Source organism: Idiomarina aquatica (genome assembly GCF_003987185.1).
In the GTDB taxonomy this organism is placed as follows: Bacteria; Pseudomonadota; Gammaproteobacteria; order Enterobacterales; family Alteromonadaceae; genus Idiomarina; species Idiomarina aquatica.
Map to the genome: position 1 here is coordinate 630,890 of NZ_PIPS01000001.1, position 56,882 is coordinate 687,771.

59 protein-coding genes and 1 pseudogene (2 of these 60 running past the window's edge) are annotated in these 56,882 nt (G+C 49.7%); 19 read left to right on the forward strand and 41 right to left on the reverse strand.

Going from position 1 to position 56,882, the window contains the following annotated elements:
• The 3 genes in view from CWE23_RS03135 to flhA are tightly spaced (at most 15 nt apart) and all read right to left on the reverse strand, a layout consistent with a single transcriptional unit that may run on beyond the window.
• Positions 1-493, reverse strand: partial view of a MinD/ParA family protein gene (locus tag CWE23_RS03135; RefSeq protein WP_126819411.1) — the 5' portion only. 380 nt of this gene lie to the left of the window's left edge; 493 of the gene's 873 nt are visible here — the first part of the coding sequence; its start codon is at positions 491-493; its stop codon lies off the left edge, out of view.
• Between the two features lie 15 nt (positions 494-508).
• The gene (gene flhF, locus CWE23_RS03140) at positions 509-1,990 is read right to left on the reverse strand and encodes a flagellar biosynthesis GTPase FlhF (protein ID WP_126819412.1); all 1,482 of its coding nucleotides are present in this window, start codon (positions 1,988-1,990) and stop codon (positions 509-511) included.
• A gap of 14 nt (positions 1,991-2,004) precedes the next feature.
• Positions 2,005-4,146 carry a flagellar biosynthesis protein FlhA gene (gene flhA / locus CWE23_RS03145; protein ID WP_105305857.1) on the reverse strand — a complete coding sequence of 714 codons (2,142 nt, stop codon included), beginning with the start codon at positions 4,144-4,146 and terminating at the stop codon, positions 2,005-2,007.
• Positions 4,147-4,451: 305 nt separating this feature from the next.
• On the opposite strand from flhA, the gene CWE23_RS13805 reads away from it, so the two are divergent.
• Genes CWE23_RS13805 through CWE23_RS03165 form a run of 5 tightly spaced genes read left to right on the forward strand, consistent with a single transcriptional unit; the run spans position 4,452 to position 5,983 of the window.
• Positions 4,452-4,595 carry a hypothetical protein gene (locus CWE23_RS13805; RefSeq protein WP_157982899.1) on the forward strand — a complete coding sequence of 48 codons (144 nt, stop codon included), beginning with the start codon at positions 4,452-4,454 and terminating at the stop codon, positions 4,593-4,595.
• On the forward strand, positions 4,585-4,995 hold the full coding sequence (locus CWE23_RS13810; RefSeq protein ID WP_157982900.1) for a prepilin-type N-terminal cleavage/methylation domain-containing protein: 411 nt from the start codon (positions 4,585-4,587) through the stop codon (positions 4,993-4,995). The genes CWE23_RS13805 and CWE23_RS13810 overlap by 11 nt, the downstream gene beginning before the upstream one ends.
• 32 nt (positions 4,996-5,027) lie before the next feature.
• Positions 5,028-5,486 (forward strand): hypothetical protein, encoded by a 459-nt coding sequence (locus CWE23_RS03155; RefSeq protein ID WP_126819416.1) that lies wholly within the window; start codon positions 5,028-5,030, stop codon positions 5,484-5,486.
• Positions 5,473-5,688, forward strand: a complete 216-nt coding sequence (locus CWE23_RS03160; protein WP_105305853.1) for a Type II secretion pathway-like protein — start codon at positions 5,473-5,475, stop codon at positions 5,686-5,688. The genes CWE23_RS03155 and CWE23_RS03160 overlap by 14 nt, the downstream gene beginning before the upstream one ends.
• Positions 5,666-5,983, forward strand: coding sequence for a PulJ/GspJ family protein (locus CWE23_RS03165; protein WP_126819417.1), 318 nt, complete (start codon positions 5,666-5,668; stop codon positions 5,981-5,983). Before CWE23_RS03160 ends, CWE23_RS03165 begins: the two co-directional genes overlap by 23 nt.
• Positions 5,984-6,054: 71 nt before the next feature.
• On the opposite strand, the gene ispH is transcribed toward CWE23_RS03165, so the two are convergent.
• The 5 genes from ispH to ribF are packed head-to-tail and all read right to left on the reverse strand — an operon-like array spanning position 6,055 to position 11,896.
• A complete protein-coding gene (gene ispH / locus CWE23_RS03170; protein WP_126819419.1) occupies positions 6,055-6,987 on the reverse strand; it encodes a 4-hydroxy-3-methylbut-2-enyl diphosphate reductase in 933 nt (310 codons plus the stop codon).
• Between the two features lie 41 nt (positions 6,988-7,028).
• Complete coding sequence (gene fkpB / locus CWE23_RS03175; RefSeq protein WP_105305851.1) at positions 7,029-7,469, reverse strand: FKBP-type peptidyl-prolyl cis-trans isomerase; 441 nt, start codon at positions 7,467-7,469, stop codon at positions 7,029-7,031.
• Between the two features lies 1 nt (position 7,470).
• A complete protein-coding gene (gene lspA / locus CWE23_RS03180; protein ID WP_105305850.1) occupies positions 7,471-7,992 on the reverse strand; it encodes a signal peptidase II in 522 nt (173 codons plus the stop codon).
• Positions 7,993-7,996: 4 nt separating this feature from the next.
• On the reverse strand, positions 7,997-10,831 hold the full coding sequence (gene ileS / locus CWE23_RS03185; RefSeq protein ID WP_126819420.1) for an isoleucine--tRNA ligase: 2,835 nt from the start codon (positions 10,829-10,831) through the stop codon (positions 7,997-7,999).
• Between the two features lie 42 nt (positions 10,832-10,873).
• Positions 10,874-11,896: a bifunctional riboflavin kinase/FAD synthetase gene (gene ribF, locus CWE23_RS03190; RefSeq protein ID WP_126819422.1), complete on the reverse strand. Its 1,023-nt coding sequence runs from the start codon at positions 11,894-11,896 to the stop codon at positions 10,874-10,876.
• 322 nt (positions 11,897-12,218) lie between these two features.
• On the opposite strand from ribF, the gene CWE23_RS03195 reads away from it, so the two are divergent.
• Entirely contained in the window at positions 12,219-12,572 is a 354-nt protein-coding gene (locus tag CWE23_RS03195; RefSeq protein WP_126819423.1) for a four helix bundle protein, read from the forward strand.
• Between the two features lie 197 nt (positions 12,573-12,769).
• Here CWE23_RS03195 and murJ read toward each other — a convergent pair whose 3' ends face one another.
• Complete coding sequence (gene murJ / locus CWE23_RS03200; RefSeq protein ID WP_126819425.1) at positions 12,770-14,329, reverse strand: murein biosynthesis integral membrane protein MurJ; 1,560 nt, start codon at positions 14,327-14,329, stop codon at positions 12,770-12,772.
• A gap of 551 nt (positions 14,330-14,880) precedes the next feature.
• Here murJ and rpsT point away from each other — a divergent pair.
• The 5 genes from rpsT (at position 14,881) to CWE23_RS03225 (ending at position 16,912) form a co-directional block, all read left to right on the forward strand.
• Positions 14,881-15,141 carry a 30S ribosomal protein S20 gene (gene rpsT / locus CWE23_RS03205; protein WP_126819427.1) on the forward strand — a complete coding sequence of 87 codons (261 nt, stop codon included), beginning with the start codon at positions 14,881-14,883 and terminating at the stop codon, positions 15,139-15,141.
• Between the two features lie 164 nt (positions 15,142-15,305).
• A complete protein-coding gene (locus tag CWE23_RS03210) occupies positions 15,306-15,728 on the forward strand; it encodes a hypothetical protein (protein WP_126819428.1) in 423 nt (140 codons plus the stop codon).
• 70 nt (positions 15,729-15,798) lie between these two features.
• The gene (locus CWE23_RS03215) at positions 15,799-16,032 is read left to right on the forward strand and encodes a hypothetical protein (protein ID WP_126819430.1); all 234 of its coding nucleotides are present in this window, start codon (positions 15,799-15,801) and stop codon (positions 16,030-16,032) included.
• Between the two features lie 80 nt (positions 16,033-16,112).
• The gene (locus CWE23_RS03220) at positions 16,113-16,412 is read left to right on the forward strand and encodes a hypothetical protein (protein ID WP_126819431.1); all 300 of its coding nucleotides are present in this window, start codon (positions 16,113-16,115) and stop codon (positions 16,410-16,412) included.
• 260 nt (positions 16,413-16,672) lie between these two features.
• Entirely contained in the window at positions 16,673-16,912 is a 240-nt protein-coding gene (locus CWE23_RS03225) for an alpha/beta hydrolase family protein (protein ID WP_126819433.1), read from the forward strand.
• Positions 16,913-17,139: 227 nt separating this feature from the next.
• Here the strand turns inward: CWE23_RS03225 and CWE23_RS03230 are convergent.
• Positions 17,140-17,988 (reverse strand): annotated as a pseudogene (locus CWE23_RS03230) (ISAs1 family transposase).
• Between the two features lie 327 nt (positions 17,989-18,315).
• Between CWE23_RS03230 and CWE23_RS03235 the strand changes: the two are divergent.
• Positions 18,316-19,419: a DegT/DnrJ/EryC1/StrS family aminotransferase gene (locus tag CWE23_RS03235; protein WP_126819434.1), complete on the forward strand. Its 1,104-nt coding sequence runs from the start codon at positions 18,316-18,318 to the stop codon at positions 19,417-19,419.
• 66 nt (positions 19,420-19,485) lie between these two features.
• A complete protein-coding gene (locus CWE23_RS03240; RefSeq protein ID WP_126819436.1) occupies positions 19,486-20,358 on the forward strand; it encodes a sulfotransferase family protein in 873 nt (290 codons plus the stop codon).
• Positions 20,359-20,441: 83 nt separating this feature from the next.
• Here the strand turns inward: CWE23_RS03240 and CWE23_RS03245 are convergent, their stop codons facing one another.
• The 28 genes from CWE23_RS03245 to CWE23_RS03380 all read right to left on the reverse strand — a co-directional run bounded on the left by CWE23_RS03245 (position 20,442) and on the right by CWE23_RS03380 (position 48,709).
• A complete protein-coding gene (locus tag CWE23_RS03245) occupies positions 20,442-22,163 on the reverse strand; it encodes a hypothetical protein (protein WP_126819438.1) in 1,722 nt (573 codons plus the stop codon).
• Between the two features lie 22 nt (positions 22,164-22,185).
• Entirely contained in the window at positions 22,186-23,238 is a 1,053-nt protein-coding gene (gene pseI, locus CWE23_RS03250; RefSeq protein ID WP_126819439.1) for a pseudaminic acid synthase, read from the reverse strand.
• Positions 23,222-23,746 carry a UDP-4-amino-4,6-dideoxy-N-acetyl-beta-L-altrosamine N-acetyltransferase gene (gene pseH / locus CWE23_RS03255; RefSeq protein WP_126819441.1) on the reverse strand — a complete coding sequence of 175 codons (525 nt, stop codon included), beginning with the start codon at positions 23,744-23,746 and terminating at the stop codon, positions 23,222-23,224. The genes pseI and pseH overlap by 17 nt, the downstream gene beginning before the upstream one ends.
• A complete protein-coding gene (pseG, locus tag CWE23_RS03260) occupies positions 23,743-24,822 on the reverse strand; it encodes a UDP-2,4-diacetamido-2,4,6-trideoxy-beta-L-altropyranose hydrolase (RefSeq protein ID WP_126819442.1) in 1,080 nt (359 codons plus the stop codon). The genes pseH and pseG overlap by 4 nt, the downstream gene beginning before the upstream one ends.
• Positions 24,819-25,511 (reverse strand): pseudaminic acid cytidylyltransferase, encoded by a 693-nt coding sequence (gene pseF / locus CWE23_RS03265; RefSeq protein WP_126819444.1) that lies wholly within the window; start codon positions 25,509-25,511, stop codon positions 24,819-24,821. Before pseF ends, pseG begins: the two co-directional genes overlap by 4 nt.
• Positions 25,508-26,668 (reverse strand): UDP-4-amino-4,6-dideoxy-N-acetyl-beta-L-altrosamine transaminase, encoded by a 1,161-nt coding sequence (gene pseC, locus CWE23_RS03270; RefSeq protein ID WP_126819446.1) that lies wholly within the window; start codon positions 26,666-26,668, stop codon positions 25,508-25,510. Before pseC ends, pseF begins: the two co-directional genes overlap by 4 nt.
• Positions 26,668-27,666, reverse strand: a complete 999-nt coding sequence (gene pseB, locus CWE23_RS03275) for a UDP-N-acetylglucosamine 4,6-dehydratase (inverting) (RefSeq protein ID WP_126819448.1) — start codon at positions 27,664-27,666, stop codon at positions 26,668-26,670. The genes pseC and pseB overlap by 1 nt, the downstream gene beginning before the upstream one ends.
• Positions 27,653-30,496 carry a motility associated factor glycosyltransferase family protein gene (locus CWE23_RS03280; RefSeq protein WP_126819450.1) on the reverse strand — a complete coding sequence of 948 codons (2,844 nt, stop codon included), beginning with the start codon at positions 30,494-30,496 and terminating at the stop codon, positions 27,653-27,655. Before CWE23_RS03280 ends, pseB begins: the two co-directional genes overlap by 14 nt.
• A gap of 60 nt (positions 30,497-30,556) precedes the next feature.
• Positions 30,557-30,856 carry a hypothetical protein gene (locus CWE23_RS03285; protein ID WP_126819452.1) on the reverse strand — a complete coding sequence of 100 codons (300 nt, stop codon included), beginning with the start codon at positions 30,854-30,856 and terminating at the stop codon, positions 30,557-30,559.
• Entirely contained in the window at positions 30,857-31,291 is a 435-nt protein-coding gene (fliS, locus tag CWE23_RS03290) for a flagellar export chaperone FliS (RefSeq protein ID WP_126819454.1), read from the reverse strand.
• The gene (fliD, locus tag CWE23_RS03295) at positions 31,291-32,754 is read right to left on the reverse strand and encodes a flagellar filament capping protein FliD (protein ID WP_126819456.1); all 1,464 of its coding nucleotides are present in this window, start codon (positions 32,752-32,754) and stop codon (positions 31,291-31,293) included. The genes fliS and fliD overlap by 1 nt, the downstream gene beginning before the upstream one ends.
• A 39-nt stretch (positions 32,755-32,793) precedes the next feature.
• Positions 32,794-33,225: a flagellar protein FlaG gene (locus CWE23_RS03300; protein WP_126819457.1), complete on the reverse strand. Its 432-nt coding sequence runs from the start codon at positions 33,223-33,225 to the stop codon at positions 32,794-32,796.
• A 60-nt stretch (positions 33,226-33,285) separates the two neighbouring features.
• A complete protein-coding gene (locus CWE23_RS03305; protein ID WP_126819459.1) occupies positions 33,286-34,116 on the reverse strand; it encodes a flagellin domain-containing protein in 831 nt (276 codons plus the stop codon).
• A gap of 123 nt (positions 34,117-34,239) precedes the next feature.
• Positions 34,240-34,650: a hypothetical protein gene (locus tag CWE23_RS03310; protein ID WP_126819461.1), complete on the reverse strand. Its 411-nt coding sequence runs from the start codon at positions 34,648-34,650 to the stop codon at positions 34,240-34,242.
• 87 nt (positions 34,651-34,737) lie between these two features.
• Positions 34,738-35,571, reverse strand: a complete 834-nt coding sequence (locus tag CWE23_RS03315; RefSeq protein ID WP_126819463.1) for a flagellin domain-containing protein — start codon at positions 35,569-35,571, stop codon at positions 34,738-34,740.
• A 98-nt stretch (positions 35,572-35,669) separates the two neighbouring features.
• A complete protein-coding gene (gene flgL, locus CWE23_RS03320; RefSeq protein ID WP_126819464.1) occupies positions 35,670-36,908 on the reverse strand; it encodes a flagellar hook-associated protein FlgL in 1,239 nt (412 codons plus the stop codon).
• A gap of 2 nt (positions 36,909-36,910) precedes the next feature.
• Positions 36,911-38,920, reverse strand: a complete 2,010-nt coding sequence (locus CWE23_RS03325) for a FlgK family flagellar hook-associated protein (RefSeq protein ID WP_126819465.1) — start codon at positions 38,918-38,920, stop codon at positions 36,911-36,913.
• Positions 38,921-39,048: 128 nt separating this feature from the next.
• Entirely contained in the window at positions 39,049-40,086 is a 1,038-nt protein-coding gene (gene flgJ / locus CWE23_RS03330; protein WP_241970517.1) for a flagellar assembly peptidoglycan hydrolase FlgJ, read from the reverse strand.
• Positions 40,067-41,167 carry a flagellar basal body P-ring protein FlgI gene (locus tag CWE23_RS03335; protein WP_126819466.1) on the reverse strand — a complete coding sequence of 367 codons (1,101 nt, stop codon included), beginning with the start codon at positions 41,165-41,167 and terminating at the stop codon, positions 40,067-40,069. The genes flgJ and CWE23_RS03335 overlap by 20 nt, the downstream gene beginning before the upstream one ends.
• A 14-nt stretch (positions 41,168-41,181) precedes the next feature.
• Complete coding sequence (gene flgH, locus CWE23_RS03340) at positions 41,182-41,856, reverse strand: flagellar basal body L-ring protein FlgH (protein WP_126819467.1); 675 nt, start codon at positions 41,854-41,856, stop codon at positions 41,182-41,184.
• Positions 41,857-41,878: 22 nt separating this feature from the next.
• On the reverse strand, positions 41,879-42,667 hold the full coding sequence (gene flgG / locus CWE23_RS03345) for a flagellar basal-body rod protein FlgG (protein WP_126819468.1): 789 nt from the start codon (positions 42,665-42,667) through the stop codon (positions 41,879-41,881).
• A 23-nt stretch (positions 42,668-42,690) separates the two neighbouring features.
• Positions 42,691-43,434: a flagellar basal-body rod protein FlgF gene (flgF, locus tag CWE23_RS03350; protein ID WP_126819469.1), complete on the reverse strand. Its 744-nt coding sequence runs from the start codon at positions 43,432-43,434 to the stop codon at positions 42,691-42,693.
• A 263-nt stretch (positions 43,435-43,697) separates the two neighbouring features.
• Positions 43,698-45,098 carry a flagellar hook protein FlgE gene (gene flgE / locus CWE23_RS03355; protein ID WP_126819470.1) on the reverse strand — a complete coding sequence of 467 codons (1,401 nt, stop codon included), beginning with the start codon at positions 45,096-45,098 and terminating at the stop codon, positions 43,698-43,700.
• Between the two features lie 15 nt (positions 45,099-45,113).
• On the reverse strand, positions 45,114-45,797 hold the full coding sequence (locus tag CWE23_RS03360) for a flagellar hook assembly protein FlgD (RefSeq protein ID WP_126819471.1): 684 nt from the start codon (positions 45,795-45,797) through the stop codon (positions 45,114-45,116).
• A gap of 13 nt (positions 45,798-45,810) precedes the next feature.
• The gene (gene flgC, locus CWE23_RS03365) at positions 45,811-46,263 is read right to left on the reverse strand and encodes a flagellar basal body rod protein FlgC (RefSeq protein ID WP_126819472.1); all 453 of its coding nucleotides are present in this window, start codon (positions 46,261-46,263) and stop codon (positions 45,811-45,813) included.
• A 14-nt stretch (positions 46,264-46,277) separates the two neighbouring features.
• The gene (flgB, locus tag CWE23_RS03370; protein WP_126819473.1) at positions 46,278-46,685 is read right to left on the reverse strand and encodes a flagellar basal body rod protein FlgB; all 408 of its coding nucleotides are present in this window, start codon (positions 46,683-46,685) and stop codon (positions 46,278-46,280) included.
• 200 nt (positions 46,686-46,885) lie between these two features.
• A complete protein-coding gene (locus tag CWE23_RS03375; protein WP_126819474.1) occupies positions 46,886-47,719 on the reverse strand; it encodes a CheR family methyltransferase in 834 nt (277 codons plus the stop codon).
• A gap of 45 nt (positions 47,720-47,764) precedes the next feature.
• Positions 47,765-48,709 (reverse strand): chemotaxis protein CheV, encoded by a 945-nt coding sequence (locus tag CWE23_RS03380; RefSeq protein WP_105305818.1) that lies wholly within the window; start codon positions 48,707-48,709, stop codon positions 47,765-47,767.
• A 178-nt stretch (positions 48,710-48,887) separates the two neighbouring features.
• Here CWE23_RS03380 and flgA point away from each other — a divergent pair, with 178 nt between their 5' ends.
• The 3 genes from flgA to flgN all read left to right on the forward strand — a co-directional run bounded on the left by flgA (position 48,888) and on the right by flgN (position 50,451).
• Positions 48,888-49,601: a flagellar basal body P-ring formation chaperone FlgA gene (flgA, locus tag CWE23_RS03385; RefSeq protein WP_126819475.1), complete on the forward strand. Its 714-nt coding sequence runs from the start codon at positions 48,888-48,890 to the stop codon at positions 49,599-49,601.
• Between the two features lie 92 nt (positions 49,602-49,693).
• A complete protein-coding gene (flgM, locus tag CWE23_RS03390) occupies positions 49,694-50,026 on the forward strand; it encodes a flagellar biosynthesis anti-sigma factor FlgM (protein ID WP_105305816.1) in 333 nt (110 codons plus the stop codon).
• A 20-nt stretch (positions 50,027-50,046) separates the two neighbouring features.
• Positions 50,047-50,451, forward strand: a complete 405-nt coding sequence (flgN, locus tag CWE23_RS03395; RefSeq protein WP_126819476.1) for a flagellar export chaperone FlgN — start codon at positions 50,047-50,049, stop codon at positions 50,449-50,451.
• On the opposite strand, the gene CWE23_RS03400 is transcribed toward flgN, so the two are convergent.
• From CWE23_RS03400 to CWE23_RS03410, 3 genes are read right to left on the reverse strand one after another with little or no spacing between them, the layout of a single operon-like run.
• Complete coding sequence (locus CWE23_RS03400) at positions 50,448-50,678, reverse strand: hypothetical protein (RefSeq protein ID WP_126819477.1); 231 nt, start codon at positions 50,676-50,678, stop codon at positions 50,448-50,450. The two genes, flgN and CWE23_RS03400, sit on opposite strands and share 4 nt — an antisense overlap.
• The gene (locus CWE23_RS03405; protein WP_126819478.1) at positions 50,657-52,882 is read right to left on the reverse strand and encodes a putative inorganic carbon transporter subunit DabA; all 2,226 of its coding nucleotides are present in this window, start codon (positions 52,880-52,882) and stop codon (positions 50,657-50,659) included. Before CWE23_RS03405 ends, CWE23_RS03400 begins: the two co-directional genes overlap by 22 nt.
• Complete coding sequence (locus CWE23_RS03410; RefSeq protein WP_105305812.1) at positions 52,866-54,200, reverse strand: NADH-quinone oxidoreductase subunit L; 1,335 nt, start codon at positions 54,198-54,200, stop codon at positions 52,866-52,868. Before CWE23_RS03410 ends, CWE23_RS03405 begins: the two co-directional genes overlap by 17 nt.
• A gap of 111 nt (positions 54,201-54,311) precedes the next feature.
• On the opposite strand from CWE23_RS03410, the gene CWE23_RS03415 reads away from it, so the two are divergent.
• From CWE23_RS03415 to CWE23_RS03425, 3 genes are all read left to right on the forward strand, one after another.
• Positions 54,312-55,181: a LysR family transcriptional regulator gene (locus CWE23_RS03415; RefSeq protein ID WP_105305811.1), complete on the forward strand. Its 870-nt coding sequence runs from the start codon at positions 54,312-54,314 to the stop codon at positions 55,179-55,181.
• Positions 55,182-55,259: 78 nt separating this feature from the next.
• Positions 55,260-55,736 carry an LPP20 family lipoprotein gene (locus CWE23_RS03420; protein ID WP_126819479.1) on the forward strand — a complete coding sequence of 159 codons (477 nt, stop codon included), beginning with the start codon at positions 55,260-55,262 and terminating at the stop codon, positions 55,734-55,736.
• A 73-nt stretch (positions 55,737-55,809) separates the two neighbouring features.
• Positions 55,810-56,882: the 5' portion of a flagella assembly protein FlgT gene (locus CWE23_RS03425; protein ID WP_126819480.1), read on the forward strand. It continues 91 nt past the right edge of the window; only the first 1,073 of its 1,164 coding nucleotides appear in the window; it begins with the start codon at positions 55,810-55,812; the stop codon falls past the right edge of the window.

The window sequence follows — 56,882 nt, forward strand, 5'->3', positions numbered from 1 at the left end:
CATCGGTAATTGACGTCGGTTCGTCACAGACCACCACGATAACGTCCTGGGATGCCCGCGCAAAGCTGACCACCGTGTTGCCAATACCGGCGGCGGTATCGACGATCAAGACATCAAAATCGCCCTGAAGCTCACTGAATGCCTGGATCAGGCTGGCGTGTTCACGCTCGGTCAACTCGACCATGGTGCGCGTACCTGAAGTGGCCGGTACGATTTGGATGCCCGCCGGCCCTTCCACCAGGATGTCCCGCAAATCGGCGGTACCGTCGAGCACATGAGAAAGGTTTTTACGCACTCTGAGGCCCAACATAACGTCAACGTTTGCTAACCCCAGATCGGCGTCTAAGACCAAGACGCGCTTACCCTGCTGCGCCATTGCAATCGCCATATTCAGCGACACGTTGGTTTTACCCACGCCGCCTTTGCCTCCGGTGACTGCAATTACTTTGATCTTTGACTGTTTCATTCTTCTTAAGCCACTTGCTTGATCCATGTGCGCGCTACTTCTTTAGTTAATACTCGTGTGCCAGTACGATTTTGGCATCTCTGTCATGTTCGAACAAATGCTTTTGTCATACAAGCGCTCAGCTTCGTTCACCAGAAAATGGGCGTCCGCCACTTTGATGTCTTCCGGAACTTGCTGGCCGTTGGTTAGATAACTTACCGCCATGCCATGCTCGATGGCAACACTGATGCTCTCACCCAGACTCAGGCATTCGTCCAGTTTGGTAAAAATACAGCCACTCAACGGCAGTGTTTTAAACTGTTTGACAGCGTCATTCAGTACCTGCGTTTGTGACGTTGCTGATAATACCAGATATGGACGAATACGCAGACGGTTATTGTGCAGTAACGTGGCCAGTTGGTCATTCAGGCGTTTATCACGCTGACCCATACCGGCGGTGTCGATCAGGATCAGTGATTTATCGCGCAGCGTCAGTAACGCATCGGCTAACTCTTTGGCGTTATTGGCAATTTTTACCGGACAACCCAGGATACGTCCATAGGTCTGTAATTGTTCACTGGCACCAATACGGAAGGTGTCGGTGGTGATCAGCGCCACTTTGTCAGCGCCGTGACGCTGCGCGTAACGTGCTGCCAGCTTGGCAATGGTCGTGGTTTTGCCGACACCGGTCGGGCCTACCAAGGCCACCGCGCCGCCACGCGTCAAAATATCGTCAGCGGTGGTATTGAGCTGACCTTCCAGTAATTGCAGGCATTGCTCCCAGCTGTCGTCGTCTTCGCCGCCTTCGGGAATGAAACAGGCGATCTGATCGGCGATGCGTTCGCTCAGACCCATGCCCATCAAACGCTTGGTGAGCATGGCACGGATGGGTTCTTCGCGCTCGATTTCTTGCTTCATCAGGCCGCTTAGCTGATGTTGCAACAGATCTTTGATGCCGCGGATCTGGGCTTTTAATTCGGCGATTTCAGCAGCACTGCCGCCACTGACGTGCTCGGGGATGTCATCCCCGAGCGCTTGGCGCCCCTGCGGGGCTTGCTCGGCGCCCTGTGGGCTTGCTTGGCGCGGCGTTGCCGCTTGCTGGGCGCGCGCTCCTTCGTCGCTTGCTTGCTGGTTTGGCGCGCTTGTGCCTTCGGCACTTGCGCTTGCTGTCGCGCCAAAGGCGCGACCTACGGATTCGCTTGTGCCTTCGGCACTTGCGCTTGCTGTCGCGCCAAAGGCGCGACCTACGGGGTGGCTTGTGCCTTCGGCACTCGCCGGATTTTGGCCGTGGCTTGTGCCTTCGGCACTCGCTGCTTGGCGTTGGAGGAGTTCGGCGAGGGAGCTGGCTGGCTCCTCTGTCGCGCCAGAGGCGCGACCTACGGGTGCTGCTTCGGGTTGTTGGGCGTCGGGGTCGACGGCGGCGACGATTTCGATGCCACCGTTGACCTTTTTATTCGACATGATCACAGCGTCCGGGCCCAGGGTTTCTTTTACCTGCAGCAATGCGCGGCGCATATCTTCGGCAAAAAAGCGTTTAATTTTCACAAGCGACTCCCATCCTAACTATTCTGGCCCACGGTTTGGTTTCCACCGATAGAGCTGACGATCCGAATTTGTTTATCATCGGGGATTTCCTGATAACTCAGTACTCTCATGCCATCTGTCGCGTGACGGGCAAAGCGTGCCATGGTCGAGCGCAGTAGCCCCGAGGTCAGCAACACCGACGGTTCTCCGTTCATTTCCTGTTGCTGATGTACGTCGCGTAATGATTCCTGTAACCGTTCTGCAAGACCGGGTTCGATGCCTGCACCTTGCTGATTACCGTCATTACCGGCGGCTTGCAAAGACTGATGCAACATCTGTTCCAACTCTGGCGCTAACGTGATAACCGGCAGTTCTGGCGCGCCCTCCGAGATATCCTGCACGATCAGACGACGCAGGGCGATGCGCACGGCGGCGGTGAGAACGTCAGGATCTTGACTCCGTGGTGCGTATTCCACCAGGGTCTGTACGATGGTACGCATATCGCGGATGGCGATGCCCTCATCGAGCAGGTTTTGCAGCACTTTGACAAAATTGCCCAGCGACAGCATATCCGGTACCAGCCCTTCGACCAGTTTCGGATGGCTGCGGCCAAGGCGATCGAGTAGTTCCTGCGCTTCTTCGTGACCCAGCAACTGTGACGCGTGGTTGGTGACGATTTGGCTTAGGTGAGTTGCCACCACCGTCGCCGCGTCCACCACGGTGTAACCCAGCGTTTGCGCGTGTTCACGCTGTTCCGGGCGGATCCACACCGCATCCAGGCCAAAGGCCGGATCTTTGGTCTTTTCACCGTCCAGTTCGCCGAACACCTGACCCGGATTAATCGCCAGTTCCCAGTCGTGACGGATCTCGGCTTCGCCCATGGTGACGCCCATCATGGTAATGCGGTAGCTGTTCGGGCCTAAATCGAGGTTGTCGCGAATGTGCACCGAAGGTACCAGAAAGCCGAATTCCTGCGACTGCTTCTTACGCACACCCTTGATGCGCGACAACAGCTCGCCGCCCTGCGACTTGTCGACTAACGGGATCAGACGATAACCCACTTCCAGGCCCAGGGTATCGACATGGCGCACGTCGTCCCAACTGAGCTCTTTTTGGACTTGCTGTTGTTTTTGCTCCTGCTGCTCTTTTTCGACCAGCTCACCTTCCTGAGTTTCGCTTTTCTTGATTTTGAAGTAAGCGGCGCCGGCCAGTACCGCCGACATGCTTAAAAACGCCAGGTGTGGCATGCCCGGGATCACGCCCAGCGCAAACAACACGGCACTGGCAATCACCAGGACACGGGGGTTGTCGACCAACTGAAACACCACCGCGTCGCCCATGTCTTTGGTGTCGTTTTCGCGGGTGATGATGATGGCGGTGGCAACCGACAGTAACAGTGCCGGGATTTGCGCGACCAAACCGTCACCAATGGTCAGCAGGGTGTAAACCTCGATGGCTTCGCCGAAGCTCAGACCATGTTGGATCATCCCAATCAGGAAGCCGCCGATGATGTTAATCAGCAGGATCAGAATACCGGCGATGGCGTCGCCTTTAACGAATTTACTGGCACCGTCCATTGAACCGTAGAAGTCCGCCTCGCGGGTAACGTCCTGACGACGCTGTTTGGCTTCTTCCTGGTTGATCAAACCGGCGTTCAGGTCGGCGTCAATGGCCATTTGTTTACCCGGCATGGCGTCAAGGGTAAAACGTGCGGTCACTTCCGAGATACGTCCGGCACCCTTGGTGATAACCACGAAGTTGATGATAACCAGAATGGCGAACACCACCAAACCGACGGTGTAGTTACCGCCGATCACCACGCTACCAAAGGCTTCGATAACGCTACCGGCAGCGCCCGGACCGTTGTGACCTTCGAGCAATACAATACGGGTGGAGGCGACGTTGAGCGACAAGCGCAGGACGGTGGCGATCAGCAGCACCGTCGGAAACGCCGCAAAGTCCAGTGGTCGCTGGGTATAAACCGCAACCAGCATCACCACCAGCGACAGGGTGATGGAAAACGAGAATAATATATCCAGGATCATCGCCGGGATCGGCAACACCACCATCGCCAGTATCGCCATCACCGCCAGGGGGGTACCGAAACCTTTGATTAAATAGGAGTTATTCTGTGCAAATGCTTTTACGCTGTTAAGCCGTTCCGCACCACTCGCCATACTTCGTTTCTCGCGTCAAAAGTTTGAATCTGGGGTTGTGTTATTCAAGATGTGTGCCATAAATGCTCTAGGGCTTCGATTGGCTTTTTCGGCGGATGCGGGCTTTGCTCCGCCGGTGCGTTCGGCTACGCCTCACTAAACCGGCGGGTACCGAGGATCTGAACGGGCTTTGTGGGGATGCCGGCTCGCCGGGTTTTAAAGAATTTTTCGATAAATGCTTTCAACACTCAGATCTCGGCTTCATTACTGAGTCTTTGCAGATCGTGTGTAGCCATCGGTTTAGCGAGCCGCAGGCGAGCGCACCGATGGAAAAAGTCCAGCATCCGTCATCGGATCCCATCAAGATCGAAGCCGATATCGCGTACGAATTTATCCGTTACCGTGCAATGGGCGTTTGGCCAAAGGTGGCTAAACTGGGTGGTTTTGAACGGTGTTGTGATGGGCTTTAGTTTGCTTGAGTTATTGGTGTCGATGGTGGTGGTGGCGTTCTTGCTGGCGGCGGGGATGCCGGGGTTACAGCAGACCTCGGAGCGGGTGCAGATGGCGGTGTGGAGTGAACGGGTGATGTTGTTGCTGCAACAACGTAAGGCTTTTGCGATGGCTGAAGACCGTTCGATTACGGTGGATTTGGCGTCGTTGGCAACGGAGCTGCCGCCGCGGTTGCTGTTGACGCATAACTTTTATGCCGGTGCGCCGTTGAGTTTTGAGGGGGCCAGCGGTTTTGCCCGGGCCGGCAGCCTGGAGTTGCGTAACGGCGGTTATGCAGTAAAGATTATTATCAGCGGGCTTGGCCGGATTCGTCGCTGTCAGTCGGCTGGGCAACGGCTTAGCGGGTTGCGGCCGTGTTAAGGCGTTGTCAGAACGGAGCGAGCTTACTGGAAATGATGGTCGCCGCTTCGCTGGGCTTGCTGGTGGTGCTCGCGGTGCAGCAGACCTGGGCCTGGCAGTTGGGCCAGCAACTGGGGTCAGGCGAATCGACCAAGGCTTTTTTAACGGCACAGTCACTGATTGAACAGATCGCCCAGGATGCTGCCAATGCCAACCCCGACGCCATCGCATTAAGCGGCCGTTGCTATTTGCTGCCACAGCACGACGGCCGGCTGTTAGCCTATCGGGTTAAAAATCGTCAGGTACAGCGCCACACCCTCGCCCCTCATTGCCCGGAGCGTGGCTGGCAAAGTCTGAGCCATTACCATGATATTGCCGTCGATGAGCTGGTTATGCAGTTAACCCCAACCGCTGCGGCAGCGTTACTTGAGCTGGCACTGAGAGCTAAGTCGCCGCGCGATGACAGTTATCATGCCTTTAAGCGCGAGGTGGTTCTGCATGTTGCGCGCTAATCTTCGTCACCAGCGCGGGCTGGCAGTGTTAATGACGGTGGTGACGCTCACCGCGCTTAGCTCGATGGCGCTGGCAGGGTTGCTGTTTCAGGCACAGGCGCTGCAGGCGCAACAACACCGGCAGTGGCTATTACTCAAGCAGCGTAACGAGCAGCAATTTGTGCGTCAGCAGGCCTATTATGCGCAGCTTGAAAAGGAATGATGGATTTTCACTACTGGAGGTATTGGTAGCCGCCGCGATTTTCGCCCTGTGGCTCCCCAGTAGCTTATATGCACTACAAACCGGCCTGGCGACACAACTTAAGGTGCAACAACGAGCGGAGCGGGTCGAAGCCATGATGACGTTACATGCCGATATCGCAGCGCAATGGCGGGAGGGTAGCGTTTCAGTTGAAGCTATGGAAATAGACTGGCAGCTCGATGTCATCGACGCGCACCGAGCTGTTCTAACCCTATCCGCTGATGCCTATAGCCTGAGGTTTATTCTGACACGGTAAAGGCAGAACTAGCCGCCGCTACAGCGGCAAAGAGTTCTTGCGCCAGAGGCGCAAGCTACGAAAGGCGCGAGTTACGGGCGCAAGTCCGGCGGGATGGAGAAGGTGATGTTTTCGGCTCGGCCTGCGCGTTCGGTGACGGTCTCGCCGCCCCATTCGCGTAGTTGGTCGATGACTGATTTGACCAATACTTCCGGGGCTGAGGCGCCGGCGGTGACGGCGATGCGTTGTTTGCCGTCAAGCCAGCTGCGGTCGATGCAACTGGCGTCGTCGATCAAATAGGCCGGGGTGCCCATTTTTTCCGACAACTCGCGCAGACGATTTGAATTTGAGCTGTTGCTGGCTCCCACTACTAACATTAAATCCGCTTCACCAGCCAGTTCGCGCACCGCATCCTGGCGGTTCTGGGTGGCGTAACAAATGTCATCCTTGCGCGGTCCCTGAATGTTCGGAAAGCGCATTTTTAGAGCATCAATCACGTCGGCGGTATCATCAACTGACAACGTTGTTTGGCTCATGTAATACAGATTATTAGCATCTTTCACCTGCAACGTCGCCACATCGTCCGGCGATTCAACCAGGTACATGCCACCGTTAGGATTGGCGTACTGGCCCATGGTACCTTCGACTTCCGGATGGCCGGCGTGGCCGATTAATACGCACTCATGCCCTTTGCGGCTAGCACGGGTGACTTCCATATGCACTTTGGTCACCAGTGGGCAAGTGGCATCAAACACTTTTAGACCACGGTCTTTGGCGTTTTGACGTACCGCCTGCGACACCCCGTGCGCACTGAAAATGACGATGGCGTCGTCAGGCACTTCGTCCAGCTCTTCGACAAATACTGCGCCTGCGTCTTTTAATGAATTCACCACGTATTTGTTATGCACCACTTCGTGGCGCACATAAATCGGCGGTTCAAAAATTTCCAGCGCACGTTCAACGATGGTAATGGCGCGGTCAACACCGGCACAAAACCCGCGTGGGTTGGCTAACAGTATTTGCATAATTCCTCCGGAGCCTTCAGCAACTGGCGCGGTTAACGCCATTAAGGCTCAACACTGATAATTTCGACATCAAAAATCACCGTCTGGCCGGCCAGCGGGTGATTAAAATCGATGGTAACGGTTGGACCATTGATTTTGCGGACAATGCCCGGCAGCTCGGTACCGTCCGGTTGGGTAAAGGCCAGAATGGCACCCACTTCCGGTTTGGTTTCGTCACTGAACTTAGACGAGTCCACGTAATAAAAGTTATCCGGGTTCGGCTCGCCGAAAGCGTCTTTAGGTTCCAGCGTAAATTCACGCTTAGAGCCGGCACGCAGGCCAATCAGGCAAGCTTCGAAGTTTTCCGTCAGGCTACCGTCGCCCATACGAAATTTCGCCGGCTTACCGGACATCTTGGTGCTGTCGGCGACCGAGCCGTCCGACAGCTTGATGGTAAAATGCATGACCACTTCGCGACCATCTTCGATGGGTAAACGACTCATACTACTTCTTACCCTCCTCGCGCTCCGCTTCGGTATCGTCGCGACGATTCTCCACGAAGGCTTCTAATAACATCAATGCCGCACCAATGGTGATGGCCATATCGGCGACGTTAAAGGCCGGCCAGTGCCAGCCCTGATAGTGCACGTCCAAAAAGTCGATGACGTAGCCGTACATCATGCGGTCGGCGACGTTACCGATAGCACCGGATAAAATCAACGCGAACGACAGATTCTGGCGCCAGAAATTTACCGGGTTGCGGCGCAGCCAGATCAGCAGCACCGCGCTGATGGCGATGGCGATGACGGTAAAGAACCAGCGTTGCCAGCCTCCGCCGTCACTCAGAAAACTGAACGCAGCGCCGTAATTGTGAACGTAGGTGAGGTTAAACAAGCCGTCAATCACTACCCGGCTTTCGTATAGTTCAAACTCCGCGGCCACCCACACTTTGGTGATCTGGTCGACGATCACCATCAGCACGGTTATCCACAGATAGCGCAGCCCGGAGGCGCGTTTTTTTAGCATCTCGTTAGGCAAAACGACGTTCCTCACCTTCTCCGTCAATGTTGGTTACGCAACGCTGACACAAATCGTCGTGGCCGTCGATGGTGCCGACTTCCTCGCGGTGATGCCAGCAGCGCTCACATTTCTTGTAGTTGCTCGCAGCAACGCTGACCGCCAGTGGCAGTTTTTCGGCTTTTAACGATTCAGCATCCGCTTCGGCTAACGGTTTTACCGTCGCTTCCGAGGTCAGCAGCGCAAACCGCAACTCATCACCCAGACGCGCCAGTTTAGCCGCCAGTGCGTCGTCCGCAAACAGCGTCACTTCCGCCTGTAACGAACCGCCGATGACGTCGTTACGACGCGCCTGTTCCAGCGCCTGATTAACACTATCTCGGACTTCCAGCAGTTGCATCCAGAACTGGTTTTCTTCGTCTTTAACGCCGGCAAACTCGGCAAAACCGTCATACCAGACTTCGGTAAATACATACTTAGAACGTTGTCCCGGCAACAGTTCCCAAATTTCTTGCGCGGTGAAGCTGCAAATCGGAGCCATCCAGCGTACCAGCGCCTCAGCGATATGATACAGCGCGGTCTGACAAGAACGACGCGCTAAGCTGTCGGCCTTGGCGGTGTACTGACGATCCTTGATGATGTCGAGGTAAAAACTGCCCAGTTCGATGGAGCAGAAATGCATCAGCTTTTGTACCACCGTGAGGAACTGGTAGTTGTTGTAATGCTCCACCAGTTGCTTCTGCAGGTCAGCTGCACGGCCGACAATCCAGCGATCCAACTCGACCATATCGGCCATCACGACACGGTGTTGCGCCGGGTCGAAACCACTCAGGTTGGCCAGCAGGAAGCGCGAGGTATTACGGATACGACGGTACGCATCGGCTGAACGCTTGAGAATTTCGTCCGATACCGTCATCTCGCCGGAGTAATCGGCAGACGCCACCCACAAACGCAGGATATCGCCACCGAGTTTGTTCATCACATCCTGCGGCGCCACCACGTTACCGATGGACTTGGACATTTTACGGCCCTTAGCGTCGACGGTGAAGCCGTGCGTCAGTACCTGATGGTAAGGCGCTTCGTCGTACATCGCGACACCGGTCACCAATGAGCTCTGGAACCAGCCACGGTGCTGATCCGAACCTTCCAGGTACAGATCCGCCGGCCAGCTCAGGCCTTTGAACTCACGCAGTACGCAGTGATGGGTCACACCGGAGTCGAACCACACATCAAGCGTGTCGGTGACTTTACGATAATCTTTGGCTTCGTCGCCCAGCAGCGTTTCCGGCTCTAAATCGAACCACGCCTGCACGCCGTCTTTTTCGATCAACTGCGCGACTTTTTCCATCAGCTCCAGTGTGTTCGGGTGCAGCTCTTCGGTGTCTTTATGGACAAACACCGCAATCGGGTTACCCCAGGTACGCTGCCGCGAAATACACCAGTCCGGACGGCCTTCAACCATCGACGCAATACGGCTTTCGCCCCACTCCGGGAACCAGCCGACCTGCTTAATCTGTTCCAGTGCGTGCTGACGCAGGCCTTGTTTTTCCATGCTGATAAACCACTGCGGTGTGGCCCGGAAAATGATCGGCGTTTTGTGACGCCAGCAGTGCGGATACGAGTGCTCGTACGCCTCCGCGTGCATCAGGTTACCGGCATCGCGCAGCGCGTCGATGATCGGCTGATTGGCTTTGAATACGTGCTGACCGGCAAACATCGGCGTGTCGTCTTTATAAACGCCGTTGTCGCCCACCGGGTTATACACCTCGATGCCGTACTTTTGACCCACCAAAAAGTCGTCCACACCATGGCCCGGCGCGGTATGCACACAACCGGTACCGCTTTCGGTCGTGACGTGGTCACCAAGAATCACCGGCACGTTAAAATCAAACAGCGGATGATTCAGTTGCAGGCCTTCCAGCTTCTTACCAGTGCTGAAGCCCAGCTTGTGATAATGCTTGATGCCCCAGCGATCCATACAGTCATTGACGAGGTCACTGGCAAGGATGACGCGCTCGGCTTCGCGGTCGTCGTCCTGCTCAATTTGTACCAGCGCGTATTCCAGCCCTTCCGCCAGTGTCACCGCGCGGTTAGCCGGAATGGTCCACGGTGTGGTGGTCCAGATAACCATACTGAGCTTGCCTTCACCGGCATGACCTTCCGGCGTACTAAAACGGGTCAGCGCTTCTTCGGTGGCCGCCAGCGGCATTTTTACATCAATCGCCGGTGAGGTTTTATCTTTGTACTCAACCTCGGCTTCAGCCAGCGCCGAACCACAGTCGGTACACCAGTGCACCGGCTTGAAGCCTTGGTGCATATGGCCTTTTTCGATGATCTTGGCCAGTGCACGAACGCTGTCGGCTTCCTGCTTAAAGTTCATGGTCAGGTACGGGTTATCCCAGTCACCCAACACGCCCAGACGTTTAAAGTCGTCGCGTTGCTGATCGATTTGAGTTTGCGCGTACTCACGGCATTTTTCACGGAACTCCGCCAGGCTCAGTTTCTGGCCCGGTTTACCGTGTTTTTTCTCAACCTGCAGTTCGATCGGCAGACCGTGACAGTCCCAGCCGGGTACATAGGGTGCGTCGAAATCGCTCAACGTTTTCGCTTTTACGATAACGTCTTTCAGAATCTTGTTAACGGCGTGACCAATGTGAATTTTGCCGTTCGCGTACGGAGGGCCGTCGTGCAAAATAAAACTCGGCTTGCCTTGTTTGGCCTGACGGATGGCTCCGTACAGATCATCGGCGTACCAGTCTTTGAGCATTTTCGGTTCACGCTGCGCCAGGTTACCGCGCATCGGGAACGCCGTTTCCGGCAGGTTTAGCGTATGCTTGTATTCACTCATGGGTCACTGTTTCCATTTCCGCATAGTTATAACGACATCACGCTAACGTTCGGCTTCGTGAGCCAACAGTTGTTTAGCGCGAGCGGCATCTTTTTCTATCTGTTGTTTCAAATGTTCTAACGAGGCAAAGCGTTGCTCTGCTCTAAGTTTAGCAACCGGTGTGACGGTGACTCGTTGACCGTACAGGTTGCCTGAAAAATCGAATAAATGCACTTCTAATTGGACTTCGTCGCCGTTCAGGGTTGGGCGGGTGCCGAGGTTGGCGACGCCGTCATAGGCTTCGCGGGTTAGGCGCTTCGCGCGGTGTAGCTCGCTGCCTTCGGCGCGAGGTTTTGGGTGCTCGCTTGGCTCGCACGATAACCCCACTTTTTCGTCAACAGTTACCGTTACGGCAAAGACGCCGTGTAGCGGGCTTTTTAGGCGTTTTAACGGGATGTTGGCGGTGGGAAAGCCGATGGTGCGGCCGTTTTTGCGCCCGTGTACGACTTTACCCTGCATTTGATAAGGGCGGCCGAGCATGGCTTCGGCGTTTTTAAAGTCGCCTTCTTCCAACGCTTTACGAATGGCGGTACTGCTGACCCGCTGTTGCTGCTGGCGGTAACTGCGGGTGTCGACCACTTCAAAGCCGAGCTCTTTACCGGCTTGCTGCAGAAGGCTGAAGTCGCCTTCGCGCTTGTAGCCAAAACGGAAGTCGTCGCCGACCACCAGAAACTTCACACCGAGTTTTTCAACCAGGGTCTTTTCAATGAATTCGCGAGCCGGTTGGCTGGCGAATTTTTTATTAAATTCGATAACGATGTGGCGATCAACATCCTGATCACGCAGCGCCAGATACTTTTCACGCCAGTTGGTCAAGCGCGCCGGCGCCTGCTCCGGCTGGAACAACTCCTGTGGCTGGGGTTCAAAGGTCATTACCGCCGACGGCACGCCCAACGCCTCAGCCTTCGCCCGCACCTGCCGCAGTACCGCCTGGTGGCCTAAATGCACGCCATCGAAGTTGCCGATGGTTAATACGCAACCCCGGTGCTCTGCACGTAAATTGTGTGTACCGCGAATCAGTTCCATGACGGGCGAGTCCGTACCCTGTTTTTCGAGTGTTTGAGAAAGCGCCGATTATAACCGAAACCTGGGCGTGAAACCACGGCTGTTTACGGACGTTGTCCGCGGCTTTTTGTTGGCTTCGCCAACGGCTGTTTGCTGCTTGCTACGCGCGCAGCGGTTTTTTGCACCTTCGGCGCGGCTATTGGCAACCTGCCTTCGGCGGTTGCGGCTGTTTTCGGCTCGCTTCGCTCGCCGGGAAAATTATGGCATTTGTTGTGTGGGAAATATCGCAAATTTGCTTTGCTTTTAGAATGAGTTGCTAGGCTTTTGTCATTTGGGTGAAGCGATGAACTATCACACACTTTGGGTTTGGCAAGAGTCGATGGCGCTGGCAACCGCTGTTTTGCGCCATGTCAGTGACTCTAAGCACTATTTCTTTAGAGACCAAATTGGTCGTTCAGCGCTGTCGATTCCGAGCAATATAGCGGAAGCCATGGTGAGGGACACGATGGCGGACCGGCGGAGAATCCTGTTTTACGCCATCGGGTCGAGTGCGGAACTCGAAACACAACTAGCCATCGGCAAAGACTTAAACTGGTTAACCCATCCGGACATAAAGCAGTGGCAAAACACCAACACCCGAATTCAAATCTCATTACACCGCCTGACTAACAGCCTTTCCCAGACCCAGTCGCGCTGAAAGCGCGACCTACCCCGTGGTAAGCGAATCGATAACAGCCGCAACCGCCGAAGGCAGGTTGCCAATAGCCGCGCCGAAGGCGCAAAAGCCGCTGCGAGCGAAGCAAGCAGCAAACAGCCTCGGCGAAGCCGACAACAGCCGCGCCGAAGGCGCAAATAACCGTTGCGCAGCAACAAACAACCGCGCCGCAGGCGCAATTACCGGTGGCCGGCGATGTGTCGTGGGCGTAGGCCGATGATGATCAAGGTGGCGAGGTAGGTAGCGGCGCCTAGGCCGATGACCTGGGCCAGTAGCCAGGGGCGTTCGATGACGGAGGTGGTGCGCCAGGCTTCGGTGGCGGGGCTGAACCACAAAATGACGGCGACCATCGCCGCGGTGGCGAGGATAACCTGGATGATAAAACGCCAGGTGCCGGGTTGGGCTTTGAGCACCCCTTCTTTATGTAACGTAAAACCGAGTAAACCGGCATTGATGGCGGCGGAAGCGGCGGTCGCCATGGCCAGCCCGACGTAACTGAACGGGATCGCCAGCGCGATATTGAACACCATATTAGCAACCATGGCGATGATGCCGAATTTTACCGGGCGTTTGGTATCCTGACGCGAATAAAATCCGGTGGCTAGCACCTTAACCAGCATAAAACTCAGCAGACCGGCGGAGTATGCCATCAGACTGTAAGACGCCATGCGCGCATCGTCCGGTGAGAACGCGCCGTGCATAAACAACACCATTAACATCGGTTCGGCCAGGAAAAACAGGCCCGCCATCGCCGGCACCCCGAGGATCAGCACCATGCGGATACCCCAGTCGAGGGTTTTGGTGAACTCCTGCGGCGATTTATCCACATGCCGTGAGGACAGCGCCGGCAGAATCACCGTCGCAATCGCAATGCCGAACAACCCGAGCGGGAACTCTAAGAGCCGGTCGGAGTAATACAGCCAACTGATGGAGCCGGTCATCAGGAAGCTGGCAATCAAGGTGTCTAACAGTAAGTTGATTTGACTGACCGACACGCCGAAGATAGCCGGTAGCATCAACTTGCGGATTTTGGTCACGCCGGGATCTTTCCAACCCCATTGCGGCTTAACCAACAAACCGGCTTTTTTCAAAAACGGGATTTGGAACAGTAACTGGATCAGACCGCCGAAAAACACACCCCACGCCAGCCCGTATTCCGGCTGCTCGAGGTTGGGTGCGAGCCAAATCGCCGCCGCTATGATGGCGATGTTAAGAAACACCGGCGTAAACGCCGCCACCGCGAATTTACCCAGCGTATTGAGGATCGCCCCAGCCATCGCGGTAAAAGTAATAAACCATAAATAAGGAAAGGTGATGCGCAACAAGTCGCTGGCGAGCTCGAATTTATGCCCTTGCGGGCCATCGTGCCACCAGTCCAGGAACCAGCCCATACCGAACAGCGCGGTCACCAGCGGCGACGCGATCACCCCAAACAACGTCACGACGGTGATGATGGTACCCAGGGTGCCGGACACCCGCGCGATCAGCAGTTGCTGCTCAGGAAGCTCCCTCCCCTGTTTGTATTCGGTCAGTACCGGCACAAAAGCCTGCGCAAACGCGCCCTCGGCAAACAGCCGTCTTAGGAAGTTGGGGATTTTGTTGGCAAAGAAGAAGACATCCGCCGCCGCACCGGCACCCATCAGGTTCGCGATCACCACGTCGCGCACCAGCCCGAGAACCCGCGAGATGAGGGTCATAAAGCTGACGATGAATCCGGATTTGAGCAACGAGTTTGACACTACAATCCTTTGTCGCTTTGCGACGGCTATTTGCGCCTTCGGCGCGGCTGTTTGCGGACGTTGTCCGCGGCTTTTTGTTGGCTTCGCCAACGGCTGTTTGCTGCTTGCTACGCGCGCAGCGGCTGTTAGCACCTGCGGCGCGGCTGTTGGCAACCTGCCTTCGGCGGTTGCGGCTGTTTTCGGCTCGCTTCGCTCGCCGGGAAAATTATGGCATTTGTTGTGTGGGAAATATCGCAAATTTGCTTTGCTTTTACAATTAGATGCTTAGCCTTTTGCTGTTTGGGTGACGCAAATCGTATTTCGCCCCCGGCAAGCGAAGCAGCCGAAGGCTCGCAGCAAACAGCCTCGGCGAAGCGGACAACAGCCGTTGCGCAGCAACAAACAGCAGGGCCGCAGGCCCAAACAGCCGCACCGAAGGTGCAAACACCCGCGGAGACAGTCCGCAAAAAACCATCTTTTTTATCCCAAGGCTGTTGACTTTTCCGACAGAAAAGGCATAATCTGCGGCCTTTACAAGACAAGCGTAAGTTAACGAATTTTAGGAGTTCACCTTGGCTAACATTAAGTCTGCTAAAAAGCGTGCGATCCAAGCCGAGAAAAATCGCCGCCACAATGCAAGCCGTCGCTCAATGATGCGTACCTACCTCAAGCGCGTAAACGCTGCGATTGAGAGCAAAGACAAAGAAGCTGCAACTGCAGCACTGAAAAACGTAACCCCTTTGTTGGACCGTTACGCAACTAAAGGCTTGATCAGCAAAAACAAAGCGGCACGTCATAAGAGCCGTTTGAACGCTAAGATCCAAACGCTTTAATCAAGATTGATAACTCATGCATTTATTGCATGAGTCAAAAAAACCGGCGATAAGCCGGTTTTTTTATGGATGAAAAACAGTTAGACGCTATTTCTGAACAAAAACTATAACCATAAAAGGATACTAACTGTTTTTTCTTTCACTGCTTCATAGCGACAATATTCGTGACTCCCGTTGCTCAATCTCAGGACAAAGCTTTAGAAACTCAAGCCGTCAGCCAGCCTGCTATCGTAGAAATACAGGTTGTTTCTCCGGACGGTAAAACTATCGCTAATGTTTACAACATTTCTGGCGACTCACAACAGACCGTTGTATCGCCGTTTGGTAAAGTCGAGTTGACCACTATTCTTAAGCTGAAAAATACCGCCGAACGCATCGCGAAGTTGCACTGGCTTAATCCCGACAGAATTCTTGTTAGTGCCGATTATCTCGAGCATTTAGGCGGCAGTTTAGTGAGCGTGATAATTATTTTCTGTCTGCCTACAAAATTAATGTCTATAGCGGGCAGTCAGAGTAATATGCCCCCAGCCTTAAAAAAACCAGTTACTTTACTGGAGACTCTACCGGTCTGTCACTTGTTGGGGTAACCGTTGAAGACATAACGCGTTCATTCTTTTTGTCGCACTAAAAAGCTAGAGGCCAATCGGCTCTTATAAAATGCTGAACGAAGACAGCTTTACGCTCGTGCTGTACGAGCCGAAGAAAAATGCTCTTATAGTGAAAACCTATGAACAATGCGATACCGAGCAAGTATGGCGCTTATCGTTAAATATCCATGAATGGGTTGAGCCGCTATTTGTTAACGATGAATACGATGTCATCCGCGTGCTCGAAAATAAGGGTGAAGTAACTGGTTTCAGCTTTATTGCTGACTTGCCGGATGTTAAATAAATTGCCCCAGCCTACCAGCAGCGCCAACAGTTGGTTGAACAAACCTTTAAGGGACTTAACCTCCTGCTGTTATGAATCGCATGTTAACTAAGGGCTTTTCCGCCCCGGCACCATCGCATCTTTATTTTGCTGACCTAACAAACAAATCCGGTGGTTTGTGGATAGCGTTACAGCCAGTATTAGAAAACCAATCCTTCCCTGCAAAAGAGTCGATTGAGTTTGAGACTCAAGACGGTTTTAAAGTTAGCGATTACCTGATAAACGGCGGAAATGCCGAACGTCCGTTGATGGTCATGCCGCACGATGAACCAGCGTCTCACGACTCGCAAGTGTTTTCAACACTTGAATATATGTTCTTTAACGCCGGTTACGCGGTATAGCGGGTAAACTTCCGCGATTCATCGGGCTTTGGCGCTAATTACGAAGCATAAGGCTATGGCCAAATGGGATCAGTTGATGCAGCGATATCTTAGACGGTGTAAACTGGGTGCAAGAGCAAGGGCAGGCAAGCACCGATGATAGTTGGATGGAGGGTTGCTCTATGGTGGTTATGTCTCGTTATACGCAGGAACTAAAACACCTAATAATTTTAACTGCTACGTTTCCGTTGCCGGCGTCAGCGATATCAACACAATTTTAAATGACGCCGGCGCTAACGAGACAGCTGAAATGGTCGACATTACTGGTGCATGGAACCGTCAATGTGGTAGTTCCTGACGACCAGTCCGAAGCGTTTTATGACGCTGCGGCGCAGTACAATTTGCCGGTTGAATTGTTATTGTTAGAAGATGGTACACTCTCATTATTCAGTAACACGAATCGTAAACAGGCGTTTGAACGTACTGCGATGTTTGTGCGGGATAATATTGATAAGCCCTAATTTGTCTAACTTTGGTGTAAAATGAGTCAAACTTTAATACGAGAGCCTATTTCAGCTTATCCCTTAGTTTGCACACCAAGAGTTAATACAGAAGAGCTTTAAGTCACTGGGTAACAATGTAGTAGTGAGCAAAGATGCTAGAACGGGGCGAGAGCGTGAACGTTTTTTAAGCATTCACGATTAAGTCCAGCACCTCCTCGCTCATAGTAGCCAGCTTCTGTTTGCGATTAACGCTCGCTTTTATCATCTTCTCGCATTGTCACATCGAGAACCCAATGCAGTCGCTTTTCAACGCCCCAATGGGCGCGCACTGTACTGTAAAATTGCTCAGCCGATAAGACATCGTAGGCGGGATATTCAATATGGCCATGCTCTTGCTCAAGGTGCCCAGGTTCGTTGCTGTCACTGAGTTCGAATGCATCCTGAAGTGCCTGATATAGCGATTTTTGGTTCTTTTTCACTGCTATGCTGTAGTGGGCTTTCTTCTTGACTATGATCTTTACGATTTACTTTTAGCAACTCATGGCGTCAAGCGTCAACATCGCGCCTTCTAATTCTAATAGCTCCACTAATTCAGATACAGCGGTAATCTCATTCGACTTTTCATGGGTTCGTCGCTGCCCTAAGACCACACCGTTTTTAGTAGCAAACGCACTTATCATGTGCATTGTGGATTGCCTGTCGTTGCGCTTGTATGAGCGACGTAGCGTCTTACCATCAGCGGCAACCATTTCTTTATCAGTAAGTTTTTCGGTCGCCTGCATCCACCGAATAAAACGCTGATGGAGTGATTGCGGGTCGATACGATAAACAAACCTGCCAATGGTGGCATGGACCGGTATGCCATGACTAAAATAACCGTAGTCTTTCAACCACTCCATTCGCAAGTGGCCAAAATCTTCGATTTCTTCCCAGCCTTCTGCGCCGGAAATAAGCGCAGTCAGCGTCAAAAAAAGGACATCAAACAGTCCATAGGTTACTTTTGATGCTTGCCTTGGGCCTTCTATGTCGGCAAAGTGGTCAGTCAGTAAAGTTAGGCTCAGTGGGGCTCTCCGTAAAAGAGAGAATATGATCACGACTAGAGCAGATCGTCAAATCGAACGATTATTTAGCTGTTTAACTGGTTAAAAAGTGTTCACGATTTCGCCCTGCCACATACCCCATTATAAATTAGTAGTTTTTATTTCGGACGCTAGGTATAGTCTGATAAAGTCTAGAATCAGAACCACTGAAAACCATTAATTCGTAATTTTCAACTACCATGATAGTTTACTTAACCTGAAATAGCTCGGTTATTGTAGAAAGAATCGCCAGATTGTTTTAACATTTTATATGAGTTAAGGAAGTAAAAATATTATGAAATGTCATAAAAAATACATAGGTTGGCTGAAGCTACTATAAAAATGAAGAATATACCTGTAACCAAACCCTATCTACCGAGCCGTGAGAGACTTGAACGTTATATTGATGGAATTTATGAACGAGAATGGTTAACAAACAATGGTACCTTGGTTCAAGAACTTACTAGAAGGTTAGAAGACTACCTTGGAGTTGAAAATTTACTGTTAGTTTCAAACGGAACATTAGCGCTACAAATTGCATACAGGGCTCTCGATATAAGTACAACAGAAGACTACGAAACATCTGAAGCAATAACTAGCCCGTTTAGCTTTATTGCAACAGCTAGTTCATTAAAATGGGAAGGTATTAAGCCTGTATTTGCTGATATCGATCCAGATACCTGGTGCCTAGACCCCAAAAAGGCAGAACAAGCTATAACACCTAACACTAAAGCGATCGTACCGGTACATGTTTTTGGCAACGCATGTGACGTTGAAATGCTCGGGCAAGTAGCTAAAAAGCACAATTTAAAAATAATATATGACGCCGCCCATGCTTTTGGTATTAAATATAAAAATACAAGTATATTAAAGCACGGAGACGCTGCAACATTAAGCTTTCATGCAACTAAAATTTTTCATACGGCGGAGGGAGGTGCTATTATTTTTAAAGAAAAGTCAACATTTGAAAAGGCGAAAAAGCTTATTAATTTTGGCATCACAGGTCCAACAAGTATTGAAAGCTTGGGTATTAATGCAAAAATGAACGAATTTCAAGCTGCCATAGGTTTGAGTGTTTTAGATGATATAGAAAGAATTATAGAAAAAAGACTGGATATATATAAACAATACATAAATAGTTTAAACGATAAAGTAACACAACCAGTCTGGAATGAGTCAGCAACCAAAAACGGGGGCTATTTCCCTATATTATTTAATTCCGAGGAAAAAGTACTACTTACTCAGAAAAAACTAGATGATATGGGAATATGCAGCAGGCGGTATTTCTTCCCCTCGCTCGACACAATAAGTTCTCTCACAAATGAAGGTAAGCCACAACCTATTTCAAAGTCAATATCAAGAAGAATTTTGTGTTTGCCAATATATCACGACTTAACAAAAAACAAAGCACTCGAAATTATTAAAATAATAAATGATTTTTCGTAAAAATAGTCTTGGATGAGAAAGCAATTTATTTAAGCTTGCCTAACAATAAATTAATTAAGAGGTAAAATGTCTATTAATTTAAATAATATAAACAAGGTCTCACCGTTTTTTGTGTTAGGAAACCCTCGTTCTGGAACTTCTATGTTTCGTATGATGTTAAATTCTCATCCTAAAGTAGCTGTGCCTCCAGAATGTGGGTTTCTAGAATGGTTAGCATATGAGTATAATCACGCAGTCGTTAAGCCAGATATATATAAAAAGTTTGCAAAATCTGTTTATAACACTCGAAAATTTGAAACTTGGGATATAGACTATGATTTTCTATTGGGCACGATTGAGGAAAACCGACCAAGAGACTATCGAGAACTATGCTTATGTGTTTATTTAGCATATGCAAAAAAATCAGAAAAAAAAATTTCATTAATTGGCGATAAAAATAACTATTACCTTAAAAAGGTTGAATTTCTTGATGATAACTTCCCTACTTCAAAAAAAATATTTCTCATAAGGGATGGACGAGATGTAGCTTGTTCATATTTAGAACTGAAAAAGTATAAAAGAAGCTCAAAATATTTTCCAAACTTAACAGATAATCTTTCCGATATAGCGAAAGAGTGGTCAGAAAATGCGGCTATTGCTTTTGATTATCAGGAAAAAGGCGCACTAGTAATTTCCTATGAGAAATTATTAATACACCCCGAGTCTACTTTGACAAGAGTCTGCCATTATCTTGGTGTCGATTATTCGAAAAAAATGCTTCATTTTGCAAATTTTAACGACGAGCCCAAGAGCTTTTTGCAGTGGAAGCAGAAAACAACATTAGAAATACAAGTTAAAAACACAGGAAAATATAAAGATAATTTAAACGCAGCCCAAGTCTCGGAATTCGAAAAAATCGCAAATAAAATGCTCATACAGTGGGGTTATAAGAAAAAATAAAAAACCGTTTTATTTCTCTTCAGCAACACCTCATTCGAAAAAACCGGCCGTTAGAAGGAGATTATTGACATGCTATTTGACATTTAGATTATATTAATAATATCCTCTAGAGACGTACCTGACCCTTCTATGATTTCGACTCGTTCCTTTGCACGCTCTCTTTTAGAATTATAGTAGTTATAATCGGTCAACTTGATCAGCTCTTCCAGATACTCATTCCAATCTGATACAACAAAAGCATTTCCGGCATTTGCCGCTACGTCGTTGTCGGGCAGTGTCACCACCGGAATATGATTATAGATCGCGGCACGCGCACCATACCCTCCACCGAGACGCTCTGGGTTAAGAAAGACGTCACAGTGAGACAGTTTTGAGGACAGATTATCAACATAACCATTAAAAGTACTGTTTTCCCGCAAATTAGTATAACTAGTTAAATCTATATCTTTGGATTCTATTGGACCGAAAAATTCAATTTTATTACCCATAGAGCACCATTTATCGCATATTAACAGAAACTCTGCGCTAAGCTCATAAGTCAATCTATTCCCAACCACACAAGCAACTAAAGATTTTATATTTACCATTTCGGTCGGCTTAGGCGATACATTAACATCAAGAAAGTTCCTTAATGACAAGTATTTAACATCTTTTTTTAAGTTACTAATTACTGATTTTACGTTGTCACTATTCGACCCTTGCCTAATAAGATAGTAATCAGGCTTACAAAACTGAGCATGCGCTGTCGTCGGCATCATTATTTTTTTTGAGGGTATCTCTAGCGACTCTAAAGCAACGTTGTCAGCTATAGTCCAAACACTTTCGGGTCGAATTGACACTAATAACTCTGATAATTTTTTTATGGTTTCACTAAGTGATGAACTATCGAATTGAAAATACCTATTTATCGGCAATCCAATTTCAGTAGAAGCCAGATTTGGCGCCAATTTATTTCCCCTTATTGGCATCACCCATCCGCTAGCCTTAGTATCTGGGAGGATATCATTTGTGTTAATGACATAGCTCGTTCTTTTGGTTTTTTTAAGTGCTTGAAGTAACGAAATTAACATTCTCGTGGGAGCATGAGATCTCGACAGAACTTGGGGAACAACAATTAAAACCACATCCGGCTCTACATCATATTCAACTTTTATTCTGTCTATTGCTATTGAGTTATACGCGTGAATGAATTCAGAGTTTTTAATCCCTTCTTTAATCCTACCGGAGAATAGCAACGCATGGATTTGTTTCATCAAAGGAAAACATTTATCTTTTGAATTTTTCTCTCTCCTAATATAATTAAAATAATCAAGTGGAGTTAGAATAGTGAAGTTAAAAACCAACTGCAAAGAGAACAACATAGTTTTATGGTACAATCCATAAAACAAAGCAATGCACTTAAAGTATTCAATAAGAATGCTTGAGTAAAAACTCCCCAAACTCATAACTTGCGCAATGCTCTTAATTAATTTCTCTTGCTCTAGCTCGGTTAGCTCGGCCTCATTGTCAAATGATGAAGCTATATAACTCAGTAATATGTTACCACTTTTGTTCGTTTTATCATTATTTATAAAAAAAGTTTTACTACCCTCGTTCCCATTTAAAACTCTCCGAAATGAGCGGATCAGCCATGGGTCACTCAAGTTAGATGCATGAGCCTCTATAAAGTAGCTATCAACTTCCCCCTCACAGCAAAAACTTAATAAAGAACTCCAATCTCTCATGTAGCTTTCAATAGATAATTCTATCGTTCTAACTAAGTTTGCATCACCATCAAAAATTTTAATTAAAATTTTACGCTCCATATTCACCTTGTTTTTAAGCAAGTCAAAATTTTACTTTACTTAATGCTACAGCCATGTTTTTCGTTATATTATCTTTTACTTTTTTCCCTAACAAGTTTTTTATATATTTAGGCGCTAGCCCATACCCCGGTCTGACGCTCCGAATACAGTCTTCTGTGATGACCTCACCTGCCTTCATGTCTTTCACAAAATAGAGTGACCGCCTGAATTTGACATTACCCTGCTCACTTGACTTTCTGCCATAATCTACCTTTCCAAGCGCGGCTTTTGCGGTCTTGGTGTCTCGACACAGCGCCGCCAGCTCCGCCGGCTCTAATGAAAAACTGTCATCCGGGCCGCCGCCGTTTCTGTCCAGCGTAAAGTGCTTCTCAATAATGCTTGCGCCGAGCGCAGCACTGACGATGGCCGTGGTGTTGTCCAGCGTGTGGTCTGACAGGCCGGTCAGCACGCCGAACCGCTCTTTCATATCCACCAGCGTTTTGAGATTATAATCTTCTGCCGGAGCCGGATAGCCACTCACACAATGTAAGATAGCCAATTCTTTACAACCCGCTCCGCGGGCTGCGTCTATGGCTTCCTGTATTTCTTCATCGTTCGCCATACCGGTTGAGATAATCATCGGCTTACCGGTGCGGGCAACGTACTCAATCAGCGGCAGGTCTACCGCTTCAAAAGAAGCAATTTTGTACGCCGGCGCATTCAAATCTTCCAGTAAATCAACAGCCGTGTTATCGAACGGTGAACTGAAGATGGTAATACCCTCTTTACGGGCATGTTCAAAGAGTGGCTTATGCCATTCCCAGGGCGTATGGGCCTCTTCGTAAAGCTCGTACAGCGTTCGGCCGTCCCAAAGACCGCCCTCTATCTTAAAGTCAGACGAATCACAATCCAGAGTGATGGTGTCCGGGCGATACGTTTGCAGCTTAACCGCATCCGCTCCCGCCCTTTTTGCTTCAGATATAATCTTTAATGCGGTCTCGATATTGCCGTTATGATTCGCTGATAGCTCTGCAATTATATAAGGCGGCATATCGGCCGATATCAAACGCCCGTTGATATTAAATTCCTGTTTCATCGTTAACCTCTCTCATTTGCCAGCTTTTTCGCAATAAACCAAAGCTGACAACATCATGATATTTTTTACCGTCAAAATGCTGCTCGGCGTGGTAACCCTCTTCAATAAAACCCAGCTTTGTATGGAAACGCCGCGACCTTTCATTAAAGCCCAGCGCCTCACCACAGACTTTATGGAGTCCTAATTCATTAAATCCATAATTAAGCGCAGCTCTACCCAAGGCCTGGCCGGCTCCTCTTTCTGCATCCGGAGAAAGGTAAAACCCCCAGTCACAGACGTTGTCACACGTTTTTGGCGTAAACTTAATAAACCCTCGTGGTGTCCCGTTTTTCTCATAGATTAACAGGTGATGGCGCCCCGACTGTTCATTGGCGATAAACCAGCTCAGGTGCTCCTGCCAGGTGATTTCATGGGTCGTGTACATATACTGTCTGACATCAGGGTGATTTCGCCATTCCAACACAGCTTCCAAATCTGATTGCCGTAGAGGCCGAATATGCTCACTCATGTCAATTTACCCTCTAATTTATTGACAATCTCACTCACTCCCGAGCCGGAGCTCAGCTTTGCTGCTTTGTCGCTCATTGCAAACCGTAATTCGCCATCGGTCACCTGAGAAAGCGCCTCATGTATCTGAGAAACCTCTGTCTGAATCGCGACACCTTCTTCAGCAAGACTCTGGGCAATACCGCGCTGATTCTCCGCCAACACCAGCATAATGGTCGGCAATCCCAGACAACAACGCTCCCAGGAGGTGCTGCCGGCAGCGCCGATGGCAACATCGGCCTGGCTCATCAGCTCGGCCATATTACTCACCCCTTGTTTGACCGTGACCTTAAAGCGCAACGATGCAGCTTGCTGTTGTATCTTCTCAAGCCAGGGGTTTTGCTGGCCCAGCACGACGGTCATCGTAACCGAGTCAGACAGAGAGCTGGCTTCCAGTGCATCCAGCACGTCGCCGGTAACGTTGTCCTTATCAACCCCGCCCAGACTGATTAATAATTGGCGAAGCTCCGTACGTTGACGACGGCGGCTCAGGCTTTCCTCACGCCACTTTGCGAACTCAGGACGCAGCAGCGCATACTGCGGCCCAATCAACCGGACGCATTCTTTTGGCACCAGCTTGTCGTAGTCGTCGGCACGACGCCCCATATTCTGGTCGAGCAAGATATCACACTGATGCGCCCGGTCAGCCAGGTCATCGATGACCAGCACATGACGACAGGATTTTCGAAGCCGGGTTTCCCATGGCGCACCAACACCGTAATGGTCAACAACCAGCCAGTCACACCCATTTGGCTGTAATACCGCCAGTGTGTCCTCACTGTCTTGTTGCTGCCCTCCCGGGAGCCAGTGGCTGTGGACGTACTCGTCCGGCGCGGCGGTGACTGACTCAGGTAAGGGCAAAGCATGGACGCGATAGCCTTTATCCTCAATCAGGGCTATCAGGTGACCCGGCTGTTCACGTACAATAAATTCGCAGTCATGTCCGCGGTCTTTCAGTGCATCGGCGAGGGTAAGGCAGCGCATGGTATGCCCTGAGCCGATTTCAAAAGACGCGTCAACCCGAAAAACAACCTTCATTGTCCCGCCTGCATGGCTTTGAACAGCCATTCGGCACGCGCCCAGTCTTCCGGCGTGTCAATGTCCTGAACACGATGTCGCGGCAGCTCGATGAGCCGGGCCGATGAAGAGAAAATCGGACGTTTTTCAAGCCAGGCAGCTCGCGTCCCCCAGTAAAACTGTCCGGCGTCATGCCAGGCTTCCGTTAAATCCTGCGAGCGGGTGGTAAAATGCTCGGGCTGGAACATTGAGACCTGTCCCTGCTCATCAACTTTTAACGCCCGCTGGATTGGGAACGCGTACGTTGTCGCCGAGAAAACGTAATCCGGGGTTGAAGCATCCATCACGGCCCTGCCCCGTTGCAAATCCTCCGCACGGATAAACGGGGCCGTTGCGTACAGACAACAGAGATAATCGCTCTCATAACCCGCCGCTGCCAGCCATTGTGCCGCATGCTTTATCACATCAGTGGTACCGGTGTAATCATCGGACAAGTTTGCCGGACGCTTGAACGGCACCCAGGCACCGTACGCTTGAGCAACTGCAGCGATTTCATCGTCGTCCGTTGAGACGATGACCTTATCAAAACACCCACTGGCCAGCGCGGCCTCAATGGACCAGGCAATCATCGGTTTGCCGCAAAAGGGTTTGATGTTCTTGCGGGGGATACGTTTACTGCCGCCCCGGGCCGGGATGACCGCGACCGTCATACCGACAACGCCTTGTTTAGCGCCGAAACCACTGTACGCTGCTCGTCGTCGGTCAGGTTGGGATGCATCGGCAAGCTGATGGCTTCGTGGTAATAAGCCATCGCGTTGGGGAAGTCTTCAGCCACAAACCCCAGGTTTTGATAATACGGCTGGGTGTGCACCGGAATATAATGTAAATTCACACCAATACCCTGCGCGCGCAATGACTCAAAGACTTCTCGGTGAGAGCGCTCTATCTTGTCTCGCTGCAGACGAATAACGTAAAGATGCAGACCTGAGTAACTGTCCGGGTGCTGGAACGGTGTCGTTACCGGTAACGTCTTTAGCAACTCATCGTAAGTTGCTGCCAGCTCATGGCGTTTTGCGACGTACTCATCCAGACGCTCAAGCTGGCTGAGCCCCAGCGCAGCCTGAAGCTCGGTCATCCGGTAATTAAAACCCAGGTCGATTTGCTGATAATACCAGGGGCCATGGCTGGCGTGAGTCATCTTTTCCGTATCCCGGGTGATGCCGTGACTGCGCAGTAAATCCATTTTTTGCGCAAGCGCTTTGCTGTTGGTCAACGCCATTCCGCCTTCCGCGGTGGTGATGATTTTTACCGGATGAAAACTGAAAACGGTAATGTCACTGTATTGTCCTTTACCAATGTATTCACCCCGATATTTACCCCCGATAGCGTGAGACGCATCCTCAATCACTTTGACACCGTATTGGTCAGCGAGCGCTTTGATTGCCGCCATCTCACAGGGTTGTCCACATAAGTGCACAACAACCAGCACTTTGGGAAGACAATCGCGGGCAGCCGCTTGCTGCAATTTGGTTTTCAGCGCCTCGACGCTGATATTGTAAGTGGCTGGGTCAATATCGACAAAGTCAACGTCCGCGCCGCAATAAAGACCGCAATTGGCCGAGGCAACAAACGTCACAGGCGTGGTCCACAACACATCACCCGACCCCAAATCCAGAGCAAGACAGGCAATGTGCAGTGCTGATGTAGCGCTGTTGACCGCGAGCGCGTATTCTGCGCCGACGCGATTCGCCACCGCCTGCTCGAAAGCCGGCACTTTAGGCCCCTGCGTCAGGAAGTCAGACTGCAGCACGTCGACAACCGCATCGATGTCCTGTTGCTGAATATCTTGTTTGCCGTAGGGTATCATCAGATTTTACCGATTTGCTCGTAATTACTGTCTAACCATTGCTGTAAAGCCGCATCAGACATCCATTCAACGTTATTATCGCTGGAATAGGTGAAACCTTCAGGTACCTTTTTACCGTCCTTAATGCGGTCAGCGTCTTTATCCCAATTGTTGATTGCCGGCAGTATTTTATAATGCTCTGGGTATTCGTAGGTATAAGGCGCATCTTCAAAGCCAATCATTTGCTCATGCAGTTTCTCGCCCGGACGAATGCCTACGATTTCTTGCTTCGCCTCCGGTGCCACCACCCGAGCCACATCCGTCACTTTCATAGACGGGATTTTTTTCACATAAATCTCACCGCCGACCATATCTTCAAAGGCATGCCAGACGAGCTCTACGCCTTGTTCAAGCGAAATCATGAAACGTGTCATGCGCTCGTCCGTGATAGGCAAAACGCCTTTATCGCGAATCGACATAAAAAATGGGATCACCGAGCCACGGGAGCCCATTACATTGCCGTAACGAACAACCGAAAAGCGTGTTCGATTGGCGCCGGCATAGTGATTCCCCGCCACAAACAATTTATCCGACGCTAGTTTTGTGGCGCCGTATAAATTAACCGGGCTGCTGGCTTTATCGGTAGAGAGTGCCACCACTTTTTTAACGCCTTTATCAATGCACGCATCGACTAGGTTCATGGCTCCGTTAATATTCGTTTTAATGCACTCAAAAGGGTTGTATTCAGCTGTCGGTACAATTTTAGTCGCGGCAGCATGCACCACGTAATCGACGCCATCAAGCGCACGATATAGACGGTCTTTATCACGCACATCGCCAATGAAAAAACGCACGCGCGGATCGCCCTGAAACAGCTTCGCCATTTCCCACTGCTTCATCTCGTCACGAGAGAAAATAATAATCTTTTTAGGGTTGTACTTGGCAAGTGTCATTGGGATGAATTTATGACCAAATGAGCCTGTACCCCCGGTGACAAGAATAACTTTACCGCCTTCCATATTCTCTCACTCCCACAAGTTGGGTTTCAGTCGTGGACTCAAGCTCCAGAGGATTAGCACAGTACTCGTTGGTCATTTCATCTATCATATTATTAAGGTGGTCTATGATATCAACGAACAAGCCAGAGTTTTCTGCAGTGCTTTTTTCAAACTCAAGAGCTTTCATCACTGTGACGCTTATGAAAGGAATCACAGGTGAAAAGAGGCTATAAAATATAAGGTTACCTTTATGCAAGGACTCGATGACAAATTGCTTTAACTCTGATAAAACTTTCATATTATTACCTTCTAATGATAAGAGAGAAATAATACTCTTAAGCTCATTTGAAAGAGGAGTAATATCCTCATTTCTAACTTGCATCAAAAGTTCATCGCCCAATTTTTTGCCACAATCTTTTGAAAAACACACTGATTCCAAATCTAAAACCACCTCTCTTCTAGGAGAGTATGAAGGCTCATCCAGCCAATCGAAACCCAAACATCTGGTGCCTTCAATATAAGCACCATCGCTAATATTAAACACTCTAGCACCTGGATGTTTGTTTATGACTCTAGACAGATTTTTTATTGCCAGATAAAACTCCATCTTCGTGTAAACAACAGAAATTTTATTTCCTTTAACTGGAATTAATCTATCAACACTATCACTATATGAAAATTTTTCTCCACCCTTATCGGAGTAGTACTCAGAGTATTTAGAATGATGAGAGCTAATGTCCTTAAATCCCATGTCAACACCAACTAGGGTTATGTTTTTGAACCCCAGGTGAAGAATTGCGCTTAATGCTAAGTTAGATACCGTTGGACTGCTTAAAGTTGTTATTGGAGGTTTTAAATTATTTTTTAGCAAGAAATAATTGATAACCTCCATCCCTCCTCCCAAAGATGTGAACATTCCATAATGTTTATTAAACAAAGCAACTGTTTCCGGATGCACCCAAACAGGAGCTAACAGGTTAATTGACTTCAGATATTCTGTATCTGGTATAGAGGAAATTATCGAATATGTGCATTTGTTCTGTTCAACTTCAGCGTGAAAGTCTGGCTTTATGCCATTTCGCCAAAGTGCCGCAAGTGCCGTACCACATGAAACAATCAAAAATTTATCTTTATTTTTTTTCAACGATTCCCAGCACAAGTCGATCGATGGTCCGTTTCCAACAATTAAAACCTCTGCATTCAGAGATATTTCATTTTCAAGAGAGCTAATATTAATTAATGTGCCATTTTTACTGAAATTTTTAATACAGTGGGATAGTGCATAACGAGCATAGTGAAAATGTTCAGATAATGCTACAGACGTTACCATTTCTTCTCTAAATTCGTAGATAGCCTTTTCTAGAGGAGGGATCTTTCGATCTATAAATAAAAAGGAATTAAGCAGATAAAAGCCATCTATCTTAGACATCGATTTTTTCACATCTGACAAAAGGTTAGTCCCATCGTCTCCAATACTGAAATTAACTTGCTTTCCATTATCATCAAATGATTTTAAAATTTTAAACCAATCAATTGTATACAAAGACCAATAAAAGAAATCAGGATTTGGTTCATAATATAACAAATAATCAACTTCGTGATGTATCAAGACCTTTTGCTGTGAGTAACCTAACCCGCCTGAAATTAGTAACAACGAGGGAATACGCTCAGGAAGATTCACTTCACCTTTATTTATAAAATTAAATTTTTCATATATAGATTTCGCAAAACGATAAAATGTATAATGGCCTAGTTTACCACCATCAATGCCACTGCTTGGTAAGGTTTGAACTGGACTTTTGAGAAATTTATTATAACCAGACAGAGCATCAATTTCAGGATTGATTCCGTACCAAAAAGCTTGTCGTTCTACATTGTAAATATTTGTTTTATTCTCTTTACATGGTAGTAAAAGCCAACGTTTCGGTTTGTAATTTTCAAATGCCTCAGCGATTTCTGGGAAATAATTTTTGAATGAATCTATGTTGTCATAGAATCTAGTCTTGTACATATCTATGACTGACGCAACAGGTTTAGATGCACTTAATTGCTCGGATAACGTATGGCTAAAAAGAGGAGATACATTCAAAACATTCATGAATTCTTTTTTTAACTGATAAACACTTTCATCAGTTAAATAACTAAATCCATTCTTTTGAATCAAAGAAATAAAGGCATCAAATTCCGGGTAATGCAAATGCTGATATATATGTGAATTTTCAGTTTCAAATACATCTAATATTTCATGGATGTCTTTTAGAACCGAGTTTTCTGACTCAATCAAAAAGGCTAAATTACCGCCGTTTCTAGAAAGCAATTCATGTAACCTTTTCCAATCAATGCTATAAATTGTTGCCAAAAAAACTTCAATATCCGGCTCTATTATAATCAAGTTTTTATAACTATAGTTTTCAGCTATATATTGGTAACTATGACCTAAACCTGAACCAAGCCCTATGAGAGTGCCTGATTTAACAGAGGCAGGCTTTGGCATTTTAAGTCCTAATAACATTCCATCATTAATGACCAAATCATCCGAATCTATACGAGTATTTTTTAGATCGTATATAGAACTATGCTTTACATGATCTATTTGAGATTCTTCCGGATTAAGAGGGTAAAGCGTCTCACCTGTAGTAACATTAACAATATTAATTTTTCGATTGCAGTTGATAAAAACACTGTACTTTTCAGGTTTTACTTTTTTAATTCGCTGATAAAGATTTGGAAATTCTAATGAGAAATAGGTTAGATTCTTGTCTTTTAAAGAGAGATGGTAAGGCAATACTTCTTTTTCTATTATAGCTTGACGTCTATTATCCAGTGTCTGCCAAGTGATATCTGTTTGCATAACTTCTGCTACCAAGTAATTTTTGACATAATGCCAAACTACTAGCAAATGCTATGCCATTCAATACTTACTTTTTGCTTTTCGCCCTTTGGCCAGTTCTAAAAGTGCGCCGCGTCGGTCAGACTTCAGATCTTCTAATCGCGATATAGCGTGTGTTAGAAAAGTTAACTCCTGTTTCATCAGGTTACCAGCAACTTCAGGGGCTTGTGAGGACTTCAGTTCGTCGCTATACCACTGCAAACTAGCACAATATGCGGCTATCACTCTCCCAGTCTCTTCCAAGTTAAACTCTTTACTGGTCAACTCAGAGGTAACAGCCTCACGAAACTTTGCAATTTTGGCTTCATAAATTTTAGTCAATTAACCACCTGCTGCTAGCAGAGACTCTTTTTGGCTTAATGTCGAAATTCTGACATCCTGAGGGATAGAGTCCCAACCTTCTTTAATCGTTGTCATGATTTGTTGGCAATCATGAATTTTCTGACTCGAATTCTCCCGAGATGCCTCTAACAAATGCTCAACAATAAAATCGTACAGACTGGCTAGGTTATTTATAACATCCTCTCCGCCGTCTACTGGGCGCAATGACTCGTTAAGCGATTTAACGATTGCGGTTGCTTTACTTACATGTTCAGATTTAGCGGCTAAATCTTTACGATCAATTGCACTTCTGGCCATAACCATTCTATCAATCGCGCCCTGCATTAACATTTGTATGATCTGATAGGGATCTGCGGTTCCCAGTTGATCACGAATACCAACCTGTTTATATGCGTTTAAACCTTTCTTATTCATTAGCTTTTACCTCCGAACCCCGGCAAGCTCGCTAATTGACCTTGCAGAGCAGTCATAGTCTGATTCATTTGAGCCAACATCGCATCGAGCCCTTGATACTCTTCACGCAAGTTTTTCTCAAAGTTCTCCATATATCGTTCAAACCGCTCTCTTTCTTTAGTAATATTTTCTTTATTTGATTCAAAAACATCCTCTTTTGATTCAAACAAACCACCACGCTGGGTGTACTGCTCGATATAACCGTCTAAACGACTGCCAATGCCATCTTCGTTAGAGAATAACTCACTTACACCATCAAAATTCTCATCAAGGGCTTTATCTAACTTTGCTTCTCCGTCAGCGCCAAAACTTAGCTTGCCATCATCATCAAAGCTTAAGCCGATAGCATATAACGTATTCGTGCCTGCTGGAGCAGAGCCAACGGCACCGCCCACTATGTTACTTAAACCCGCTCTTAACCCTCTTAGCATAGAATCGCCAACTAAGGCGCCGCTTTTCCCCTCAACATTCACTCGAGTCAGTGTATTTGCCTGCTCAACAAATTTGTTATAGGCATCGACAAACTCTTCAATATTTTGTTTAACCCCAGGCTTGTCAGTGGTAACTTCTAGAGATTGCTCGTTACCGGGAGATGCTTGCTTCGCAACGATCTCAACGCCTGTAATGGCATTTGTAAAGGTGTTTGTTGAGCTGAAGACCTCTATTCCGTCTACAATCATCTTTGCATCACGAGCTTGGTCTTCTGCGGCTATGGATAAGCCGGCAGCAGCGCCAGTAGCTACAGTGGAAACAGAATCCAGTTCAGCATTATCGTTACTTACAACCAGTTCATTCGCTTCACCTGTCAAGTTTGAGCTTAATACGAGTCGTGTCTCTGGATTACTCCCGCCCGTATTGATAATAGAAGCACTGACACCATAGTTTTCTTCTGAGGAATTAATTGAATTTGCAATGTCCTGCAGCGTGGCACCTGCTCCTACATCAACCGAAAAGGTGTTGTCCCCGCTAGCAGTAGCTAACGTGAGAGTGCCCGCTGTAGTTGTAATCACCTCATCCGCCGATGAAAAGGCGGCAGATTTGGCTTTAGTTCCTTGAGCTAGAGATTCTACAGAAATTTGATAACTCGCCTCTGCTGCACTGCGGCTCACCGTTGCTGACAAATAGGGATTCACTTCCGAGGTTTCAGCTTCCTCATCATCACTGGACGAGACGGAGCTAGAAGACTGGCCGTTGATAATGGCAGCCTTACTGTTCATCTTGTCCGGATCTGAGAGCTTTTCTAAACTTTCAAGTACTTTCGACAACCCAGATTTAAGTTTGCTGTAGCCTGATAGCGAAACACTGACGTCATTTTCGCGCTTTTGTAATGCCTCTAATTTAGGACGTCGTTCTGCCTGAACCAGCTGAGTCACTAAATCCTCTAACGCAAGTCCTGAACCAACACCTAATGACGAAATAGCCATATCGACCCCCTAAATCCACAGCAAGCTTAAATCCGCTGCCTAAATTGTACTATTAAATAAATAACCCACTGAGCTTTTGCTTTCACTTCCAGCTTCTTGACGTTGGTCACTCAACTTTTCGGCTAAACGAACCAACTCTTCAGATGGTATCTGACGTATCAATTCCCCACTTTCAGAGTCTATAACCTTAACTATTGTGGTGCCAATCTCATCATTAACACTAAATTCCAAATTACGTTGGCGGATGCTTTGATTTTGGTTTACTTCATCTACCAACTCTCGTAATTCTTCAACTGACTTGACCTTAGCTTTATCATTGTCAGCTTGGTTTCGCTCGTTTAACTTATCCAAAGTTTCAGGCTCTTGTCTAAACTCTTTAGTGTTCTTCGATTGCTGAACCAAGTTGCGGTCGCCCGACTCAACACCACTGCTGGAAAACGAGTTGCTAAAAGCATTTAATTCAATACCCATGGTATTTTGCCTCGAAAAAGTGTTGTTTGGCTAAATTATAGCCAAACAACACTAGTATTTCTATCCAAGCAGCGATAATGCAGCTTGTGGACGTTGATTTGCCTGCGCAAGAATGGTCGTGCTTGCTTGTTGACGAATCTGGAATTTAGTTAGGTTTGCCGTTTCCGCAGCAAAGTCCGTGTCCTGAATTCGAGAACGAGCGCCAGTCACATTTTCTGAAATATTGCTTAAATTACGAATCGTTGACTGGAACCGATTTTGTAATGCACCCAAATCGGCACGGGTATCATTAACATTCGCTAATGCTGTATCGAGCGTTTGGATCGCTGTAGAAGCGCCCCCAACACTTGATATAGATAAAGCATTTATACCTAGAGCCGATGCAGTGAAACCACCGCCTGATACACCACTAATCGCAAGATTAATGTTTTGACCTGCTTCAGCGCCTACAAGAAAGTTTTCATTATAAGAGCCCGTCAGTAGGTTCTTACCAGCAAACTGTGTATTTTCTGCAACACGAGTAATCTCGGCAGTCAACGCGGCGACTTCTTTTTGAAGTGCATCACGATCTTCCTGACTATTTACACCATTTTGCGATTGAACTGCTAACTGACGAATTCGCTGTAATGAATCGGTAACTTCCTGCAATGCACCTTCAGCAGTCTGTGCAACAGAAATTCCATCGTTAGCATTTCGAACGGCTTGGTCAAGCCCCTGAATTTGAGACGTCATGCGGCTTGAAATCTGCAGGCCAGCAGCATCATCTGCAGCACTATTGATACGAAAGCCAGACGACAAGCGCTGAAAAGCTTGGTCCAAGCCATTACCTGACTGCATTAATTGACGTTGAGCATTCAACGACGAAACATTTGTATTAACATAAAGTGCCATAGCACATCCTCCAGTATTAGAGAAAAAGGTATCTCATACAAGCTATCGGCAACTCTTTGCCGCTCTTTAATAATTTTTATAAAAAAGCGGCAATTTTTTTCATGATCAATGCTTTCTCTATTTCTAATTAACTAGAAACGGTTCTGCCGCTAACGCAAAGTATTCCGAAACGGATTTATTGCGTTCGGAAGTCAGATTGATGTAGACAATACCGGCGAACGGGAACGTTTTACCACCATGCTCGACAAAACACTGGTGCTGTCCTTCGGACTCTTCAACAACTAACCAAGCCCCTCCTATATGCTGTTTAAACACTTCCCCACAGTAGGCGCCTAGCATATTAGACAATGTAAAAACCAACTTATCGTCACTAAGCTGTTCAGCAAATTTTAGTTTTAATTGAGATATCACGTTATCAATGAATTGTATGCTATCGACGGAAAAATCAAGCTTCAAACCAAATTCAGATTCCACGAAATTAACCGCATCCTCGCTTAAGCACTTCATCATTTCTGTATAATTAGTGTTCGACATCGCAACCTCCTTTTCTTATAGTTGAAAACAAAAAAGCCACTCTGTCCAGAGTGGCCTCTTTGTTCAAGGTGTTTTTTGACGAAAGGACTAACCACCCAACAGTGAAAGTGCTGCTTGTGGACGTTGGTTCGCCTGCGCAAGAATAGTTGTACTAGCCTGTTGGCGAATCTGGAATTTAGTTAGATTTGCCGTTTCAGCAGCAAAGTCTGTATCTTGAATACGTGACCGCGCTCCTGTCACATTTTCAGAAATATTACTTAAGTTTCGAATAGTTGACTGAAAGCGATTTTGAACTGCACCCAAGTCAGCACGTGTATCATTAACGTTCGCAATAGCCGTATCCAAGGTTGTGATTGCTGAAGATGCATCGCCCACACTTGATATCGATAGAGTGTCAATGCTCAAAGCTGCAGCGGTAAAACCGGCACCACCAACCCCACTGATTGCGACGTTAATGTTTTGACCTGATTCAGCACCAACTAAGAAGTTTTCATTGTAGGAACCTGTCAACAAATTCTTACCGGCAAACTGGGTGTTTTCTGCCACTCGAGTGATTTCAGTTTTAAGCGCCGAAACTTCTTTCTGTAATGCATCTCTATCTGCTTGTGTATTGACACCATTTTGTGATTGCACAGCCAACTGGCGAATCCGTTGTAAAGAATCGGTTACTTCCTGCAGCGCACCTTCCGCGGTCTGCGCAACAGAAATACCATCGTTGGCATTTCGAACCGCCTGATCAAGACCCTGAATTTGAGAGGTCATCCGACTCGCAATCTGCAAACCCGCAGCATCATCCGCTGCACTGTTAATACGGAAGCCTGAAGACAAACGTTGGAATGCTGTGTCCAGGCCGTTACCTGATGTCATCAATTGACGCTGGGCGTTCAAAGAAGATACGTTAGTGTTTACATATAAAGCCATGATTGCCTCCAGGCGATGTTAGCTAAAACTGTTTCATTATCTTGGTTAATTTCTGTATCGGCGGTTACCAAGTAACCTTTAATATTTTTTGAAATTTTTTAGCGCAAATAGTCAAACAGGCTTAACCCGCTAACCCGACTAAAAATTTGCCGTGATGCTTCCAAAATTGTTTCTGACTTGGTCAGATCCGTAATCGCCGTCGCCCAGTCGATATCCTCTATTGAGGCGCGAGTTTCCTTGTTTACTACCTGAAAATCCGCGTTACTGTTGTTGGCGTTTTCCATTACATTGATGCGCGCTCCCACGCCGGAACGCGCGGATAATATTTGATCGTTGGCGGCAGACAAGTCATCCAGCGCGAAGCCGATTTGGTTTTGAATTTCGACTTCTGACAAGCCGGCTGAATTTTGCAGGGTACGGGCTAAATCGCCGATGACGGTAGCGACATTGCGCTCGACCGGCTGATCAAACCCCACTTGCACCGAATCACCAGCCGCTGGGCTGCCGGAGTATTCAATTTCCATCCCTGCCACTTCGATTGGACTGCCAGGTGTAAAGGTTTGCCCGGTCAATGGGGGATCACCCGCAGGGTTACCGGCGGCATCAACCACGTTAAAGGTGGTCGGACTGGTGAACTCGAGCCGCACAAAATTATTCGCTGGCGTGGCCGGATCGTATAATTCTTCCGATAGTTCTAAAAATTCCTTGCGATTGGGCACGCCGACACTTCCGACACCTATCGTATCGCTCTGTAGGGTCACGTTCGTGCGCTTGGATACCAAACCAAAAACGTTACTGCCGGGATCGCCAGCAGCAAGTTTCAATGTTGGCGATATTTGTATCGTGCGTTGGCCATCGTCGTTCTGGTACGAATAGGACTTGGTGGTCGGGTCGTACTCAAATGGTTGGTTGCGATGCTGAAAGCCGCCAAAAATAAAGTTCCCGCCTTCATCACGGGTATTCATTAAATCAAACACTTCTTGTTCGATAGCCGCCAATTCCTGCCCTATCGCTTTGTAGTCCTGCTCTGAGTTCACTCCATTCCCCGCCTGCACCGCCAACTGCCGCGCACGGTTCAATGACAGGTTGATATTGCCGAGCACACTCTCTTCGCGCTTTAACGAATTTTCTAAAAAGTTTGAGTTACGCGCAAACTGCTCGTTTTGTGAGATCTTCTCATTCAGTGACAATACTTGAGTATTACCAATGGGGTCATCCGCCGGCGTCAGAATATTAGTTTGTTTGGTCAGCTTTTCCTGCACGACGTTAACCCGCTCTTGGGTACGGAGCAGGTTATCTAATGTCTGTTTGTAATAGAGGTTTGTACTTAAGCGCATAATTACCTCGTTGACTGCAGCAGGGTATCAAAGGTCGTCTGCGCTACGGTGATGATCCGTGCGCTGGCGTTATAAGCCTGCTCAAATTGAATTAGGTTAGCCGCCTCTTCTTCCAGGTTCACTCCGGAAACTGACTCGTAGGCGGTTTCGGTCTGTGACTTTATGGCTTCTGCGGTTTCCTGAGAAATTCGCGTTTGACTTACTTTACTGCCCACTTCCGACACGATACGGGCGAAGCTCTCATTAAAGCTCAGGGTTGGCTCTTCGCTGTCGATGACCGAGCGGCGCACGGTGTTCTCACGCTGCAGATCGGTTAGTAACTGGCCGTTACGGTTGTCGTTGATACCATCCGTATTGTACTGAATGCTAAAACTGTCACCGTCAACCGGTGTACCGTCCAGAGTCACATCGTAATCGACATCGCCGCCACTGGCTCGGCTAATGATGTTTTCAAAATCATTGGTATTGGTAATTGTACCAAACGTGTCTCCGTCACCATCGAGCACAGTGATATCAAAGCTGCCATCAGCATTCTCTGAAAATTCAATACGTTGCGGTGCATCATTATCCAGTGCATTGCCGTTGTAGAACGCACCAGGTTCGTTTAATGCAGAAAGCTCCAGTTCAGCAACGCCCTCGTTATCCGATGTCGCCACCAATCGCACCGGCGACGCTAAAGCCAAGTCTTGTGGGCGTGTCATTTGCGTTTGAATATTCAGCGCGGCTTCTTCTGCTGGCTTGGTCAAAAACTGGTCGCCAACAGCAGCGCCGGCATTATCAATCGACAGCATCACCCCATATTCCGGAACCTCATAGTCACCCGCGCCAGCACTGGCATCTATCGTAATGGCGGGTGAATCTTGCAACGCAGCGCCATTTTCGTCAGCGGCTTGCACGGTATATTCTGTGGCACTGATTTTTTTCACCAGTAAGTTTTCAGAGCCAAATTGTTCGCTATTACCTTCGAGTACCGACATGCTGATCTCGCCGCTACCACTATTGTTACTGAAGCCCAAGCCCGTTACTTTGGTGTCGCTCAGGTCAAAAATCTTAGCGCCAAGTTGGTTATCTAAATCCATACCTTTCTGATTTTGCGTATTCAAGGCATCGGCCACTCGCACGGCCAACTGACCCAGCTTCTTTTGCGCCGGTAACAATACATTGTCACGGTAGTCCAGATAACCGCCAACCGCTCCTCCTACATCTTCGTCGCGGACTGGGTAACGGGTTTCGTTTTGCGATTTAGTCTGGCTCTCAACGAACAATTGTAACCGCCCAGTGTCAGGTTTTTGACTGGCCACCAGGGTATTAAATTTTCCGTTTTCCAGCACCAGCGGGGTGCCGTTGGCCATATTTACGGAGATGGCGCCTGAGTCATGCTCAACAGTCTGGAACTGCACCAGTTCAGCCAATTTACGTAATTCAGCATCTCGTTGATTCATCAACGAATTAACATCGGACTGCTTGTTTTCGGAGTTTCCGTATTGTAATTGAATATTTAACTCGGCTAAATTTTCAGTAATGGAGTTGATCTGCTCAGTTGAGGTACTCAGGCGTTGGTTAATAATGTCTTCCTGATCATTTAAAAAGCCGCCAAAACTATTAAATTGGGTGGCGAGACCTTCTGCTTCGGTGATCACAATTTGTCGTGCGGTAATCGAACTTGGATCGCTGTTCGCATCTTGCATCGCATTAAAAAAGCTCTCGACCGCCGAGGCAACATTCGTATCTCGGTTGCCCAATAACTTATCCAGTTGCTCTGCCTGTTCCAACTTAGCGGTGTTAAATTCAACGCGGGAGATGTCACGATTTAGCTGCTTATTAATAAAGGAGTTGATCATGCGTTCGGTACGTGTGCCCTCGATGACCCCGTATTCGTTGGTGACATAGTTGGTGCGTTCACGCACATAAGTGTCGTTATTGACATTATTGATGTTGCGACCTGTGGTCTGCAGGCTTTGCTGGTGTGCCAATACGGCGCGTTTACCTGCTTCTAATAAGTCAAAACTCATGGATCAACTCTCCGTTTACTGCTGGCCGATACACCGGCTACCTGTGTTATCGACCAACGCTGGCTAAAGTTTAGCCACCTGCGGCAAAAGATTGCCGGTTTTGTTATTTCTTGCGCCGAAGCCGCAAGCTACGGTGTTAGGCGGTTCATTACGGCCTGGATCTTATCCGCGTACAGCGGGTCGGTGGCGTAGCCGGCTTGTTGCAGTTGGCGCGCGTACTCTACCGGTTTATCCGCTACTTGCAGTGCCTGCTGATAGCGCGGATGCCCTTTAATAAACTCAACGTAGTCCTGCAAGCTTTGTTCCACATTTTGGTAACTGCGGAAGGCAGCGCGTTCTTTTTTCGCCACGTCGCCGTCAAATTCCAATGTCGCGACATGCGACTTTTCGCCGTTCCAGCGCTGATCGGCTTTGATATTAAATAAATTGTTACTCGAACCACCGTGGCGGCCAGGGATTAAACGCTGGCCCCAGCCCGTTTCCAGTGCCGCCTGAGCCACCAGAACATCGGCATTAAGACCGTGCTCTGCCGCCACTTTTTCGGCGTGCGGTTTGATCGCGTCAATAAAATCCTGCGGTGTAGTAAACCGCGCTTCGCTGTCGTTAAGCTTAGCCGTGTTAACGCGCTGGTTACCATAATATAAGCCGGCATCGATACCGCCCTGATCGGACAGGGTTTGTGTTGCAACCGGTTCATGACTTTTCGGATTACTTGCCATGCGCGCTTCGCCTAAATTGGCACCGTAACGCTGGGCGTCGTTCAGGCCGGCCTGAACGCTTAATTGTTTGACCATCAAATCGGCCAGCCCCAGTGAGCCTTGCGAGGACAATTCCGAGGTCAACTGCTGGTCATACATATCACGATACATATTGCCGTAGCGGCTGTTGAGCATATTACCTTCGGCAAACACGTCGTTGGCTTTACGCATGCTGCCAAGCACCATGTTCAAAAATATGGCTTCAAACTGCTGTGCCGCAGCGCGCAGCGCCTGTTCTTTATTGTCGCCGAACGCTTCTTTACGCAGCGCGTCCAGCGAGTGGTTGTCCAGCACCGCACCCGTCGCGCCAGAGGCGCGACCTACACCACCGCCACCGAAGGCACGGTCTAGACCATTCATGCCAACGGCATGATCTAAACCATTGGTATTAAATAACGATGAGCTCACCGGAAATCGCTCCTGCTTGCTTCAATGCTTCTAACACCGCAATCATGTCGCCCGGTGCGGCGCCGATTTGGTTTACCGCCCGTACCAGGTCGTTCAATGTGGTGCCGGGTTCGAACACGAACATGCGGGCATCATCCTGCTGCACATCGATGATGCTTTGTGGGGTCACCACGGTTTCGCCGTCGCCGAACGGGTTCGGCTGATCGACTTGGACGTTTTCGGCAATGGTCACCTGCATATTACCGTGGGCGACGGCGGCCGGGCGCAGTTCAACGTTTTGTCCGACCACGACGGTGCCGGTGCGGGCGTTAACAATAATTTTTGCGGCCCCCTGAGCCTGTTCCACTTCGAGGTTTTCTAATGTCGACATGTAGCTGACGCGTTGGCCCAGATCCCGTGGTGCACGAACCCGAATTGAGGTGGCATCCAGCGGTTGTGCTGTGCCCTCACCGACCAAACCGTTGATGGTTTCAGCGACGCGTTTGGCGGTGGTGAAATCGGACTGATGCAGGTTAAAAGTAAAGTAGTCGCCGCTGCCAAAAGAAGTGCGGATTTCCCGCTCAACGGTGGCACCGCCGGGGATGCGGCCAACGGTCGGGGTATTAATCACAATCCGTGAGCCGTCGTTGCCTTCAGCACCAAGGCCTCCGACAATCAGGTTACCCTGCGCGACCGCATAGACTTCGCCGTTAGCGCCCTTCAAAAAAGTTTGCATCAGGGTGCCGCCGGTCAGACTGTCGGCGCTGCCCACCGAGGATACCGTGACGTCAATCTTTTGACCGGGCTTCGCGAACGGCGGAATGTCGGCGGTGACGGCTACCGCGGCGACGTTGTTGATTTTTGGCCGCTCGCCGGCCGGTATATTGATACCAAAGTTACCGAGCATGGTGCGGAAGGTCTGGTCGGTAAACGGCGTCTGTTCACCGGTGCCGGGCAGACCCACAACCAGGCCGTAGCCAACCAGTTGGTTATCACGAATGCCTTCTACCGAGGCGATGTCTTTAATGCGAGAAGCCTGTGCCGGTAATACCAGGGACACCAGACTCACTGCAATGACGACAAACTTTATGCAACGTAACATCGTTCGGGTCTCCGTTAGAACGGCCAGATGGGGCTGTTAAAGAAGCGTGTTAACCAACCTTGTTCCTGCACGTTGGCAAGGGAGCCGGTACCGCTGTATTCGATCCGCGCGTTGGCTACCCGAGTTGACGGAATGGTGTTGTCGGCGCTGATGTCCTGCGGCCGAATCATGCCGGTCAGGCGGATGTATTCATCGCCGGTGTTAATCCGCATCCACTTTTCGCCACGCACAATCAGGTTGCCGTTAGCCAAGGTTTTTATCACGGTAACGGTGATTTCGCCGTTCAGCTGGTTGCTTTGATCGGCATCGCCTTCACCGCTGAACGAACGGGTGCCGCCAAAACTGGCCGACAGCGGATTGCCGTTGATGCTGACGTCGCGGCCAAACAGCTGCGGCGACGGCAATTCGGTGTTGCTGTCTTTGGTGGTTTCGGTCGATGACGATTTACTGGCGGTGGTGCGTTCCTGCAAGCTAACGGTAATGATATCGCCTAAGCGGCGCGCTTTAATGTCAGAGTACAAGCTGTCAGCGTACTGCGCCTGAAACAAGGAACCGTTCGGTACCACCGGTTGCGCCCGTTCTTCGGGTAACACCGGTGCGTACATCGGATCATCCGGCATTGGCTTGGGTTGGTTCGAGGCACAACCGGCCATCACCAGGCTTGCTAAAATTAACGCTGCAATACGCATAACATCACCTATTCCGTTTATCTTAAAGCTGCTGACTGATGTAACTGAGCATCTGGTCGACGGACGAAATCACTTTCGAGTTCATCTCGTAGCCCCGTTGCGACTCAATCAGGTTAACCAGTTCTTCGGTTACGTTAACGTTCGAACTTTCCAGTGCGCCCTGAATGGTCGTGCCCATGCCATCAACGCCCGGCACTGCCTCTAACGGCGCACCGCTGACTGCGGTTTCTTTATACAGATTCTGGCCGATGGGTTCTAAACCGGCTGGATTGATAAAGCTGGCTAAGTTGATTTGCCCGACAACCGCGTTATCGGCATTGCCCGGCTGTCGCACGGTTACTTCGCCTTCCTGAGAAATGCTGACCGAAATCGCATCTTCTGGGATCTGAATCGCCGGCTCCAGCGGGTAACCGTTACCAGAGGTAACCATCTGACCTTCTTCATTTAATGAAAACTGGCCATTGCGGGTGTAAGAAACCGTGCCGTCAGGCATCAGGATCTGAAAAAAACCTTTACCAGAAACCATCACATCCAGTGAGTTGTCGGTAGTTTGTACGTTACCCTGGGTGTGTGATTTTTGCGTGGCCACCACCTTGGTACCGGCACCAATCATCAAACCGTTTGGCAATTCCACGTCTTGCGCTGATTGGCCACCGGGCTGATTGATGTTTTGATACAGCAGATCTTCGAACACCGCGCGGCTTTTCTTGAAACCCACGGTACTGGCGTTAGCCAGGTTGTTTGAGATAACCGAGATGTCGCGCTGCTGCGCGTCCAGTCCGGTTTTACTGATCCATAATGCTGGGTTCATGGTGTTGCTCCTCTACCGACCAATTAGCTGATGCGCATCAGCGATTCAGCTCGCTGGGCGTTTTCATCGGCGGTTTTCATCATTTTTACGTTCATTTCGTACTGGCGCTGCAGTGCGATCATTTGGGTCATTTCTTCGACGGCATTGACGTTACTGCCTTCCAGCGCACCAATCGTTAGTTTGACATTACCGTCAGCGATGGCTTCTTGCCCGTCTTTCAATTCAAACAAACCGTCGTTGGTCTTTTTGATGTTGCCGTTGGGTGGGTTAACCAGTTTGATCCGGTCAACCAGCTCCATGGCGTCTTCCGGTGCCCCCTGCGGGCGAATGGATATATTGCCGTTGGCTCCGATGGTGAGGTTATCAACGGGCATCGGAATAAAAATGGGACCACCGTCACCCATAACCGGCTGCCCGCGGTCGTTTTTCAACATGCCGTCGGGGCCGATTTCTAAACTGCCGTTGCGGGTGTAGCGTTCGTTGCCGTTTTCGTCTTGTACGGCCATCCAGCCCTGCCCCTGGATGGCAACATCAAGATTACGGCCGGTGGTTTGCAGTGCGCCGCTGGCAAAGTTTTGCCCCGGGCTTTCTGTCATCGAGAACACGCGGGTTGGTAAGCCTTCGCCAAACGCTTGCATGGAGCGTGCTTGTTGTAAGTCGGCTTTAAATCCTGTGGTGTTGGCGTTTGCCAGGTTATTGGCGCGCAAGGCGACGGCGTTCATGTTTTCTTTTGCGCCGCTCATTCCAATCCAAAGCATTTTGTCCATCGCTGACCTCCAGCCAAAAATTTGTCGTCTTGGTCGGATATATGCAGACATCGTGCCAACTTCGTAGTGCTAGGCGCAGGCTGCGCCTGCTTGCTGGGCAGCGCGTGCTTCGCCGCGCTTTGCTTGGCGTGGCCTTCGGCCACTTGCTTGGCGCTTCGCTTGCAAAATAAAAAAGCCGTGCGCTTGGAGCTTTGCTCCTTGCGCACGGCTATCCCAAACGAAGTTTCTATCCCGGGCGAAGCCCCCTAAATCAAACGAAGTTTCTACCGGATCTGCAGGATCGTCTGGTTCAGCGTGTTATTCACTTCCAGTGAACGCGAGTTGGCCTGGAAGTTACGTTGGCTTGCAATCAGATCTACTAGCTCTTTAGTCAGGTCAACGTTGGAGTTTTCCAAAGCTGATGATTCGATCGCACCAAACGTACCCGAGTTGGCGGCTCCAGCCAGAGCTTCGCCAGACTCACGAGTTGCTTTCCACGAGGTGTTACCCACCTGACGCAGTCCTTGCTCGTTGGCAAATCGGGTCATCGCAACTTGTCCCAGGTACTGTACTTCGCCATTCGAATAACTGGCCTGGATCAAGCCGTCTTCACCAATGTCCAGATTGGTCAGGCGTCCAACGGTACTACCGTCTTGTTCTAATAAATTCACTTCAAAATCAGAAGCAAACTGTGTAGGCACTGAGTCACCATCTTCATCGTTACGATCACGGAAGAAGATATTCACTTGTTGACCCGGATCTGCACCATTACTTAACACACCGCTTAACGAAAACGTTTGTTCTGCAAAGGTTTGGCCTGTGCCATCGATAGGCCCAACCGGATTACCGGAATCATCGAACTGAATACGGAAGCCCTCTACCGGGTCACCATCTGGGTTGTCAACGCCGCCAGGCAACGCTGTACCGGTATTACCCAAATTTACTGGCTTATTATCTACCGTGGTGTACACATCCCAGGAGTTTTCTGGAATGCCTGGCTGGCTTGAGTCACGCTTAACGTAATAGGTCGTAACAATGTGAGATTCACCCAACGAATCATAAATCGTTGACGATGTAGATGATGTATAAGACGTGGGATCTTCAGGGTTAAATGGGTTACCCGGAACCGGTGGTGTCGCGGTTGGATCGGGCACAGGCACTCCCGGAGCGCGCGAATCCAGGTTAAATGATTGATAAAGGTTATTGGTCGCCGATGGCGCACCGGCTGAATCTGGAATTTGCAAAGGCGTTGCAGTTGCCAAACTCGTTGACTGCAATGCACCTGAGCTGCGATCAACCGGGAAGCCCAGCAAATAGTTGCCCTGATTATCAACAATATAACTCTCATTATTCAGTTTGAAAGCACCAGCACGCGTGTACGTAAAGTCCTGCTGACCTATTTCGCTGGTGGTTGCAAAAAAGCCATTACCGCTGATCGCCATATCCAGCGAGTTGTCGGTAAACTCTAAGGTACCCTGGCTAAACTGCTGGGCTACCGTTGCGGTTAGCGCACCGTCACCCACTTTCGCATTATTAGAGCTAAAAATACTGGACGCGTACACATCCGCGAATTCCGCGCGCGACTGTTTAAAGCCGGTTGTACGCACGTTAGAAATATTGTTTGCGGTGGTATCTAAATCTTTTTGCGCCGCGTTAATACCGCTTAAACCGATATTGAATGACATAAATCACCTCACTGATTAACTGATTTCCGTAACATCTGCAAAATTGATGCCACCTAAGCCTTTAAGATTGAGCACGATGCCGCGCTCACCACCCATACTGACGCTTTGAACCGCGGCCTTCATTTGCAACGGAAGCTCTTCGCTACTATCACCAATGCGTGCATTGGCGGTGAACGTATATTTGCCTTCAGGCAGAGGATTGCCGGCTTCGTCCAGGCCATCCCACTGGAAGTCTTTTGTGCCTGCCCCAACATCACCTAAGTTAATGGTACGAACCACAGAGCCCGATTCGTCCTTAACGGAAATGCGCACATTTTGTGCTGACTGCTGACTGGCGATCATTCCCGACGCCGTGCCACCGGCATCCAGGTGTGCTTTATTGGTCGGTACCAAAACACTGCGTCCGACCAACGTTGAGGCCTGCAAGGCCTGGCTAGAATTCATGTTCTGAGTGAATTCGGTAAACTGTTTCGATAACTCCGAAATGCCTTCTGCCATGGTAAAGTTGGTCATCTGCGCAATCATTTGATCGTTGTCCGCAGGTTTTGTCGGATCCTGCATATTCAACTGCTGTGTTAACAGTTGAAAAAAGTCTTCTTGCTCTAAACGCTGTCGTTCGGATGGATCTTCAAACTTAGCTTGCTCGTCTTCCTTCCATCGCATACGGTCAACGTAGGAGTTATTGCTTACACCTTCCATCGGTTATCTCCTGTTAGCCTTGACCGAGGCGCAGTAAACGCTGGGTCATGGTTTTCGCGGTATCCGCTACTTGCACGTTGGTCTGATAGGAACGCGAAGCGGAAATCATGTTGGCCATCTCTTCCATGGTGTTGACGTTTGAGCGGTAAATGTAACCGTTCGCATCGGCCATGGGATGATTGGGCGCGTATTCGATTTGCAGCGGCTTTTGGCTTTCAACAATGCCTTTTACTTTGACACCAGCGGCTTGCCCGGCCTGGGTTTGATTGGTCAGGCTGTCACCACGGTAGTTACCGCCGGCATCCGCCAACGCGGTTGCAAATACCGGGTTGCGGGCGCGATACGTTTCATCCGCGCTGCTGCTCACGGAGTTGGCGTTTGCCAAATTACTGGCGGTGGTATTAAGGCGCACTGACTGCGCACTCATTGCCGAACCGCTGATGTTGAAAATATTAAACAGGCTCATTGTTTAAACCTCTCTTATGCTCCAGAACCACCACCAAGGGCTTTTTTGACAGAGCTGATCCGCCCATCAAGAAAGTTCATGGTCATTTCATATTCCAGTGCGTTTTGTGCATACAAGTTTTGTTCCAACTGCACATCAACGGTATTGCCGTCACCGGTATCCGGTTGCGTGGGTACGCGGAATTTTTCTTGTCCGGTGGGTTTGATTTCGACGTTGAAGTGTTTTTCGTGGGTACGCGCTAACTTATAGCTGTCCATACCCCGCTGTGCTTGTTTCAGCGCTTGCTGGAAATCAAGGCCTTTGGCTTTGTAGCCGGGGGTGTCAGCGTTAGCGATATTGTTGGCAATCATCTCCGCACGCTGAGTGCGTACGCCCAGCGTGTATTGCTGAATGCCCATGAGTTTGTCCATGGAAAGTGCCATTTTTTCGTCTCCCGTTGGTTCGATGTGGGAGAAGATGCAGAGATCGTGCCAACTTGGGCTCCGTAGCTTGCGCCTCTGGCGCGACCTACCGCAAGGGGCATAGCCCCGCCTGGCAAGTGTGCGTAGCACACGCCGAGCAAGGCCAAGCGAAGCGGGGCCGCCAAGCAAGCCGCCAGTGGCGGCGCCAAGCGAAAGGCGCGTCAGCGCCTTTTGTAGATAATTCCCGGGTTGCAGCGGATCATTTCAAATTCGTCGGTGAGGCCAGAGATGGACTCAGAAGCGCCGAGGAAAAGATAACCGCCGGGATTCAGCGATTGCCGGAATTGGGCAATAATTTTCCGCTTTACGTCAGCAGAAAAATAAATCAGCACGTTGCGGCAAAAGATAATGTCGAATTTACCGAGCAGCGCGTAGCTGTCGAGCAGATTGAGGTGGCGGAACTGGACGAAGTTTTTTACGTCGTCTTTAACCTTCATCGAGCCGGGTTTGCTGCCTTCCGTGAAAAACTTCTTTTGCCGCTCGGCGGATAAGCCGCGGGCTATGGCAAGGCTGTCGTACTCGCCGATGGCGCATTGTTCCAGCACTTTATTGGAAATATCGGTGGCGGTGATGCGGATACCACCTTTTAAGGCGCCGGGATTTTTGGCCTTGTACTCCAGGTAAGTCATCGCCATTGAATACGGCTCCTGCCCGGATGAACAGGCCGATGACCAAATTTTGACGGGGCCGGAGTTATTCTTAAATTCCGGTAACACCCGGTTGGCCAAAATTTCAAACGGATACGTGTCCCGGAACCAAAGGGTTTCGTTGGTGGTCATGGCATCGATGACGGCGGCGCGCAGTGCCCGCTCGCTGATTTTCATCGATTTTTTAACCAGCTCAGACAACGAGTCAATATTGAACTTCGTCATCAGCGGGCTGAGACGACTTTTAACCAGATACAACTTATTTTCACCCAGTACGATACCGCACTGATGCTCTAAAAACTGTCGAAACTCCTGGTATTCTGCCGGACTGAGTTCTTTATTGATCACGTTTCTCTACTGCATTGTTCTTGTTATTCAACGGCATAGTTGCCGTTACTCAATTTCGATGTCTGCTGTTGCATTAAGCCATTTTTTAACGGCAGTTGCCAGCTCATCAGGATGGAACTTGGCAATAAAATCGTCTGCGCCAACTTTTTTTACCATGGCCTGATTAAAAACACCGCTTAATGATGTGTGCAGAATAACATGAACGCCTGCTAATTTGGGATCCGCTTTGATTTCTGCGGTTAACGTGTAGCCATCCATGACCGGCATTTCCACGTCGGAAACGATGACCGGTACGTGCGGATGCACGTCGCCGTCGACTTCTTTGGCTTTTTCTTTGAGCCAATCGAGAGCCTCTTTACCGTTTTTCTTAATTTCCAACGGTATTTCAAGGGACTGCAAGGCCCGCTTGATTTGTCCGCGGGCTACGGCGGAGTCATCGGTAATTAGAATGGTGAGGTTGTCTTTTGCAACATTGATCGGCTGATTCGCGACCTCCTCACTGATGTCGCTGTTAACCGGGGTAATGTCGGCAAGAATACGCTCAACGTCGATGATTTCCACCAGCTCTTTGTCGATTTCGGTGACTGCGGTCAGGTAGGCATCCCGCCCGGTACCGCGCGGCGGCGGCAGGATTTCTTCCCAGTTGATGTTAATGATGCGGTCAACGCCGCCGACCAAGAAGCCCTGCACGGTACGGTTGTACTCGGCAATAATAATGAAGCGGTTGTGAATATCGGTAATTTCCGGACCACCGGTCGCCATGCTTAAATCAATGATTGAAATGGCCTGACCGCGAATGTGAGCGATGCCCCGCACCAGACGATTGCGGTGCGGCATGGCGGTCAACTTGGGGCATGGCAGTACTTCGCGTACTTTAAACACGTTAATGCCAAACCGCTGTTTACCGGAGAGTCTGAACAATAACAGCTCTAACCGGTTTTGGCCGACCATTTGTGTGCGTTGATTCACCGAGTCCAGAATACTGGCCATGTTCGCTCCTTTACTGGCATGCCCTGGGTGGCATTCCTGCCTGTTGGCACACTCTTTGCTTCGTTATTAATCGTTCATTGTGCCGCGACGTCATCGACAAAAAGTTGACGCTTTACACATTCTTCCTTTGTACAGGATGTGTCGGCAGAAAACCATTAAACCTTAGTGGAATTACACTATGATAATACGCAATAGCTTATTAATCAGTTTGTTTTTGATCATAGTTCATTCAAATGCGTTTGCGAATGATCAAGACCAGCCGACGCAGCGCTTTGATCATAAAGCTTTACAGTCGCTTGCACATGAGTTTGTGCAGGCTCAGGTGATTAAGCCGGATAACGGTCGGGTAGATATCGTCGCCAACAATCTGGACCCACGCATGGTGGCCAAAAAGTGCGCGACCAAACCGGAAGTCGGGTTCGCGTCTAATTCCGGCCTGGACAGCTACACCACCGTCGAAATTCAATGCGCAGCGCCAACCGCCTGGCGAACCTATGTGCCGGTACGAATTTACCGCTATAAGCCGGTGATTACTGCGGCAGTACCAATGTCGCCTGGCCATTTGGTTACCCAAGCGGATTTGACCACCACCGAAGTGGACATCAACCGCATTCGCTCGAACGTGTTTACCGACGCTAAAGCCCTGATCGGTGCACGCATTAAAAAGCGCATCCGCTCGGGTCAGCCGATTGAAGCGAGCGATACCTGTCTTGTGTGTTCCGGGGAAAAGGTTACAATAGTGGCGAAAAATAAGTCACTGCGTATTACCGCGACCGGAAAGGCACTGGCCGATGGTCTTAAAGGTGAGTCGGTGACGGTTGAAAACGTACGTTCTAACAAGGCGTTAGAAGCGGTTGTGACCGGTTTAAACGAAGTGACGGTACAACTGTAAACGGCAACAACGAAAGTGCACAAAAAAATTAAAGGTTTCTCGCAAAGAGCCGATAAGGGCACGAGAACTTCTATCTAGCGAGGCGAGACAATATGCCAATTAATATTAACAACAACGGTTTAAAAAACACCAACATCGACACGAAGACTAACCGTCAGGTCGATGCAGGTAGCACCGCGGGTAACAGCCCGGCACCCGCCAAAAGTGGCGGCGGTGACTCGGTGTCACTAACCTCAGAAGCGCAGCAGCTGAGCCGTTTACAAGAAAAAGCAATGGGCAGCAGCGGCATCGATCAAGCCAAAGTTGACCGTATCAAAGCGCAAATTGAAAGCGGCTCGTATAAAGTCGATGTTGAGCGGTTAGCGTCGAAACTGGCCGAATTTGAAGGCGACCTGTTCGGTGGCCAGACCAACGGCGACGAATAATCGAGGCCGACGGAGTATCAATGTCAGCGACTGCAACACCGGTACCCGAGCTTCTACAACAACTGGCTGACTCGCTAGATGCCCTTGCTGTGTCACAACAGCAGGAATTACAAGCCATTGTAGAACGCCAACACGCCCGCGTTGCGGAGCTGGCAGAGCAGAAAGCTCAGCAGTTGGCTGAAGTCAGCGAACTGGATGCGGCATTACGCGAGCACCCTGAATCCAATCTGTTGCAGGACGACGAGCAACTCGCTGCACAGGTGGCCGATATTAAACAGCAGTTAGCTGCAGTAAAACATCAAAGTGCGGTTAACGAACGGGTAGTCCAGTCCACCCTTAACAGCATTGAACAGCTAAAACAGACCATCCTTTCCAGTGCCAGAAAGGACAGCCTGACCTATAACGCTAAGGGTAAAATCCGCTAGCATTTAAAGGTAACCGGGCGCTGCAAAAACGGATTTTGCCGTTGCCACAACACCTCTTTCATCTCCTGCTCGGTTTTCAGCCCTTTATCCACACTGCCGTCTTCATGCACCAGCGTAAAGGGTTTATTAAACGGCCGGTTACGCACACAGTCGTACAAATCTTTCATCAGAAAACAGGTGGTTTCCGTAGCGGTTTTCTGGCTCGTTACTGATGTTGTAGTCGGCATAGCTCACCTCTTGGGTTGAGTCGATAAACGTCAATCCATTGATTTTGATACAGTTGATTAAAGTCACCAGCTTGCGCCAGCGCTTTATGAATACGGGGTTCTGACGCTTCAATAATGACGCTCAGACGCACCGGTTTGTGCACGTAATCGCTGCCGTCATGCACCGATTGCCACGCCAGCCCCAGGCGGAGATCACCACCGTTGCCTTCGAACACGCCAATGTCATTGGCCACCCGGTTGTGCAACAGCTTGTTGCCGCTGCCCATGCGCTGCGGATCGGTGACGGCGGTGTAGTATTGCCAGTTAATCCAGTTAGCAACCAGTCCCGGTGCGGACAGCAGCGCCGTCAGCAGCGAACCATCGGCGTCTAATGCTTCATCGTAGTCGTGCAGAAAGCTGCGCCCCTGTACCGCGTCGTCGGCTAAGCGCCCGGCGTTGCCGAAAAACAGCGCTTGGTTACCGGCCAGCCCCCACTCGGGTCTCAATTCCGCCCAGTGATTGGCCCGCGTAGCCCTGTTCGGTTGCTGTTGCTGTAACTGTGCCGATGCGCTGGCAAAGGTTTGTTTGACCTGCGCCGGAACATCTTCGGACAACCAGACGATGTCGTCGGTGACGGTTTCGTGCAGCGCGGCGTAAAATTGCGTCGCCTGCGGAATGGCGAAGCCATGCTCACTGAGGCGCTGGCGGATAGCCGACTGATTCAGTAAGTGGCACAACACCCGGGCACTCAGTGCGCCGGTCTGGCCGCCGCAGGCACCGCAGTTCATTCCGGCCCGTTGCGCGTTGTTGCTGTGTTTAGCGCCGTGACCGACCAGCACTACGTGCTCGGCAAACTGCGTAAACTGCATGCCGGTCAGCGCCTGTGCGCATAGCTCGGCCAGTTGCTCGCAGGTAACGGCGCGGCCGTTGTGATAAATCTCCGCATCGGCATCAAACTGAGCGGTATCGAGCGAGCCCTTAATGCCTTTTAACAGCTCGCCGAGTTTGGCCAGCCCCAGCGCCTCAACGCCGGTAAACATAGAAGCCGGACTGTTAAACGAGCGCGACAGCAAATCTTTAAAGGATTTATCCGGGCTTTGCTGACGGACAAAAAAGCTTGGCTGTAACAACCCCGGTACGTGTGGTATTTGCTGGTCGCCCTGTTCACGTCCCAACGGCACCCCGAAAAAGCCGGCAAAGCCTTTGCTGTTGACCGTCATTCCGTGCTCACGACCGGCCTGTGCCAATGCCCGGCGATAACGATCCGAGCGCACATCGATACAGAACACAGCCTGCAACTGTGGCGAATCATTACGGTCGGCGTCTGCCGCCGGCTTAAATTTAAGCGCACTGAGCTGTGATTGCTCATAGGCGCGTTGCCACTGCCACAGGCTTTGTTGCTGGGCAATGATGGCGGCAACGGCGTCATCACTGTCACGCAGTTGCTGTTCAAAGTCTTGTTTAATGGGTTCAAACACCGCCTGATTGGTGCGATCCGCCAGTTGCCACAGCAGATAATCCCAGGCCATGCGGATGGCCAGCAGTTCCAGTAGCCACTGGCTGCCGTGCTGACGATCCTGATAACTGAGTGCCGAAGCCCAGCCCAGCACGTCAATGATCAACGCCTGGCAATAGTGTTCAGCGGCAGCGCTCGGTGCGCTACCAAACCAGAGCTGCTCACAGGCTTCAAATAAGGCGTCGGGACTGTCCGGTAGCTCGGCAAACAATTCGTTCAGGTCTGCTTCGTCCATCAGGGTTTCAATACCGCGGTCAGCACGTGAAATGGTCAACCAATGCTGGTACAGCGAACTGTCCTTACCCTGCCCCTGAAAGCGCCGGGGAAACTGCATAAACAGCCCGCAACTTTGGCTGATCTGAAACACCACTTCATCGTGCCAGAGCATTTTGCGACGGCGCTGCTGATAACGATCCACCAAATGGCTGATGTTCTGCCAGCGCGGCGTGTCAGACAACTGAGTTAGCTGACGACGCATGTCATCCGTCACCAGCGCCGGTTCGATAGCACCCTGCTCATAGTGTTGCTGGTAGAACTCCGGTGACATGGTCAGCGCGACGTTGCCGCAGTAGCGCCACTGCGCAGCAACTTCCGTTAATGGCTGCTGACGGTATTCCCACAGCGGATTAACCGCCACCCATTGTGGCAACGGCCACTGCGGTGCCACGCGGGCGACCGCCAACTGGGCCTGGTTAGCGAGTTTGCTCATACAACTTTCCTTTTACCGCGACGTTATTGCGAGACTGGTAATAGTGGATCGGATGGCTTGGCCACAGCCACAGCACAAATCGGGTCAGCCACTCGTCCAGATACAAACCGGCGTTGAGGCTGATAAACCAACGTTGGCTGATGGCGTACTGCGGGGTGTGATGGATTAACCAGTAACTGATGGCAAACAGATTAACGATACCGGCAACGGCAAGCTCCAGAGCCAGGTCAATGCTGCGATTGTCCATCACATTACCGGCGGCCCAAACCAACAGCGCGTAGGCACTGAGCAGCGCCAGCGACAACAACAGACGCCATCCCCAGCGATTGAGGTTCATCCATATGGTTGCCAGCACCATCGCCAGCAGTGCCGACGGCAGCCACTTTGGCGAGCCGGTCAGCAACAGCGCGGCGCCGAGACACGCCAGTTGAAAGCCGAAAAATACCACCACCACCCGCGGCAGCGAGCGCGCTTCGGATTGTTTGACATAAGCGACTTCGCTGACTGACAGGAACGCATGGGCTTTGTATACCGAGTGGGCAACCAGGTGCAGCAGCGCCAGGTCATAGTAGCCCAGGCCTATTTCCAGCAACATCAGACCCATCTGGGCGCTGGTCGACCAGGCCAGACGTACTTTGATGCTGATGCGGGTGGCCATGATCAATGCCGCCAGACAGCACGACACCACCGCAACCAGACACAACAGCCAGATGGCCGGGGTGGAAACACTCCAGACCGGGGTGGTGACCAACAGCAGCAGTCCACCCAAATTGATGATTCCGGCGTGCAGCAGTGCCGACACCGGCGTGGGGGCTTCCACCACCTGGATCAGCCAGCCGTGCAACGGCAGTTGCGCGCACTTGATTAACGCCGCCATCACCAGTGCGATCGCCGCGGCATGCTGCAGCAGACCGACCGGCTGCTGCGAAATGCTCGCCAGCGCGGCGTCGAGATAGCCGGTGCCGGTTTGCCAGTACACCAACACGAGAGCGATGCCTAAAAAGGTTTCTGAGCAACGCGCCAAAATGAATTTCTTGTGCGCGGCCAGTACGGCACGATCGCGTTCCGGATAAAACATCAGCAATTGATGCAGCAGTAAGCTGATGGACACCCAGGCGGCAAAGAACAGCAACATGTGGTTGCTTAGGATCAATACCACCACCGCGGTCAGACACAAGGTCATATAACGCATAAACACACTGCGGCGTGGGTCGAGACGGAAGTTGCGCCACGAGTAACGCAGCACCACCATTGCCAGAACTCCCACCAGTATCAGCAACACGGGTCGTATGCCGGAGATTGTCAGCCAGTCGAACATAGTACTTCCTGTTGAATTGGATTGTGCTAAGTTTGGCGCTGGTGCTAAATTAAGTAAAATAGATATAAAATATCGTTTTGTTCTTTTTTATAGAACAGTGAGTGAGCCCGGATGAATTACAAACACCTTTATTACTTTTGGCACGTGGCCGCCAGCGGTCATCTGACCCAGACCGCACAAAAGCTGCACGTGTCGCAGTCGGCGTTATCGTCACAAATTAAACAACTGGAGGACTGGTTTGGCATGGCGTTGTTTGAACGCCGTGGCCGCCAGTTGGTGTTAACTCAGGCCGGCCATATTGCCAAGCAGCACGCCGACCGGATCTTCGCCGAAGGCGAGAGCTTAGTGAAACAGCTCAAAGAAGGTGCCTCTGATCAGCCGGCGATCATCCGTATTGGCCATGCCTCGACCATGTCGCGTAACTTTGTTGAAGCTTTTATTAATGATCTGGTTAGCCAAAAAGAAGTGCACTATCGGCTGCATTCGATGACCCCGGATCAGTTGTTTAATGAACTGGCCAATCACCAAATTGACATCGCGTTGGCCAACACCAATGTGCGAGGCAGTGACAAACAACTGTGGCAGAGTCGTTTGCTGGCACGTCAGCCGGTGTCGCTGATTGGGCCGCCGGGACGGGCAATAACCGAACTCAATTCACCGGCGCTGGTCAAGCAGCATTGGGTTTTACCGCCGGAAAACCTGTCGTTGCGACTGGCCTTTGACATGCTCAGCGCGGAATACAATTGGCAGCCGATTGTGCTGGCCGAAGCCGACGATATGGCCATGTTGCGATTGCTGACCCGCGATACCGGCGCGCTGGCGGTGATTCCGGACGTGGTGGTAAGGGATGAGCTTAACAGTGGCCAGCTAAGTCGTTATCTGCAGTTGCCGAATGTCTACGAGCAATTCTATGCCATCACCCTGAAACGGCCGTTTCAACACCCGATGGTGGTTCAATTGTTACAGCAGTTCAGCCTTTAAAAGGTTAAAGATTTGCGCGCTGTGGCCGTTAAACAAAGTATCAAACGAGGTATCGGCATAATCCATTATGAGGTTGTCATGAAACACTTAGCGGTCACCTTTGCACTTGCATCTGCTTTACTGCTGTCGGGCTGCAGCGCCTATTATAATCTGGCGTATGATCAGCAACACGTTGAGTGGGAAACCGAAACGCCGGATCAATTTCCGGTGTTAACGGCGGTTGGTTATGCGCCGATTGCCGAACAACCGGGGGATAGCCAGCAACATAAAGACTTGGCCGCGATGCGTGCGTCCAAACTGGCGGCTTATCGGGAACTGGCAGAACAGGTTTATGGGCAACGCATTGCCGGCGGCAGCTCGGTACAAAACTGGGCGCTGACCAACGACACGTTTCAGTCATCGGTTGATGGCGTGATTCGCGGTGCCGAAGTCGTTCGCACCTACACCGTGGGCGAATACTACGCCACCGAGCTGCGCTTAGATTTCGAAAAAGTCCATCGCATCTACCAAAGCACCAATCGCCAGCAGAAAATTAAGCGCGTTGTGTACTATTAACACAGTGTCATGAATCCGACTGGAATGGTACTTGCATAATCGCCTAAACACGTAAACGCCAAGCAGGTAATGCATGAACTGGAAATTCATTCTTTTTTCACTGGTACTGTTGGTAGCCTTCAGCGCCGACGCCCGTGTGGTGGAAGCCCAGGGCAGCGCGCGCATTGTTAACGGTGACACCGATGCCGCCCGCGAACGCGCCATTGAAAACGCGCTGCAACAAGCGCTGTTGATAACCGGCAGTTCGATTTCCAGTGTCCAGTCCATTGTTGATGGCGTACTCAGTACCAATCAAACCCAGGTGTCCGCAACCGGTGACGTCGAAAACGTTAATATTCTTCGCGAAGAGGTTCGCAATGGTCGGGTCATTATTTTGTTACAAGCTGAAATTTGGAATCGCGAAAACACCTGTCGCGGCGATAAATATAAGATTGCTCTGACCGTAGTTCCGTTCGAACTCAGTAATCGTGAACACGGTGCTTTTGGACAGATCTGGGAGTTGGGGAAAGTCAGCGCCGAGCGACTGACCCGGGAAATTTCCAGACGCAGCGATCGCATTTATGTCAGCCATACCTTGTCACGGAATACCGGCTTAACCAACGCTCTGCGCCAGCTTAACCTTGAGCATTTAGGCGCCATGGCACGCGAGGTTGGCAAGGCAAACGACAGTCAGTATGTGGTGTTCGGACTGTTTGATGATTTATCCATGATTGAACAGCAGCGCGGCTGGGGTTTGTTTGACTCTGATTATCGCCGTAACTACGCACTGACCTTGTATTTGCTTAACGCCAGCAGCGGCGAACTGCTTACCCGCGCGCGGGTCAGTGACGTCGAAAGCTGGAATTATCAGCGTAATGAAACCGTTGATGTTGCCGCCAGCGAATTCTGGGATCGCCCGTTTGGCGCTGCGCTCATGACCGGCATCGAAGATCTCGCCGCTGGCGTTCGTGACCAGTTACGTTGCAAACCAACTCGTGGTCGGGTGGTATGGCAACAGGATAACCTGGTGCAATTTAACTTAGGCTCACACCACGGCGTTCGCGTCGGCGATCAGCTAAAAATTATTCACCCGTCTAACTTTGTCGACAATGAAGGGATTTATCGGCAGAAATGGCAGGTCAGTGAGTTTACCGTAGAAGTCACCCA

What these genes read in the sequence shown, in the direction of transcription:
- flhA (WP_105305857.1), bottom strand. Translation starts at nt 4,146, where the DNA reads ATGGCGAGTGGTGCGGAACGGCTTAACAGCGTAAAAGCATTTGCACAG.
- CWE23_RS13805 (WP_157982899.1), top strand. Translation starts at nt 4,452, where the DNA reads ATGGAAAAAGTCCAGCATCCGTCATCGGATCCCATCAAGATCGAAGCC.
- CWE23_RS13810 (WP_157982900.1), top strand. Translation starts at nt 4,585, where the DNA reads ATGGGCTTTAGTTTGCTTGAGTTATTGGTGTCGATGGTGGTGGTGGCG.
- CWE23_RS03155 (WP_126819416.1), top strand. Translation starts at nt 5,028, where the DNA reads ATGATGGTCGCCGCTTCGCTGGGCTTGCTGGTGGTGCTCGCGGTGCAG.
- CWE23_RS03160 (WP_105305853.1), top strand. Translation starts at nt 5,473, where the DNA reads ATGTTGCGCGCTAATCTTCGTCACCAGCGCGGGCTGGCAGTGTTAATG.
- CWE23_RS03165 (WP_126819417.1), top strand. Translation starts at nt 5,666, where the DNA reads ATGCGCAGCTTGAAAAGGAATGATGGATTTTCACTACTGGAGGTATTG.
- ispH (WP_126819419.1), bottom strand. Translation starts at nt 6,987, where the DNA reads ATGCAAATACTGTTAGCCAACCCACGCGGGTTTTGTGCCGGTGTTGAC.
- fkpB (WP_105305851.1), bottom strand. Translation starts at nt 7,469, where the DNA reads ATGAGTCGTTTACCCATCGAAGATGGTCGCGAAGTGGTCATGCATTTT.
- lspA (WP_105305850.1), bottom strand. Translation starts at nt 7,992, where the DNA reads ATGCTAAAAAAACGCGCCTCCGGGCTGCGCTATCTGTGGATAACCGTG.
- ileS (WP_126819420.1), bottom strand. Translation starts at nt 10,831, where the DNA reads ATGAGTGAATACAAGCATACGCTAAACCTGCCGGAAACGGCGTTCCCG.
- ribF (WP_126819422.1), bottom strand. Translation starts at nt 11,896, where the DNA reads ATGGAACTGATTCGCGGTACACACAATTTACGTGCAGAGCACCGGGGT.
- CWE23_RS03195 (WP_126819423.1), top strand. Translation starts at nt 12,219, where the DNA reads ATGAACTATCACACACTTTGGGTTTGGCAAGAGTCGATGGCGCTGGCA.
- CWE23_RS03215 (WP_126819430.1), top strand. Translation starts at nt 15,799, where the DNA reads ATGCTGAACGAAGACAGCTTTACGCTCGTGCTGTACGAGCCGAAGAAA.
- CWE23_RS03220 (WP_126819431.1), top strand. Translation starts at nt 16,113, where the DNA reads ATGTTAACTAAGGGCTTTTCCGCCCCGGCACCATCGCATCTTTATTTT.
- CWE23_RS03225 (WP_126819433.1), top strand. Translation starts at nt 16,673, where the DNA reads ATGACGCCGGCGCTAACGAGACAGCTGAAATGGTCGACATTACTGGTG.
- CWE23_RS03235 (WP_126819434.1), top strand. Translation starts at nt 18,316, where the DNA reads ATGAAGAATATACCTGTAACCAAACCCTATCTACCGAGCCGTGAGAGA.
- CWE23_RS03240 (WP_126819436.1), top strand. Translation starts at nt 19,486, where the DNA reads ATGTCTATTAATTTAAATAATATAAACAAGGTCTCACCGTTTTTTGTG.
- CWE23_RS03245 (WP_126819438.1), bottom strand. Translation starts at nt 22,163, where the DNA reads ATGGAGCGTAAAATTTTAATTAAAATTTTTGATGGTGATGCAAACTTA.
- pseI (WP_126819439.1), bottom strand. Translation starts at nt 23,238, where the DNA reads ATGAAACAGGAATTTAATATCAACGGGCGTTTGATATCGGCCGATATG.
- pseH (WP_126819441.1), bottom strand. Translation starts at nt 23,746, where the DNA reads ATGAGTGAGCATATTCGGCCTCTACGGCAATCAGATTTGGAAGCTGTG.
- pseG (WP_126819442.1), bottom strand. Translation starts at nt 24,822, where the DNA reads ATGAAGGTTGTTTTTCGGGTTGACGCGTCTTTTGAAATCGGCTCAGGG.
- pseF (WP_126819444.1), bottom strand. Translation starts at nt 25,511, where the DNA reads ATGACGGTCGCGGTCATCCCGGCCCGGGGCGGCAGTAAACGTATCCCC.
- pseC (WP_126819446.1), bottom strand. Translation starts at nt 26,668, where the DNA reads ATGATACCCTACGGCAAACAAGATATTCAGCAACAGGACATCGATGCG.
- pseB (WP_126819448.1), bottom strand. Translation starts at nt 27,666, where the DNA reads ATGGAAGGCGGTAAAGTTATTCTTGTCACCGGGGGTACAGGCTCATTT.
- CWE23_RS03280 (WP_126819450.1), bottom strand. Translation starts at nt 30,496, where the DNA reads ATGCAAACAGATATCACTTGGCAGACACTGGATAATAGACGTCAAGCT.
- fliS (WP_126819454.1), bottom strand. Translation starts at nt 31,291, where the DNA reads ATGAATAAGAAAGGTTTAAACGCATATAAACAGGTTGGTATTCGTGAT.
- fliD (WP_126819456.1), bottom strand. Translation starts at nt 32,754, where the DNA reads ATGGCTATTTCGTCATTAGGTGTTGGTTCAGGACTTGCGTTAGAGGAT.
- CWE23_RS03300 (WP_126819457.1), bottom strand. Translation starts at nt 33,225, where the DNA reads ATGGGTATTGAATTAAATGCTTTTAGCAACTCGTTTTCCAGCAGTGGT.
- CWE23_RS03305 (WP_126819459.1), bottom strand. Translation starts at nt 34,116, where the DNA reads ATGGCACTTTATGTTAATACAAATGTTTCGTCGTTGAATGCTCAACGT.
- CWE23_RS03310 (WP_126819461.1), bottom strand. Translation starts at nt 34,650, where the DNA reads ATGTCGAACACTAATTATACAGAAATGATGAAGTGCTTAAGCGAGGAT.
- CWE23_RS03315 (WP_126819463.1), bottom strand. Translation starts at nt 35,571, where the DNA reads ATGGCTTTATATGTAAACACTAACGTATCTTCTTTGAACGCCCAGCGT.
- flgL (WP_126819464.1), bottom strand. Translation starts at nt 36,908, where the DNA reads ATGCGCTTAAGTACAAACCTCTATTACAAACAGACATTAGATAACCTG.
- CWE23_RS03325 (WP_126819465.1), bottom strand. Translation starts at nt 38,920, where the DNA reads ATGAGTTTTGACTTATTAGAAGCAGGTAAACGCGCCGTATTGGCACAC.
- CWE23_RS03335 (WP_126819466.1), bottom strand. Translation starts at nt 41,167, where the DNA reads ATGTTACGTTGCATAAAGTTTGTCGTCATTGCAGTGAGTCTGGTGTCC.
- flgH (WP_126819467.1), bottom strand. Translation starts at nt 41,856, where the DNA reads ATGCGTATTGCAGCGTTAATTTTAGCAAGCCTGGTGATGGCCGGTTGT.
- flgG (WP_126819468.1), bottom strand. Translation starts at nt 42,667, where the DNA reads ATGAACCCAGCATTATGGATCAGTAAAACCGGACTGGACGCGCAGCAG.
- flgF (WP_126819469.1), bottom strand. Translation starts at nt 43,434, where the DNA reads ATGGACAAAATGCTTTGGATTGGAATGAGCGGCGCAAAAGAAAACATG.
- flgE (WP_126819470.1), bottom strand. Translation starts at nt 45,098, where the DNA reads ATGTCATTCAATATCGGTTTAAGCGGTATTAACGCGGCGCAAAAAGAT.
- CWE23_RS03360 (WP_126819471.1), bottom strand. Translation starts at nt 45,797, where the DNA reads ATGGAAGGTGTAAGCAATAACTCCTACGTTGACCGTATGCGATGGAAG.
- flgC (WP_126819472.1), bottom strand. Translation starts at nt 46,263, where the DNA reads ATGAGCCTGTTTAATATTTTCAACATCAGCGGTTCGGCAATGAGTGCG.
- flgB (WP_126819473.1), bottom strand. Translation starts at nt 46,685, where the DNA reads ATGGCACTTTCCATGGACAAACTCATGGGCATTCAGCAATACACGCTG.
- CWE23_RS03380 (WP_105305818.1), bottom strand. Translation starts at nt 48,709, where the DNA reads ATGGCCAGTATTCTGGACTCGGTGAATCAACGCACACAAATGGTCGGC.
- flgA (WP_126819475.1), top strand. Translation starts at nt 48,888, where the DNA reads ATGATAATACGCAATAGCTTATTAATCAGTTTGTTTTTGATCATAGTT.
- flgM (WP_105305816.1), top strand. Translation starts at nt 49,694, where the DNA reads ATGCCAATTAATATTAACAACAACGGTTTAAAAAACACCAACATCGAC.
- flgN (WP_126819476.1), top strand. Translation starts at nt 50,047, where the DNA reads ATGTCAGCGACTGCAACACCGGTACCCGAGCTTCTACAACAACTGGCT.
- CWE23_RS03400 (WP_126819477.1), bottom strand. Translation starts at nt 50,678, where the DNA reads ATGCCGACTACAACATCAGTAACGAGCCAGAAAACCGCTACGGAAACC.
- CWE23_RS03405 (WP_126819478.1), bottom strand. Translation starts at nt 52,882, where the DNA reads ATGAGCAAACTCGCTAACCAGGCCCAGTTGGCGGTCGCCCGCGTGGCA.
- CWE23_RS03410 (WP_105305812.1), bottom strand. Translation starts at nt 54,200, where the DNA reads ATGTTCGACTGGCTGACAATCTCCGGCATACGACCCGTGTTGCTGATA.
- CWE23_RS03415 (WP_105305811.1), top strand. Translation starts at nt 54,312, where the DNA reads ATGAATTACAAACACCTTTATTACTTTTGGCACGTGGCCGCCAGCGGT.
- CWE23_RS03420 (WP_126819479.1), top strand. Translation starts at nt 55,260, where the DNA reads ATGAAACACTTAGCGGTCACCTTTGCACTTGCATCTGCTTTACTGCTG.